This is a genomic window from Deltaproteobacteria bacterium (assembly GCA_003696105.1).
In the GTDB taxonomy this organism is placed as follows: Bacteria; Myxococcota_A; Polyangia; order Haliangiales; family J016; genus J016.
Map to the genome: position 1 here is coordinate 1 of RFGE01000070.1, position 44,700 is coordinate 44,700.

At 74.1% G+C, this 44,700-nt stretch carries 40 protein-coding genes; 21 read left to right on the forward strand and 19 right to left on the reverse strand.

The features are described from left to right. Together D6689_04510 and D6689_04515 are read left to right on the forward strand one after the other, a co-directional pair. Positions 1-1,854 (forward strand): hypothetical protein (locus D6689_04510; protein RMH43614.1); only part of this gene is annotated, 1,854 nt, incomplete at its 5' end. Between the two features lie 7 nt (positions 1,855-1,861). Beyond that, complete coding sequence (locus D6689_04515) at positions 1,862-3,007, forward strand: DUF523 domain-containing protein (protein RMH43615.1); 1,146 nt, start codon at positions 1,862-1,864, stop codon at positions 3,005-3,007. Between the two features lie 53 nt (positions 3,008-3,060). Here D6689_04515 and D6689_04520 read toward each other — a convergent pair whose 3' ends face one another. After that, a complete protein-coding gene (locus D6689_04520) occupies positions 3,061-4,536 on the reverse strand; it encodes a hypothetical protein (protein RMH43616.1) in 1,476 nt (491 codons plus the stop codon). An 88-nt stretch (positions 4,537-4,624) separates the two neighbouring features. Here D6689_04520 and D6689_04525 point away from each other — a divergent pair, with 88 nt between their 5' ends. Beyond that, on the forward strand, positions 4,625-5,260 hold the full coding sequence (locus D6689_04525) for an adenylate/guanylate cyclase domain-containing protein (GenBank protein RMH43617.1): 636 nt from the start codon (positions 4,625-4,627) through the stop codon (positions 5,258-5,260). Between the two features lie 40 nt (positions 5,261-5,300). Here D6689_04525 and D6689_04530 read toward each other — a convergent pair whose 3' ends face one another. Next, positions 5,301-6,098 carry a LysR family transcriptional regulator gene (locus tag D6689_04530; GenBank protein ID RMH43652.1) on the reverse strand — a complete coding sequence of 266 codons (798 nt, stop codon included), beginning with the start codon at positions 6,096-6,098 and terminating at the stop codon, positions 5,301-5,303. A gap of 233 nt (positions 6,099-6,331) precedes the next feature. On the opposite strand from D6689_04530, the gene D6689_04535 reads away from it, so the two are divergent. Both D6689_04535 and D6689_04540 read left to right on the forward strand, forming a co-directional pair. Further along, positions 6,332-7,009, forward strand: coding sequence for a hypothetical protein (locus D6689_04535; protein ID RMH43653.1), 678 nt, complete (start codon positions 6,332-6,334; stop codon positions 7,007-7,009). 37 nt (positions 7,010-7,046) lie between these two features. Beyond that, positions 7,047-7,922: a hypothetical protein gene (locus tag D6689_04540; protein ID RMH43618.1), complete on the forward strand. Its 876-nt coding sequence runs from the start codon at positions 7,047-7,049 to the stop codon at positions 7,920-7,922. A 31-nt stretch (positions 7,923-7,953) separates the two neighbouring features. On the opposite strand, the gene typA is transcribed toward D6689_04540, so the two are convergent. The 4 genes from typA to D6689_04560 form a co-directional block, all read right to left on the reverse strand. Next, a complete protein-coding gene (gene typA / locus D6689_04545) occupies positions 7,954-9,774 on the reverse strand; it encodes a translational GTPase TypA (protein ID RMH43619.1) in 1,821 nt (606 codons plus the stop codon). Positions 9,775-9,833: 59 nt separating this feature from the next. Further along, entirely contained in the window at positions 9,834-10,244 is a 411-nt protein-coding gene (locus D6689_04550) for a PilZ domain-containing protein (protein ID RMH43620.1), read from the reverse strand. An 86-nt stretch (positions 10,245-10,330) separates the two neighbouring features. Then, on the reverse strand, positions 10,331-11,284 hold the full coding sequence (locus D6689_04555) for a hypothetical protein (GenBank protein ID RMH43621.1): 954 nt from the start codon (positions 11,282-11,284) through the stop codon (positions 10,331-10,333). Then, complete coding sequence (locus tag D6689_04560; GenBank protein RMH43622.1) at positions 11,281-12,570, reverse strand: aspartate aminotransferase family protein; 1,290 nt, start codon at positions 12,568-12,570, stop codon at positions 11,281-11,283. The genes D6689_04555 and D6689_04560 overlap by 4 nt, the downstream gene beginning before the upstream one ends. Here D6689_04560 and D6689_04565 point away from each other — a divergent pair. The 4 genes from D6689_04565 to D6689_04580 all read left to right on the forward strand — a co-directional run bounded on the left by D6689_04565 (position 12,564) and on the right by D6689_04580 (position 16,304). Next, positions 12,564-13,844: an FAD-dependent oxidoreductase gene (locus tag D6689_04565; GenBank protein ID RMH43623.1), complete on the forward strand. Its 1,281-nt coding sequence runs from the start codon at positions 12,564-12,566 to the stop codon at positions 13,842-13,844. The two genes, D6689_04560 and D6689_04565, sit on opposite strands and share 7 nt — an antisense overlap. After that, a complete protein-coding gene (locus tag D6689_04570; GenBank protein ID RMH43624.1) occupies positions 13,825-14,592 on the forward strand; it encodes a DUF1365 domain-containing protein in 768 nt (255 codons plus the stop codon). The genes D6689_04565 and D6689_04570 overlap by 20 nt, the downstream gene beginning before the upstream one ends. A gap of 101 nt (positions 14,593-14,693) precedes the next feature. Next, on the forward strand, positions 14,694-15,857 hold the full coding sequence (locus D6689_04575) for a class I SAM-dependent methyltransferase (GenBank protein ID RMH43625.1): 1,164 nt from the start codon (positions 14,694-14,696) through the stop codon (positions 15,855-15,857). Positions 15,858-15,929: 72 nt separating this feature from the next. Beyond that, the gene (locus D6689_04580) at positions 15,930-16,304 is read left to right on the forward strand and encodes a hypothetical protein (protein ID RMH43626.1); all 375 of its coding nucleotides are present in this window, start codon (positions 15,930-15,932) and stop codon (positions 16,302-16,304) included. 23 nt (positions 16,305-16,327) lie between these two features. Here the strand turns inward: D6689_04580 and D6689_04585 are convergent, their stop codons facing one another. Continuing rightward, a complete protein-coding gene (locus tag D6689_04585; GenBank protein RMH43627.1) occupies positions 16,328-17,530 on the reverse strand; it encodes a sodium:proton antiporter in 1,203 nt (400 codons plus the stop codon). A gap of 27 nt (positions 17,531-17,557) precedes the next feature. Next, positions 17,558-19,177, reverse strand: coding sequence for an FMN-binding glutamate synthase family protein (locus tag D6689_04590; GenBank protein RMH43628.1), 1,620 nt, complete (start codon positions 19,175-19,177; stop codon positions 17,558-17,560). Positions 19,178-19,396: 219 nt separating this feature from the next. On the opposite strand from D6689_04590, the gene D6689_04595 reads away from it, so the two are divergent. The 3 genes from D6689_04595 to D6689_04605 all read left to right on the forward strand — a co-directional run bounded on the left by D6689_04595 (position 19,397) and on the right by D6689_04605 (position 22,080). Then, the gene (locus D6689_04595) at positions 19,397-19,975 is read left to right on the forward strand and encodes a DUF924 domain-containing protein (protein ID RMH43629.1); all 579 of its coding nucleotides are present in this window, start codon (positions 19,397-19,399) and stop codon (positions 19,973-19,975) included. 57 nt (positions 19,976-20,032) lie between these two features. Further along, complete coding sequence (locus D6689_04600) at positions 20,033-20,815, forward strand: hypothetical protein (GenBank protein RMH43630.1); 783 nt, start codon at positions 20,033-20,035, stop codon at positions 20,813-20,815. 266 nt (positions 20,816-21,081) lie between these two features. Then, the gene (locus D6689_04605) at positions 21,082-22,080 is read left to right on the forward strand and encodes a hypothetical protein (protein RMH43631.1); all 999 of its coding nucleotides are present in this window, start codon (positions 21,082-21,084) and stop codon (positions 22,078-22,080) included. Between the two features lie 126 nt (positions 22,081-22,206). Here D6689_04605 and D6689_04610 read toward each other — a convergent pair whose 3' ends face one another. Both D6689_04610 and D6689_04615 read right to left on the reverse strand, forming a co-directional pair. Beyond that, the gene (locus tag D6689_04610; protein RMH43632.1) at positions 22,207-22,647 is read right to left on the reverse strand and encodes a hypothetical protein; all 441 of its coding nucleotides are present in this window, start codon (positions 22,645-22,647) and stop codon (positions 22,207-22,209) included. Positions 22,648-22,726: 79 nt separating this feature from the next. Next, complete coding sequence (locus D6689_04615; protein RMH43633.1) at positions 22,727-23,122, reverse strand: hypothetical protein; 396 nt, start codon at positions 23,120-23,122, stop codon at positions 22,727-22,729. 433 nt (positions 23,123-23,555) lie between these two features. On the opposite strand from D6689_04615, the gene D6689_04620 reads away from it, so the two are divergent. Both D6689_04620 and D6689_04625 read left to right on the forward strand, forming a co-directional pair. Next, positions 23,556-25,328 (forward strand): thiamine pyrophosphate-binding protein, encoded by a 1,773-nt coding sequence (locus tag D6689_04620; protein ID RMH43634.1) that lies wholly within the window; start codon positions 23,556-23,558, stop codon positions 25,326-25,328. Beyond that, on the forward strand, positions 25,325-26,452 hold the full coding sequence (locus D6689_04625; GenBank protein ID RMH43635.1) for a hypothetical protein: 1,128 nt from the start codon (positions 25,325-25,327) through the stop codon (positions 26,450-26,452). Before D6689_04620 ends, D6689_04625 begins: the two co-directional genes overlap by 4 nt. Here D6689_04625 and D6689_04630 read toward each other — a convergent pair. Next, on the reverse strand, positions 26,416-27,099 hold the full coding sequence (locus tag D6689_04630) for a hypothetical protein (GenBank protein ID RMH43636.1): 684 nt from the start codon (positions 27,097-27,099) through the stop codon (positions 26,416-26,418). The two genes, D6689_04625 and D6689_04630, sit on opposite strands and share 37 nt — an antisense overlap. A 2-nt stretch (positions 27,100-27,101) precedes the next feature. Here D6689_04630 and D6689_04635 point away from each other — a divergent pair, with 2 nt between their 5' ends. Continuing rightward, positions 27,102-27,521 (forward strand): hypothetical protein, encoded by a 420-nt coding sequence (locus D6689_04635; GenBank protein RMH43637.1) that lies wholly within the window; start codon positions 27,102-27,104, stop codon positions 27,519-27,521. Positions 27,522-27,551: 30 nt separating this feature from the next. Here the strand turns inward: D6689_04635 and D6689_04640 are convergent, their stop codons facing one another. The 3 genes from D6689_04640 to D6689_04650 are packed head-to-tail and all read right to left on the reverse strand — an operon-like array spanning position 27,552 to position 29,313. After that, entirely contained in the window at positions 27,552-28,337 is a 786-nt protein-coding gene (locus D6689_04640) for a symmetrical bis(5'-nucleosyl)-tetraphosphatase (GenBank protein ID RMH43638.1), read from the reverse strand. Further along, on the reverse strand, positions 28,334-28,945 hold the full coding sequence (locus D6689_04645; protein RMH43639.1) for a hypothetical protein: 612 nt from the start codon (positions 28,943-28,945) through the stop codon (positions 28,334-28,336). Before D6689_04645 ends, D6689_04640 begins: the two co-directional genes overlap by 4 nt. Continuing rightward, on the reverse strand, positions 28,930-29,313 hold the full coding sequence (locus tag D6689_04650; protein ID RMH43640.1) for a hypothetical protein: 384 nt from the start codon (positions 29,311-29,313) through the stop codon (positions 28,930-28,932). The genes D6689_04645 and D6689_04650 overlap by 16 nt, the downstream gene beginning before the upstream one ends. Positions 29,314-29,520: 207 nt before the next feature. Here D6689_04650 and D6689_04655 point away from each other — a divergent pair, with 207 nt between their 5' ends. Genes D6689_04655 through D6689_04670 form a run of 4 tightly spaced genes read left to right on the forward strand, consistent with a single transcriptional unit; the run spans position 29,521 to position 37,895 of the window. Then, positions 29,521-30,399 (forward strand): hypothetical protein, encoded by an 879-nt coding sequence (locus D6689_04655; protein ID RMH43641.1) that lies wholly within the window; start codon positions 29,521-29,523, stop codon positions 30,397-30,399. A gap of 54 nt (positions 30,400-30,453) precedes the next feature. Next, positions 30,454-35,061: a glutamate synthase large subunit gene (locus tag D6689_04660; protein ID RMH43642.1), complete on the forward strand. Its 4,608-nt coding sequence runs from the start codon at positions 30,454-30,456 to the stop codon at positions 35,059-35,061. Further along, positions 35,061-36,533, forward strand: coding sequence for a glutamate synthase subunit beta (locus tag D6689_04665; protein RMH43643.1), 1,473 nt, complete (start codon positions 35,061-35,063; stop codon positions 36,531-36,533). The genes D6689_04660 and D6689_04665 overlap by 1 nt, the downstream gene beginning before the upstream one ends. 30 nt (positions 36,534-36,563) lie before the next feature. Next, positions 36,564-37,895 (forward strand): hypothetical protein, encoded by a 1,332-nt coding sequence (locus D6689_04670; protein RMH43644.1) that lies wholly within the window; start codon positions 36,564-36,566, stop codon positions 37,893-37,895. 10 nt (positions 37,896-37,905) lie between these two features. On the opposite strand, the gene D6689_04675 is transcribed toward D6689_04670, so the two are convergent. The 5 genes from D6689_04675 to D6689_04695 all read right to left on the reverse strand — a co-directional run bounded on the left by D6689_04675 (position 37,906) and on the right by D6689_04695 (position 42,238). Next, the gene (locus tag D6689_04675; GenBank protein ID RMH43645.1) at positions 37,906-38,511 is read right to left on the reverse strand and encodes a hypothetical protein; all 606 of its coding nucleotides are present in this window, start codon (positions 38,509-38,511) and stop codon (positions 37,906-37,908) included. 35 nt (positions 38,512-38,546) lie between these two features. Then, positions 38,547-39,449: a hypothetical protein gene (locus D6689_04680; GenBank protein ID RMH43646.1), complete on the reverse strand. Its 903-nt coding sequence runs from the start codon at positions 39,447-39,449 to the stop codon at positions 38,547-38,549. Then, positions 39,443-40,420, reverse strand: coding sequence for a hypothetical protein (locus tag D6689_04685; protein ID RMH43647.1), 978 nt, complete (start codon positions 40,418-40,420; stop codon positions 39,443-39,445). Before D6689_04685 ends, D6689_04680 begins: the two co-directional genes overlap by 7 nt. A gap of 149 nt (positions 40,421-40,569) precedes the next feature. Next, positions 40,570-41,604, reverse strand: coding sequence for a hypothetical protein (locus D6689_04690; GenBank protein ID RMH43648.1), 1,035 nt, complete (start codon positions 41,602-41,604; stop codon positions 40,570-40,572). Next, entirely contained in the window at positions 41,597-42,238 is a 642-nt protein-coding gene (locus D6689_04695) for a sigma-70 family RNA polymerase sigma factor (protein ID RMH43649.1), read from the reverse strand. The genes D6689_04690 and D6689_04695 overlap by 8 nt, the downstream gene beginning before the upstream one ends. 112 nt (positions 42,239-42,350) lie before the next feature. Here D6689_04695 and D6689_04700 point away from each other — a divergent pair, with 112 nt between their 5' ends. Beyond that, positions 42,351-43,055 carry a hypothetical protein gene (locus tag D6689_04700; protein RMH43650.1) on the forward strand — a complete coding sequence of 235 codons (705 nt, stop codon included), beginning with the start codon at positions 42,351-42,353 and terminating at the stop codon, positions 43,053-43,055. A 37-nt stretch (positions 43,056-43,092) separates the two neighbouring features. After that, complete coding sequence (locus D6689_04705; GenBank protein RMH43651.1) at positions 43,093-44,658, forward strand: hypothetical protein; 1,566 nt, start codon at positions 43,093-43,095, stop codon at positions 44,656-44,658. Positions 44,659-44,700: the final 42 nt, after the last annotated feature.

Below are 44,700 nucleotides of genomic sequence, written 5' to 3' on the forward strand. Positions count from 1 at the left end.
GCCGCCGACCTCGCGGCCGCCCGTGACGACGCCGCTGCGCGCGCCGCCGAGTCCGCCGCCCTGACGGCGCGGGCCGCCGCGGCCCCGGCCATCGAGCTGGTCGTCGACTCGGGCGGGACGATCCTCGCCGCCAACGTCGCCGCGGAGCGCGCGCTCGGCTACCCGCGCGGCGGCCTCGTCGGCCAGCCGTTCGAGCCGCTGTTTGCCGACCCGGCCGCGGTCGCGCCGGCGATCGGCGACGGCGCCGACCCGGCCGCCCGCTTCGCCGCCCTGCGCGACGCGCTGGCCGACGGGGCGGCGCGGTCGGTCGTGCTGCTGTCGCGCCGCGGCGCGGACGTGCCCGTGCTGCTCGCGGCCGCCCGCGGCGACGGCGCCGCCGCGGGCGAGCTGGTCGTCACCGCGCTGGACCGCACCGCCGGCGCGCAGGCCGAGCGCGACCGCGACCGGCTCGCGCGCGCGCTCGACGAGGTGACCGTCGGCGTCGGCCTGCTCGCCCTCAACGGCGTGTTGTCCTGGGCCAACCGCGCCCTGTTTGCCGACCTCGGCCACGAAACGGACTGCCGCCGCGGCTGCACTCGGCTGTCCGACCTGCTGCGCGTGCACGACGGCGCGGCGGCCGACTGGCTCGACGTCACCCTCGAGTCGCTGTCGGACGGCATGCTCGACATCGACCTCGCGATCGACCAGCTCCCGCAGCGGATCGACGTCGGCGACGCGACGTTCGCGCTGCGCTACGCGCCCATCTACGATCCGGACGAGCCGGACTCCGTCGACAAGTTGCTGGTGACGACGACCAACGTCACCGAACAGATCGCGGCGGAGCGAGGGCGCGCCCGCCAGGAAGAGCTGCTGGCCGCGTTCCAGGTGCTGCTCAAAGACCGCGACGGGTTCGAGGAGTTCCTCGACGAGTGCGATCGGCTCGTCGACCTGCTGGCGTCCGGCGCGTCGTTCGGCCTCGAGAAGCGGGCGCTTCACACGCTCAAGGGCAACTGCGCGATCAACGGACTGCGGCGGTTCGCGGCGCTGTGCCACGAGCTGGAGACGGCGATCGTGGACCGCCGCGAGCCGATGGCCGACGGCGAGCGACGGCGGCTCGTCGCGGCGTGGGCCGACGCGACGCTCGAGCTGCGCCACCTGCTCGAGCGCCGCGGCGACGACGTGGTCGCCGTCCCGGTCGCCGAACACGCGGCGCTCGTCGCGCGCGTCGAGGCCGGCGCACCGGCCGCCGAGATCGCGGGCGTCCTGCGCGACTGGACCCGCGCGCGGCTCGCGCAGGCGTTCGAGCGGCTCGAGCGCCAGGCCATCGCGATCGGCCAGCGCCTCGGCAAGCCGGTCGACGTGGTGCGCGACGACGGCGGCCTGCGCTACGACGGCAAACGGCTCGCGCCGCTGTGGGCGAGCGCGGTCCACCTGCTGCGCAACGCGATCGACCACGGCATCGAGCCGCCGGACGCGCGCCGCGCCGCGGGCAAACCCGAACGCGGCCGCATCGACCTGACGGCGCGGTGCGACGGCGACGCGCTGGTCGTCACGATCGCCGACGACGGCCGCGGGATCGACTGGCAGCGCGTGGCGGACAAGGCGCGCGCCGCCGGGCTGCCGTGTTCGACCCGCGCGGAGCTCGAGCGCGCCCTGTTCGCGACGGGGCTCACGACGCGCGACACGGTGTCCGACGTGTCCGGGCGCGGCGTCGGGCTGAGCGCGGTGCGCGACGAGGTCGCCAAGCTCGGGGGCTCGATCGCCGTCGACAGCCGCCCCGGACGCGGCACGCGGTTCGAGCTGCGCGTGCCGCGGGCGGCGGCCGGCGCGTCCGGTCCGCTGCGACTCGTGGCCGCGGCCGCGCAGCGGTCGTGACCGGCGCGTGGCCGCGCGGCGGCCGCGGTGCGCGCCGGTCGCGGTGAACGACCGCGCCCCCGCGCGGCGGCCGCCTCCGGCGCGCCGCGACGGTGCGCCCGCGCGACCGCGGGCGATCGCGCTGTCCTATACTGCCGGCGTGATCGGCGCGGCACGACCGGACGACGACGCCGGCGGGGACGACGCGATCCGCATCGGCGTGTCGGCGTGCCTCACCGGCGCCCCCGTGCGCTACGACGGCGGCCACAAGCTCCACCCGTTCGTGCGCGACGCGCTCGGCGCGGTCGCGACCCTCGTACCGGTGTGCCCGGAGGTCGAAGTCGGCCTCGGCGTCCCGCGGCCGACCCTCCGGCTCGTGCAGCCGGCGTGCGAGGGCGGTCCGCTGCGCCTGATCGCGCCGGCCACCGGCGCCGACCACACCGAGGCCATGACCGCGTGGACCCGCGATCGCGTGCGCGCGCTCGCGGCGCTCGGGCTGTGCGGCCACGTGTTCCGGCGCAACTCGCCCAGCTGCGGGCTGTGGGGCGTGCCCGTCTATCCGCGGGCCGACGGCGGGCGCGCGGTTCGCACGGGGCGCGGCGCGTTCGCCGCCGCGTTCACCGCCGCGCTGCCCGACCTGCCCGTCGAGGAGGACGGCCGGCTGGACGACCCGGCGCGGCGCGAGTCGTTCGTCGCGCGGGTGTTCGCCTATCGCCGCGCGCGCGCGGCGCTCGGTCCGGGCGCGACGGCCGAGCGGCTCGCGACGCTGCGCGCGCGCGACGACCTGCTGGTCGAGGCGCACGCGCCCGGCGCCGGCGCGCGCCTCGACGCGATCGTCACGGCGATCGCCGCGCAGCGCGTCGACCCCGCGGCGGCGGCCGGCGCGTACGTCGCCGAGCTGATGCGCGCGCTCGCGCGGCCGTCCACCGACGCCAAGCGCGCGCGGGCGCTGGCGCGAGCCGTCGCGCGCGCCGGGCGCGGCGCGCCGGCGGCGGCGGCCGCGCGCGACGCGATCCGCGCGTACCGGCACGGCCTCGTGTCGTTTTCGCACGCCCTCGGCGAAGTCCGGCGCCTGGCCCGCGCCCGCGGCGACGCGTGGCTCGCGAGCCAGACCTGGCTGTTTCCCGAGCCGGGCGAGCGCCGCCTGCGCGCGCTCGCCGGCGCGCGCCCGTGACGCCGGCCCGCGCGCCGCGGGGCGGGCCTGCCGCCTGGCCCGGTGCGCCGCGCTCACGGCGGCGCCGGCGCGCCGGACGGTCGAACCACCAGCGCGCCGCGGCCAATTGGCAGCGCGCGGGCGCCCGGCCACGCCGCCGCCAGCGCGCGCCGCGCCGCCGGCGTGACGGTCCACGCGGCGCGGACGCCGCGCTCGCGCAACGCCGCCGCCAGATCGCCGGTCGCCACGGTCCGCCGGCCGCGCACCACGTCCGTCGGCTCGACCAGCTCCCAGCCGCGCGGCTCCGGCGTGGCCCACACGATCCGATCCCAGCGGCCCCACAGCACGCCGACGGACGCCCAACCAAACGGCGGGCGCCGCCGCGGCCGCTCCACCAGGAGCGCCCCGCCGGCGAGCAGCGGCTCCAGCTCGCCCGCGGCGAGCCGCCGGCCCACTTGCACCGAGTCCGGATCCCACATCGCCGCCGGCCGGGCGGGACCGAGCGCCACCGCCGCGATCGTCGCCGCGGCCGCGGCCGCGAACGCGACCCGACTGCGCGCGAGCACGCCGGCGAGTCCGACCGCCGCCAGCGGGATGAGCGCGACCTCGATCGGGTGCGACAGCCGGTCGGGAAACACGAGATGGCGCTGGCCGAGCACGACCGCCGGCCACACCCCCGCGCTGAGCAGCGCGACAACGATTGCGTGCGCACGCAACGTTCGGCCGGCGCCGCGCAGGCGCCACGCGCCGTAGGCGGCGAGCACCGCGACGGCCGGGGCCCACGCGACGAGCGCCCGCGCGCGCGCGCCGAGCACGTCGACCGGAGACGCCGACTGCGCCAACGCGGCGGCCCGGTGCCAGAACAGCAGCGGATCGCCGTACGCAGTCCACTGCAGCGCCATCCACGCGAGCGGCGCCGCCGCGGGCGCGAACGCGAGCCACGCGCCGCGGCGGCGGCGGCCGAGCCACAGCGCGACGGCCGGAAACAGCACGACCGCCCCCCACGCCTCGTAGCGCATCCACGCGGCGGCCGCCAGCGCCGCGCTGCCGGCGGCGAGCGCCGCCGCGCGCCCGGTGCGCAGCCAGCGAAACAGCCCCCAGACCGCCGCCACCGACAGCGCGGCCGCGGGAACCTCGGCCAGGTGCGAGTGCCCGAGCACGAGCGTCAGCGGCGACGCCAGCACGAGCGCCGCCGCGAGCCACGGACTGCTGTCGTCGTCCGGCCGCGCTCCGCCGCCGAGCGGACGCCGCGACAGCTCCCGCGCGAGCCCGCCGGTCGCGACCGCCAGCCCGACCGTGGCGATCGCGGAGACGACGGGCCCCGCGGCGCGCGCCGAGATTCCCAGCGCCTGCGCAACCGCCAGCAGCCCCGGATGCCCGGGCAGCCACATCTCGCCGACGAACCGCGAGCCGTCGCGCGACAGCAAGTACGCGACGTACGCGCGATAGGGGTCGTCTTCCGACGCGAACCACCGGCCCTGCGCGACGAGCCAGATCCGCGCGGCCAGGTGCGCGAGCGCCGCCAGCGCCAGCGCGAGCTTGGCGGTCACCGCGAAGGCCTCACGCGCGCATCGTAGCCGGCGCCCGTGGCGCGCCGCAACGCGCGCCGCGGCGGGCAGTGCTGCTACGCTCGCGCCGATGACGCACCCGCGCGACCCGGGCCTGTGGGACCCAGACAACAGCGACCAGCGGTTGTGGCGGCTGATCGAGCGCCGCATGGAGCCGGGCGCCGACACCGCCCGCATCGACGAGACGATCTGGCGGCTGTTCGGCGAGACTTGGGCGATCGCGTTCACCGACCTCGCGGGGTTTTCGCGGCGCACCGAGCGATTCGGCATCATCCACTTCCTGCAGACGATCTGCGCCATGCGGCGGCTGCTGTACCCGCTCGTCGAAGCGCACCGCGGGTTCTTGCTCAAGCAGGACGCCGACAGCCTGCTGCTGTTGTTCCGCGACCCCGGCGACGCGCTGCGCGGCGCGATCGCGATGCAGCGCGCGTGCGCGCAGGCCAACGAGCGGCTCGTCGCCGAGGAGCAGATCCTGCTGTGCGTCGGCATCGGCTATGGCCGCATCCTTCGCGTCGGCAGCCACGAGGCCTGGGGCGCGCAGGTCAATGCCGCCAGCAAGCTGGGCGAGGACACCGCGAAGGCCGGCGACATCCTCGTGACCGGCGCCGTCCGCGACGCCGTCGGCGACGGCGCGGAGGTCGGCTTCGACGACCTCGCGCTCGCCGTTCCCGGTTCCGATCGCAACTACCGCGTCCGCTACGCGTAGCCGGCGGCGCGCGCTCACCCCGCCTCGGCCGGCGGCGCGCTCACCCCGCCTCGGCGCACAGCGCCGGCAGCGACTCCCACACCCACCGGGCCGCCGGCCCCAGCGCGCGGTCGCTGCGGGCGAACACGAACAGGTCCACCGGCCGCGGCTTCGGCCCCCACTCCTCGATGTGCAGCGCCACCAGCCGGCCCGCCGCGAGGTCGTCCGCGACCAGCTCGTACGGCAGCGTCCCCCACCCGAGGCCGGCGCGGATGAGCGCGAGCTTCGTCGCGGCGTCCGCGACCCGCCAGGTCGTCGCCGACAGCACCGAGTGGTCGCGCCCCGCGCCCGCGCGCTGCGCGATGACGATCTGCACGGCATCGCCGACTTCTGCCCGCGCAAGCGGCGCCCGCGCGCGCGACAGCGGGTGGTCGGGCGCCGCCACGGCGACGATCGCCGCGGTGCCGACCGGCCTGCGGCGCAGCGGGTCGTCCCCGGTGTCGAACGGGCCGCCGATGCCGACGTGCACGGCGCGGTCGCGCACGAGCGCCGGCACCGCCTCGACGACCTCGGTGCGGATGCGCAACGTCACCTCGGGAAACCGCTGCTGGAACGCGCGCCCGAGCGCGACCAGCCACGACGCCGGCACGATCGCGTCCACCGCGACGCCGACCTCGGGCTCCGCGCGCCGCCCCGCCAGCGCCTCGGCGCGCGCGCCGAGGGCCGACACCGCCGCGAGCACCGCGCGGGTGTCCGCCAGCAGCGCCTTGCCGGCGGCGGTGAGCGCGGGCCGGCGCCCGGCGCGATCGAACAGGGCGACGCCGAGCGCGTCTTCGAGGTGCGCCACCGCGTAGCTCACGACGGACTGAGCCCGGCCGAGCGCCCGCGCCGCCGCCGAAAAGCTCCCCGCCTCGGCGATCGCGGCGAACACCCGCAGCTGCTCCAAGGTCACGCGATGGATATCCATAACCTGGATATTTAATATCGATTTATTATCGCTTTTCCAGATAAGAATTCGTGCGCATGATGCCCCCACCGGGTGCGTTCCCCCGGCCATCCGTTCGAAGCCACGACACAGGAGAGGACACCATGATGCACACCCGCGCCATCGCTTGGGCCGCCGCGTTCGCCGTCGTCGCGGCGGTCGCCTGTAGCAAGGACGAATCGCACGACACCCGCAAGGCGCCCGCGCCCGCCAAGACCGAGGCGGCCAAGCCGGCGACGTCCGCGGCCGCGCCGGCCGCCGCATCGCCGCTGGCCGAGGTGGCCGGCACCTATGAGATCGACCCGACCCACACCCAGGTCATCTTCCGCGTCAAGCACCTCGGCGTGTCGTATCAGTACGGTCGCTTCAACAAGACGAGCGGCAAGCTGTCGCTCGACGCCGACCCGGCCAAGAGCTCCGTCGAGCTCACGATCGACGCGGGCAGCGTGTACACCGCCGACCAGAAGCGCGACACGCATCTCAAGAGCCCCGACTTCTTCGACGTCAAGCAGTTCCCCCAGATCACGTTCAAGAGCACCCGCGTCAAGGCGCTCGGCGGCAACAAGTTCGAGGTCGCCGGCGACCTCACCCTGCACGGCACGACCAAGCCGGTGACGCTGCAGGCCGAACTCACCGGATCGGGCAAGGACCCGTGGGGCGGCTTCCGCGTCGGCTTCGAGGCGCGCACGAAGGTCAAGCGCAGCGACTTCGGCATGACGTTCATGCTCGACGGCCTCGGCGACGAGGTCGACATCATGGCCACGCTCGAGGCAGTCAAGAAGTGAGCCGCGCCCCCGCCGGCTGCCGCGAACGATGACCACCGTGCTGCTCGGCGTGGCGCTCGTCCCGGCCGCCGTCGCCGCTGCCGTCGTCGCCCTCGCGGGGCGCGGCGCGGTGCCGCGGCCGTGGACCGGCGCCGCCGTCGCCGCCGCCGCGGTCGCGAGCGCGGCGCTGGTGTCGGGCCGCCTCGAGCTGGTGCCCGGCGACGCCGCCGGCTGGATTCCGCACGTCGCGGTGGTCGCCGCGGCGGCCGGGTGGCTGGCCGGTCGGTTCGACCGCCCGCCGGCGGCGCGGCCCGCGCTGGCGTGGCTCGTCGTGGCGGCCGCCGCCGCGCTCGCGGCGGCCGCGCTGTCGCGCGCCGCGATCCGCTACCGGTGGACGCCCGCCGAGGCCGGCGGCTGGATCGCGGCGGCGGCCGCCGCCGGCGCGATCGTGTGGCGCGCGCTCGCGCGCGCGGCCGCCGCGGTGGACGCGCGCGCGGCGCTCGCCGCGTACGCGGCGCTGGCGGGCGCGACCGGGGCCGTGCTCGGGCTGGCCGGTTCGGCCCGACTCGGCATGCTCGCCGGCGCGATCGCGTCGGCGTCGGCGGGCGCGTGGGCGGTCGCGGTCGCTCGCCGCGGCCGGGTCGACGCGGCGAGCGCGGCCGCGCCGGTGGCGCTTGCGTGCGTCGCGCTCGCACTCACCGGCGGTCTGTACGCGGAGCTGCGCGCCCTGCCGGCGGCGCTGCTCGCGGCCGGGCCGCTCGCGGTGGCCGCGGTCGAGCCGATCGCGGCGCGGTGGCCGCGCCGCCGCGCGCTGGCCGCGCGCGCCGCGCTGCTGGCGGTCGCGCTGGCCGCCGCGGTCGGCGTCGCCGCGCGCGATCGGTTCGCCGAGCCGGCGGCGGCCGACTCGGGCGACGTGCCGTACGGCTACGAGTGACCGGCGGGCGCCGCGCCGGCCCGGCGGCGCGTCAGCTCGCGACCTTCTCGACCCGCTTGCGCTCGTTGTGATCGAGGATCGCCTTGCGCAAGCGCAGCGCCTTCGGGGTCACCTCGACGAGTTCGTCCGCGTTGATGAACTCGAGCGCCGCTTCGAGGCTGAGCTGGCGCGGCGGCGCCAGGATCAACTTCTCGTCGTGGGCGTGCGTGCGGATGTTCGTGAGCTTCTTGGTCCTGCACGGGTTGACGATCAGGTCGTTCGACCGCGAGTGCTCGCCGACGATCATGCCGCCGTAGACCTCGACCTGCGGGCCGATGAACAGCGTGCCGCGATCTTGCAGGCTGAACAGCGCGTAGGCGTTCGACACGCCCTGGTCCTGCGCGATCAGCACGCCGCTGGGGCGCGACCGGATCGGGCCGGCGTGCGGCGCGTAGTCGGCGAACGTCGAGTACAGCGTGCCGGTGCCGCGCGTGTCGGTGAGAAACTGCGACCGGTATCCGATGAGCCCGCGCGCCGGGATGCGAAACTGCAGCCGCACGCGCCCCGTCCCCGCCGGCGCCATCTCGACCATCTGGCCGAGGCGCCGGCCGAGTTCCTCGATCACCGCGCCGGCGTAGGGCTCGTCGACGTCGACCACCACGTCCTCGTACGGCTCGAGCAGCGCCCCGTCCGCGCCCGTCCGCGTGATCACGCGCGGCTGCGACACGCACAGCTCAAACCCCTCGCGGCGCATCGTCTCGATCAAGATCGACAGGTGCAGCTCGCCGCGGCCGCTGACCTGGAACACGCCCGCCTGGTCGGTCTCGTCGACGCGCAGGGCGATGTTCGACTTCACCTCGCGAAACAGCCGCTCGCGCAGCTTGCGCGACGTGACGAACTTGCCGTCGCGCCCGGCGAACGGGCCGTCGTTGGCGCGAAAGTCCATGCTCATCGTGGGCGCGTCGACCGCCAGCCGCGGCAGCACCCGCGGCGCGTCGACCGACGAGATCGTGTCGCCCACCTCGAGCTCCGTCATGCCGGTGATCGCGACGATGTCGCCGGCGCGCGCCTCCGCCAGCTCGAACCGGCGCAGGCCCTGGAAGCCGAGCAGCTTCTGGATGCGAAACGGAACCGGCTGTGCCCCCTCGCGCCCGAGCTGCACCCGATCGCCGACCTGGCAGCGCCCGGCCGCGACCCGGCCGATCGCCATGTAGCCGAGGTAGTCGTCGTAGTCGAGCGTCGCCGCCTGCATGCAAAACGGCGCGTCGACGTCGCCTTCCGCCGGCGGCACCTCGGCGACGATGAGGTCGAGCAGCGGCGCGAGGTCGCGGCGTTCGTCGGCCAGGTCGGCGACCGCGTAGCCGTCGCGGCCCGACGCGTACATCACCGGGAAGTCGAGCTGGCGATCGTCCGCGCCGAGCGCCGCGAACAGGTCGAACACGCGGTCGACGACGGCGTCCGGGTCGACGCCCGGCCGGTCGATCTTGTTGATGACCACGATGGCGCGGTGGCCGAGTTCAAACGCCTTCTGGGTGACGAACCGCGTCTGCGGCATCGGCCCCTCCACCGCGTCGACCAGCAGCAGCACCGCGTCGACCATGCCGAGCACGCGTTCGACCTCGCCGCCGAAGTCGGCGTGGCCGGGGGTGTCGACCAGGTTGATGCGCACGTCGTTCCACGTCACCGACGTACACTTCGACAGGATCGTGATCCCGCGCTCGCGCTCGAGGTCGATCGAGTCGAGCGCGCGCTCGGCCACGACCTCGCCGGGCCGGAACGTGCCCGCCTGGCGCAACAGGCCGTCCACGAGCGTGGTCTTACCGTGGTCGACGTGCGCGATGATCGCGACGTTGCGGACATCGGTGCGCTGCATGGGCCCCGGTGCCTACCACACGGACGGGCCGCGCGCACCCTGCCCGCGCCGCGCGCGGCTCAGCCGCGCAGGTAGCAGGCCGCACGCGCGGTCCAGTCGGACGCCAACGCGTGCGCGTCCATGACCACGTCGCGCAACAGCCGCCGGTGGCGCTCCGCCAGCGCGATCAGCTCGACGCCGGTCGTGCGGATCACGTCGCCGAGCCGGCCGTCGGGCCGGCGCGGCAGCCGCCCGAGTCGGTCGAACGCGACGCGCCCGCGCGCCCACACGATCTCGTCGACGCCCGGCACCTCGAACTCGAGCGCCAGGGTGCGCGGCGTCCGCCCGCCGACCGGACGCCGCAGCCGGACGCCGGTCGGCGACAGGTCGACGACGAGCGCGTGGCGCGGGCGGTCGCCGTCGAGTTCGGTGCACAGGACCTCGACCGGAATGCGCGGTGCGGCGCGAGCCAACAGGACGTCCCCCAACATGTCCCACATTGTAGGATAGCAGAATACACCGGCCAAGTTTTTCGCCGGCCGAGGCGCGCGCTGCACGACGCCGGCGCGCGCGGCCGTCACCGCTCGATCGGCCCCGGCAGCAAAAACGGGTAGCGCCTGCGGCGCACGCGGCGCTGCCACGCGCGGTCGAGCCGGCGCAGGCGCAACAGCCACGCCCACAGGCGCGCGTCGGCGCGGTAGTAGCGGGCGACCTCGGCCTCGTCGACGGGCGGCGAGACTCGCGCGTTGACGACCTCGATGAGCGAGGGAAGCCGGCCGGCGAGCCGTTCCTTGTGCAAGTTCGCCAGCAGGTCCACCGCGACCTGCCGCGGGTCGTAGTAGCGGTCGAGGATGCCGCCCAACAACCACCGGCGCACCGGCGCGCGCAGAAGCCACGGCAGCGACGCGACGAATAGATCGGTGTCCAGCTCGTCGCGACCGTCCGCGCCGCGCACGAGCGGCGTGGTGACGTCGAGGTAGTGCCAGCGCCCGTCGATCCACGCCCAGTTCGACAGCTGCGCGTCGAGCCCGAGCGCGCCGATCGGGCTGGCCTCGGCCGCGCGGCCCGGGGCGTCGCCGCCGCGACGTCGCGCGGCCGGGCCGTCCGGCTCGCCCGCGGGCGCAGGTCCGACGACCGCGCACACCGCGTCGACGATGGCCGCGAATCGGTCCGCCGCGACCGCGGCATCCCAGCGCGCCAGCGCCCGCGGCCCGATCGCGTCGGCCGGCAGCACAGGTTGGTGCACATACACTGAAATCGACCCGTCCGCGCGCGCCAGCGCGTCGACGTGCGTGTCGACGACGGCAACGCCGCGGGCGGCGAGCGCGCGCACGTAGCGGTCCACCAGCGCACCGTAACGGCCGGCGCGATCGGCGTCGGGAAACGGCGGCAGCCGCTTGTAGGCGCGGCCGCGCCAGCGCACAACCGAGGAGATCTCGCCGTAGCCGAGCACGTCGAGCTGCGACTCGTCGCCCGTGTCGAGCGCGCGATCGATCGCGCGGTCGAGTTCGTCGAGCGCCGCGGCGGTCACGGCAGCGCGCGCGACACGGTCGCCGCCAGCTCGGCCGCCTGGTCGTCCGTGAGGACCAGCGGCGGCAGCAGTTGCAGCACCGAGTCGTCGTTGTTGGCCCACACCGCGAACACGCCCGCGTCGTACAGAAGCTTCGCCGCGAACATGCCGCCGCGCGGCACGCCGAACTTCAGCCCCATCATCAGGCCGCGCTGGCGCAGCGCGAACGGCCGCGAGCCGCCGGCGAGGGCGTCGGCGAAGATCCCGGCGGCGCGGCGCACGCCGTCGAGGAACCCGGGCGCCTCGACCGCGTCGAGCACCGCGAGCGCCGCCACGCAGCCCAGCTCGGCGCCGCCGAAGGTGGACACGTGCGCGAACGGCCGATCGTCGAACACCGCGTGCAGCTCGCGCGTCAGCAACGTCGCCGCGATCGGGTACACCCCGCCGCTGAGCCCCTTGCCGGTGACGATCGCGTCCGGCTCGACGCCGTCGTGTTCGTGCGCCCACATCGCGCCGGTGCGCCCGAGTCCAGTCTGCACCTCGTCGACGATGAGCTTCGCGCCGCGGTCGCGACAGATCCGCTGCACCGCCGCCAGGTAGCCGTCCGACGGCAGCGGCATGCCCAGCGTCGCCGGGATCGGCTCGAGCAACACGGCGGCCGTGTCGTCGCCGACGGCCGCGTCCATCGCCGCGACGTCGTCGAACGGCACCTGCACGAACCCGGGCAGGTCGGCGCCGAACGGCTCGCGGTACTGGGGATCGCCGGCGGCGAGCGCGTAGCCGGTGTGGCCGTGATAGCCGCCGCGCGCCGACACGATCCCCGCGCGGCCGGTGGCGCCGCGGCAGACCTTGATCGCCAGGTCCACCGCCTCGCCGCCGCCGGCCGCGAACACGACGCCGGACAGCCGGCCGCCCGTGGTCGCCGCCAGGCGCGCGGCCAGCGCCGCGCGATAGCCGGACACGAGATGGTGGTTGCCGATGTCGAGGTGATCGAGGGCGCGGCGCACCGCGCCGACCACGGCGGGATGGCGGTGGCCGAGGTTGAACACGCCGCCGTTGCAGTGGCAGTTCCAGTACCGGCGACCGTCGAACGCGTCGTAGAAGAACGGCCCCTCGCGGCGGCCCATGCACACGTCGAACCCGGCGTCGCGAAACAGCGCGACCTTGCCCGGCGACACGTGTGCGGCGAACGCGGTGAACGTGGCGTCGCGGGTCGGCAGCGGATAGCTCGGCTCGCCCATGGCGGCGATGATACACGCGCGCCGTTGTAGCCAGCGGGCGCACCTGCTACGACCGCGCCGTGACATCGGCCGAGCCGAGACCGGGGGACCGCGTCGCCGTCGTCGGCGGCGGCGTATCCGGGCTCGTCGCGGCGCTCGCGCTGGCGCGCCGCTACGACGTCGCACTGTTCGAGGGCCGCGATCGGCTCGGCGGACACGCGCACACGGTGGACGTCGCGCTCGCCGGCGCAACGTACGCGGTCGACACCGGCTTCGTCGTGTTCAACGACCGCACCTACCCGCAGCTGTGCCGCCTGCTTTCCGCCCTGGGCGTTCGGTCGCGCCCGGCGCCGATGACGTTCGGCGTGCGCTCGGATCGCACCGGCGTCGAGTTCGCCGTGACGACCGCCGGCAGCCTGTTCGCTCAGCGCCGCAACCTGCTCCGACCGGGCTACTATCGGTTCCTCGCGGGCATCGCGCGGTTCAACCGCCTCGCCCGGCGCGCGCGCGGCCCCGCCGCCGACGCGACGCCCCTGGGCGACTGGCTCGCGCGCCACCGCCTGCCGGACCGCACGGTCACCGACTACGTCGAGCCGCTGTGCGCCGCCATCTGGTCGTGTCCGCCGCGGCGCGTCCGCGCGTTCCCGATCGGCTTTCTCGCCGCGTTTCTCGCCAACCACGGCATGCTCTCCTGGTCCGGGCAGCCGCAGTGGCGCACGATCGCCGGCGGCTCGCGCGCCTACGTCGATGCGATCGCGCGGCGCCTCGGGCCGCGGGTACGCCTGTCGACGCCGGTCGTCGGCCTGCGCCGGCAGCCGGACCGCGTCCTGGTGGCCACGCCCGCTGGGGTCGAGGCGTTCGACCACGCGATCGTCGCGTGCCACGCCGACGACGCGCTGCGGCTGCTCGCCGACGCCGACGATCGCGAGGCAGCCGCGCTCGGCGCGTTCGCCTACACCGCCAACCACGTCGTCCTGCACACCGATCCGCGCGTGCTGCCGCGCGCGCGCCGCGCGTGGGCCGCGTGGAACTACCACGTGCCGCGTCGCCGCGACGCGCCGGTGTCGCTCACGTATGCGATGAATCGCCTGCACGGCTACGCAGCGCCGCGCGAGCTGCTCGTGACCGTCAACGGCGGCGGCGTCGCCGCGCCGGTGCGACTCGGCCGGTGGACGGTTCGCCATCCGGCGTTCTCGGTGCAGTCGGCCGCCGTACAGCGCCGCCATCGCGAGTTCATCGCGCGGCGGCGGACGTCGTTTTGCGGCGCGTACTGGGGCTACGGGTTTCACGAAGACGGCGTGTCGAGCGCGCTGCGCGTGTGCGAAGCTTTCGGGGTGAGCGATGGGCTCGTGGATCTATGAGGGCTGGGTGCGCCACCGGCGGCACGCGCCGGTGCGCCACGCGTTCCGCTATCGGGTCGCGCTGCTGTACCTCGACCTGGACCACCTCGACACGGCGTTCGCCGGATCTCGGCTGTTCGCGGTCGACCGACTGGCGCCCGCGCGCCTGTGCCGGCGCGACTATCTGGGTCCGCTGGACCAGCCGCTCGCAGACGCAGCGCGCGGCGTCGTGGCCGAACGGCTCGGCCGGCGTCCCGACGGGCCGGTGTTCCTGCTCACCCACCCGCGCTATTTCGGCTACGGGTTCAACCCGGTGAGCTTCTACTACTGTTACGGGGCCGGCGGCCGGCTCGACGCCATCGTCGCCGACGTCACCAACACGCCGTGGGGACAGCGCCACGCCTACGTCCTCGACGCGGCAGCCGAGCCGACCCTGCGGTTTTCGCTGCGCAAGGTGCTGCACGTGTCGCCGTTTTCGCCGATGGACGACGCCTATCGCTGGCGGTTCACGCCGCCCGGCGAACGCCTCGCGGTGCACATGCAAAACGTTCGCGGCGGGCGCACCCTGTTCGACGCGACGCTCGTCGGCACCCGCCGGCCGATGACTCCGGCGTCGCTGCGCCGCGTGCTGTTGCGCTACCCGGCGATGACCGTGCGCGTGATCGCCGCGATCTACTGGCAGGCTTTGCGACTGCGGCTCAAGGGCGCGCCCTACCACCGGCCTCCCGGCGAACCGCCGCCGGCGCCGGCCGGCCGGAGGGCGCCGTGATCGGCCGCGCCGCCGCGGGGCGGCGTCCGGTTCGGCGCACGAACCGCCGTCGTCGCGCGGCCGCGGGGAGTCAGCCGATCGACGTGAGGCTGTGGCGCAATATGTTGCACAGACAACTTACATCGTTGCGTGCGGGCGAATTGACACTGCGCGATGCGCACTTCGGCGACGCGCGGTTCGGCGCCGCGAGCGACCTGTCGGCGACGGTCGACGTACGCGATGGGCGATTTTACCGCGCGGTCGCGCTCGGTGGGTCGGTCGGCGCCGCCCGCGCGTTCATGCGCGGCGACTGGGACAGCGACGACTTGGTCGCGGTGTTTCGTCTGTTCGCCCGCGACCGGGCCGCGAGCGACCGGCTCGAAACCGGGCCGGCCGCCGCACTGGGCGCCGTGCGGCGCGCCGCGCACCGGCTGCGGTCGAACACGCCGCGCCGCGCGCGACGCAACGTCTCGGCCCACTACGACCTCGGCAACGACTTCTTTGCGCTGTTTCTCGACCCGAGCCTCACCTACTCGGCCGCGTTCTACGACCGTCCGCACGCGACGCTCGCCGACGCGCAGCGCGCCAAAATCGACCGCCTGTGCCGCAAGCTCGATCTGTCGCGCGGCGACCATCTGCTCGAGATCGGCACCGGTTGGGGCAGCCTGGCCATTCGCGCCGCTCAGACGACCGGCTGCCGGGTGACGACGGCGACGCTGTCGGCCGAGCAGGCCGCGCTCGCGCGCCGGCGCGTCGCCGAGGCCGGGTTGACCGGCCGCGTCCACGTCGTCGTCGCCGACTACCGCGAACTGGACGGCCGCTACGACAAGCTCGTGTCGGTCGAGATGGTCGAGGCGGTCGGCCACGATCACCTCGACGCGTTCTTTCGCGTGTGCGGCCAACGGTTGCGACCGGGCGGAACGATGGCGCTGCAGGCGATCACGGTGCCCGACCAGCGCTACGCGATCGCGCGCCGCCAGGTGGACGTGATCCAGCAGCTCGTGTTCCCGGGCGCGGACATCCCGTCAGTCGGCGCGCTGCTGGCCGCGGCCGCGCGTGCGAGCGACCTGCGCGTCGTCCATCTGGAGGACAACACCCCGCACTACGCGCGCACCCTGCGCGACTGGCGCGCGCGGTTTCGCGCCCGGCGCGACGACGCCCGCGCGCTCGGCTACGCGGAGGCGTTCCTGCGGCTATGGGACTTGTACCTGGCCTACTGCGAGGCCGGATTCGCAGAGCACTACACCGCCAGCGTCCAACTCGTGCTGCGCCGGCCGCGCGCGTAGCGGTGCGAGCGCCCCACCGCGCGCGCGGCCGCGGGTTGCGCGCGCGCGGCGCGCGGCCCATGATGCGGGCCGATGTCGACCGAAACCGTCGCCGTCATCGTCTCCGCGCCCGGCCGCCGACTCGCCGACGGGCGCGTCCAGCGGCGCCAGCTCGACCGGAGCGCGCGCACGCGCCGCGCCGCCGCCGCGCTCGGCGCGTGCTGGGGGCTCGCGGTCGTCGCGGTGTTCATCCCGGTCGCGCACTTCGTCCTGGTTCCGAGCCTCACGATCGCCGGGCCGATCGTCGCGTGGCTTCGCGCGCGCCAGCGCGCGGTGGTGCTCGGCGGCGACGGGACCTGCCCCGCGTGCGGCGCGTCGATCGAGATCGAGCCGGGCCCCGCGCACTGGCCGCTGCACGCCCAGTGCGCGGCGTGCCGCGAGGCGCTCGAGGTCACCGCCCGCGCGTAGGGCGCCGCTCCCCCGCCGGCGCGTCAGCCGGCATCGACGACCGGCACCGGAACGCTGCCGCGGGCGTGCGCGGAGGTTGCGGCCGCGCTCGCCGCCGGCGCGCCGGCTACCGCGCGGCGGCGCAGCCAGCCGATCGCGACCGCGACGGGGGCGACGCCGATCGACAGCAGCGCGCCCATCTTCGCGGCCGCCGTGATCGCGGGATCGGTGTACGCGACGCCCGCCACGAACAGCGCCACCGTGAGCCCGAGCGCGCCAACCAGGCCGACGAGCCCGATCGTCGCGGCCGACAGCCCCTCCGGCCGCCGGAACCCGACCGCGTGCGCCGCGGTCGAAGCCAGCCAGATGCCGCCGGTCTTGCCGACCGCCAGGCCGGCGAGCACGGCCCAGGTCGCGTTGCCGACGGCGGCGAACACGACGCCGGCGTTGGCGAGCCCGAACGCGAACAGCCCCAGGTCGACCGGCAGCCGGAACGCGTGCTGGAAGCGGTTGAGCGTGTCGTGCATCTGCTCCTCGCTGTCGGCGAACACGCCCTCGTCGTGCCCGGCGGTCGGCATGAACGGCACGACGAACACGAGCGCGAGCGCCGGGTGGACGCCCGCGAACTTGAGCCCGAGCCAGCTCACGACGCCCGGACCGGCGAGGTACGCCCAGAAGCTGCGGAATCCGGCGCGCCGCAGCCCGTAGGCGCCGACCATCGCGGCCGCCACGAGCGCGAGGTACACCGGCTGCACCGGGTGGGCCGGGTCCGGGTAGAACACCGCGATGATGACGAGGCCGATCGCGTCGTCGGCGATCGCGAGCAGCAGCAAGAAGCTCACCGCCGGGTGGCCCTTGCCGAACACCGCGCGCGCCACCAGCCACGCGAGCGCGATGTCCGTCGCGGTCGGGATGCCCCAGCCGCCGCGAATCGCCGCGTCCCCGGTGACGTACGACCACGCGAGAAACACGGCCGCTGGACCGACCACGCCGCCGACGGTCGCCACCAGCGGGTTGATCGCCTTCGACGGCGGGTTGAGCGCGCCGCCGGGCAGACACGACTCGACGATTTCGCCCGCCGCGATCGCGAAGAAGAACACCATGAACACGTCGTTGACCGCGAAGTGGATGTGGTGGGCGACCGCCTCGTACGACGCGTGATCGAGATTGGCCCATGCGACGGCCGTCACGACGCCCGCCAGCAGCGGCAGCGAGTACTCCTGCAATACGGCGACGAATTTGTTCATGTCTACACTCCGAGCGAGGGATGGACGTCAGGCGGCGACGAGCGCACCGCGCCGCGGGGCGGCCGCGAACCGGTCCGGCCGCGCGCGATCCCACGCCGCGCGCCACGCACCGGGCGCCGCGCCGTCGCGCAGGCAACCGGGCTCGAGTTGTTCGTACAGCTCGGCGAAGCTGCGCACCTCGTGGTGCGCCACCCGCCGCATCACGTGTTCCGGGCCGATCTCGTCGGGTGACTCGAGCCCGGCGGCGCCGACGAGTTCGAGCAACGCTTCGATCGTGTCCGCGTGAAAGCGCGCAACGCGTTCCGCCTTCTTGTCGACGTCGATCGCTTTCGACAGCCGCGGATCGCTCGTCGCGATCCCGACCGGGCACGTGTTGTCGTTGCACCGGCGCGCCTGGATGCAGCCGAGCGCCATCATCATGCCGCGCGCCGAGTTGCACACATCGGCGCCGAGGGCGATCGCGCGGGCGATGTGGAACCCGGTAACGATCTTGCCGCTGGCGACGAGGCGGATGTCGTCGCGCAGCCCCGCGCCCACGAGCGCGTTGTGCACGAACGACAGCCCGTCGACCAGCGGCATGCCGACGGAGTTGGCAAACTCCATCGGCGCCGCCCCCGTACCGCCCTCGGCGCCGTCCACCGTGATGAAATCCGGCGTGATGCCGGTGGCGAGCATCGCCTTGCAGATGGCGAGAAACTGTACCCGGTCGCCGACGCACAGCTTGAAGCCGACCGGCTTGCCGCCCGACAGCTGGCGCAGCCGCTCGACGAACTCGAGCAGCCCCGCGGGCGTCGAAAACGCCGAGTGATACGGCGGCGACAGCACGTCCTGGCCGACCGGCACGCCGCGAATCGCCGCGATCTCCGGGCTGACCTTCGCGGCCGGCAAGATGCCGCCGTGGGCCGGCTTGGCCCCCTGCGACAGCTTGATCTCGATCATCCGCACCGACTCGATGTGCGATCGTTCGGCGAACACGTTCGCGTCGAACCGGCCGTCCGGCGTCCGGCAGCCGAAGTAGCCGGTGCCGATCTGCCACACCAGATCGCCGCCGTGCTCGAGGTGATACGGGCTCAACCCGCCCTCGCCCGTGTTGTGCCAGAACCCGCCGGTGCGCGCGCCGAGGTTGAGCGCGAGGATCGCCTGCTTGCTCAGCGACCCGTAGCTCATCGCCGACACGTTCAGGCGCGACGCGAGGTACGGCACGCGGCACCGCGGCCCGCCGATGCGCACGCGCGGCTCCGCCTCGCGCGGCGGACGCGGCGCGAGCGAGTGGACGAGCCACTCGTGCCCCACCGCGTACACGTCCCGCTTGGTCCCGAACGGGACGGTCTGCAACGCCCCCTTGGCGCGCTGATACACGATCGCGCGGTGCTCGCGGTCGAACGGCGCGCCGTCGGTGTCGGACTCGACGAAATACTGCTGGATCTCCGGGCGGATGGCCTCGAACAGGTACCGCCCGTGCCCGATGACCGGGTAGTTGCGCAGCAGCGACCGCTTGGTCTGCAGCACGTCGTGCAGGCCCACCGCGACGATCGGCCCGACGCCGGCGAGCGCCCACAGCGCCGCCGCCGGCCGGCCGACCGCGGCCAGCGCGCCGATACCGGCCAAGCTCGCGACGACGAACGAAAAGAACCCGCGCCGAACCATGATGACCTGTGACTCGGCCGCGGCCGATTTCCCTTTAGTCGCCCCGCGGGCGCGCGGAATCGGCGGGCGTCGTCCCGCGCGCGACGATCGCGATGCACGGCGCGGGGCCAGCCAGGGGAGCCGACGGACGAAGGGGGGCCCTTCCGTGCGGGGCGGTCCGACGCCGCCGGCGCCGCGAGGCCGGTAGCAGATCGGCGCGCTTGTCTGTAGGGTGGCGACATGGACATCGGCCCCGACGACGTGTTGGCGTGGTGGTTCGACGCGGGCGACGACCCGCAAAAACGCTGGTTCGTCCGCTCGGACGCGGTGGACGCGGAGATCCGCGACCGCTTCGGCGACGTGTGGGAGAAAGCGGCCGGCGGCGAGCTGGACTCGTGGGCCGACACGCCGCGCGGCCGGCTCGCGCTGATCGTGGTGCTCGACCAGTTGTCCCGCAACCTGCACCGCGACTCGCCCGTCGCGTACCGCCAGGACGCGCGCGCGCGCGCGCTGGCCGAGGACGCCATCGCGCGCGGATGGGACGCACAGCTGGCCCCGTTCGAGCGCGCGTTCTTGTACATGCCACTGATGCACGCCGAAGACCTCGCGGCGCAAGAGTTGTCGGTCGCGAAGTTCGAGGCGCTGGCCGCCGAGCAGCCGGCCGATCGGCGCGCACCGTTCGAGTCGTTCGCCGACTACGCGCGCAAGCACCGCGACGTGATCGCGCGCTTCGGCCGGTTCCCGCACCGCAACGCCGAACTCGGCCGCGACACGACCGACGCCGAGCGCGCATTCCTCGCCACCGGGCGCGGGTTCTGACCGGCCGCCGGCGAACCCGCGGCGGCCGGTGAACCTCCCGCGTGGTACAACCGCGCGATGGTGTCCGACTTCGGCCGCGGCGTCGCCGACGTCCAGCGCGGCGCGCGGTTCGTGCTCGCGCGACCGCGCCTGTGGGTGTGGCTGGCCGCACCGGCCGCCGTCGCGCTCGTCGTCCTCGCCGGCGTCGTGTGGCTAGCCGTGGCGTGGGCCAGCCCCGCGATCGACGCGGCCGCCGCCGTGTTGCCGGACGCCGTCGAGCGAGTCGCCGCCGGCGCGCTCACGGTCGTGCTGATCGCGCTGCTCGCGGTGGCCGGCTACTTCGCGTTCTTCGCGATCGCCGCGCTGTTGTCCGCGCCGTTCAACGAAATGTTGTCCGAGGCGATCGAAGTCGAGATCACCGGCGCGCCGCCGCCGCCGTCGTCGCTCGGGCGACTGGTGCGGGACGTCGCCGTCGGCATCGGCCACGCGCTGCGCCGCGTCATCAAGTACGCCGCGACCGTCGCGCTGCTGGTCGCCGTCGGCGCGGTCGTCCCGGTGGTCGGCGCGATCGCGTCGGCGATCGGCGGCGTGTGGGTCACGGCGCAGTTCGCCGCCTACGACGCCTACGATGCCGTGTGGGCGCGCAAGGGCTGGCGCTACGCCGACAAGCTCGCATACGTGCGCCGCCATCGCGGGCGCGCACTCGGACTCGGCGCCGCGATCGCCGCGCTCATGGCCGTGCCGGGCTTCAACCTGCTCGCGCTGTCGTTCGGCGCCGCCGGAGCCACGCTCGCCTTCGTGTCGACCGGCGACGACAACGCGGCCGCCGTCGCTGCGTCCTCCGCGCGCGCCACCGGCTAGGGGCTGTCCCTGAATACAGCACACCACATCCTATGTCCCTGAAAGCTGATGCTGCGTTGCTCCTCAGTTACTTGGGCCCACCAAGCGCCTTCGTCGCGCCTTGCCTCAGATTCCATGGACTTCGCCTGAGGCGCACTGCATTCAGGGACAGCCCCTAGTCGACTTGCCTGTACGACAGGCAACGTGGCTAGCCGCGTAGCCAGTTGACGCGTCGATCCGAACCGTAGTAGCAGGCCTCCCACACTCACCTACGGAGGTCCCCCCTGATGACGCTCACCACCCGGTTTTCCCTTCCCCTGTCCTTGTCCCTCCTCCTGTTCGCGTGCGCGCCGGCGTCCGAAGAGGACGTCGGCGCGGCGCGCGGCCTTGCTCCCTCGGGCAAGGCCGACGGCGCCGGCTCGTGCGACCTCGGCACGTGCGGCGGCCAGGCAGCCGGCGGTTGCTGGTGCGACGACCTGTGCGCCGGTTACGGCGACTGCTGCGCCAACGCCGGCGACGTGTGCGGCGTCGACGAGTGCGACGCGAACGCGAACACCGGCTGCGCCGACGGCGAAACGTGCGTCGCCGGAGAACCCAACCTGTGCCACGCGCCGGCGTCGTGCGGCCCGCAGGCCGCGACCGGCGTCGGTCTGTGCGAGCGGTTCTTCGGCTACGCGTGGAACGGCGTCGACTGCGTCGGCGTAAGCGGTTGCTCGTGCAACGGTGACGACTGCGACGCGCTGTACACGTCACCCGATGCGTGCCGGACCGCGCACGCGGCCTGCTATCCGGGCGAGGGCTGCCCCGACTGGACGTCGCCCGAGGTCAAGTACGTGTCGTTCGACCCGGCGACCTGCGCCACCGTCCGCTTCCAGTGTGCGGAGGGCAAGCGCCCGTTCTCGAACGAGTGCGGCTGCGGCTGCGAGCCGGAAGCGCCGGCGATGTGCGGCGGCATCGCCAACATCCAGTGCACCGGCGCCAACGACTACTGCGACGTGTCCGGCCACTGCGGCGCGACCGACCAGAGCGGCGTGTGCCGCGAGCGGCCGCAGTTCTGCCCGGAGGTCTACCAGCCGGTGTGCGGCTGCGACGGCACCACGTACGGCAACGCATGCAAGGCGGCGGCCGCCGGCGCGAGCGTCGCGTCCGAGGGGCCGTGCAAGCCGGCGCCCAACAGCTGCGCCGACCACTGCGGCGGCTCGTCCGAGGACGGGTCGTGCTGGTGCGACGCGGCCTGCTCGTACTACGGCGACTGCTGCGCCGACAAGGCGAGCACCTGCGGCTGACGCCGAGCCGATGGATCCGGCGGGGGCGCTTCGGCGCCCCCGTTTTTTTTTTGCGACGCCGGCGGACGGCGCGGCGCGATCGCGACGCGCGCGCCGGCGGTCCCGGGCCGGCGCGACGGCGCGCCGTCAGAACGGCCGCACCGCCGCGAGCACGACGATCGCCGCGACCAGCAGCTCGATCGCCGCGAGCAGCCATCCCGGCGGCGCGGCGACCTGTCCGCGGGAGAACCGGCCGACCTTGACCCGCACGAGCCCGTGCAGCGCCACGAGCCCGACGACCGCCGCGAGCTTGGCGTGCATCCAGCCGCCGGTCTTCAGCGGCGACGGCTCGAGACCGAACAACATCCACAGCCCGGCCGCGATCGCGACCGTCGCGCCGATGTCCATCGCCATCGCGAGCCGTTTTTCCAGCGCCTCGAACGCGCCGCGCGCGGCGTCGCCGGCGGCCGCGTGCGCGCGCAGGGCGAACGCGCAGCCGACCAGCGCGCCCACCCACGCGACGAACCCGTAGATGTGGACGGCGCGCACCCATTTGAACGTGTCGAGATCCATGGTCGCTGCCGTCATACCACCGGGCGGCCGGCGGGGCCATCGGTCGCGGCCGCCGCCCGACGCCGGCGGCGCCCCCCCGGCGACACCGCGGCGCTCACGCCGCCGACAGCGCCCGCGCCGTGCGCCGCGCCCACCGCGCGACGCGCGGGTCCACGGGGCGCCGGTAGTAGCGCCGGCACTCGTCCTCGCGCCCGCGCACGACCCGCTTGCCGCGCAGCTCGCCGCGCCACTCGGTGACCACGGTCGCCTGGCCTTCCGGCGCGCCCGGCCGCCGAGAATAGATCACGACCCAGTCGCCGACGTGGCCGGTCCGGTGCGCGCGCTCGGTGTTCGAAAACAGCACCGTGAACCGCCAATCGCCGCGCCGAGGATGCCAGATCGGCAGCCACGCGCGCGCCTCGGGGTTGCGTTTGCGGGGTGCGATGCGCGGCAGCCGCCCCGCGCGCGCCAGCCGGCGGTACTCGTCGTCCAGTTCCAACAAAACGCCCACCGGGGGGCGCGCCGCTGCCGCGCCTGCCGACGACACCGGCGGAACCAGGTCCGCAGCCGCTGCGCCGTCGGCGCGCCGAGCCCCGGTGGGCGATACGGGCACAGCCGTGCTCCGTTTCGCTCCCACCGGCGCGCGCGGCGACTCTGCGCCTGTCGCGTGCATCGGTGCCCGGTCCGTGGCCGTTGCGCGGTGCGGCCGCGCGCGGCCGGTGGGAGGTGCCGGCGAGGAGGTCGTGGCCTCCGCGGGCGTCCAGCGCGCGCCTCCGAACTGGTCTGCTTGCGGAGTTCGGCCCGCGTCCGTTGCGCGGTGCGAGCGCTCTCGGCCGGAGGGTTCCACGCCTGGCCTCGCTTTCCACCGGTGAACGTAATCACTCCCGCCGCGCGCGCAAGACGCGGGCTTCTCTCACCGGCAGCGTTGTGCCATCGTCGCGGCGATGCAGAACCCACGCTCGACCGGCACCCACGGCGGCGCGCTCATCGCCGACGTGCTCGCGGCGCGCGGCGTCGCGCACCTGTTCACCCTGTGCGGCGGCCACATCTCGCCGATCCTCGTCGGCGCCAAGGCGCGCGGCATTCGCGTCGTCGACGTGCGCGACGAGGTGTCCGCCGTGTTCGCCGCGGACGCGGTCGCACGCATGACCGGCATCCCGGGCGTCGCCGCCGTCACCGCGGGTCCCGGCGTCACCAACACCGTCACCGCGGTCAAGAACGCCCAGATGGCGCAGTCGCCGGTGGTCGTGTTCGGCGGCGCCACCGGCACCCTGCTCAAGGGGCGCGGCTCGCTGCAGGACATCGATCAGCTGTCGATCATGAAGCCGATCACGAAGTGGGCGACGACCGTGCGCACGCTGCCGAGCCTGGCGCCCACCGTCGAAAAAGCGCTGGACGTCGCCGCGTCCGGCGTCCCCGGCCCGGTGTTCGTCGAGGTGCCGGTCGACCTGCTGTACCCGGAGGACATGGTGCGCGAGATGTACCTGTCCGAAAGCGGCGTCCGCAACGCGGACCACCTCGGCGCCAAGGCGCTCGAGCTGTTCATCAAGGGGCACCTGTACCGCCAGTTTCACCAGCCGCACCTGCCGATCGACGTGTCGCTGCGCGACGTGAAGCTGCCGCAGGTGCGCAGCCCGCGCGACAAGATCGGCGACGCGGCGGCCGCGCTGCGCCGCGCGCAGCGGCCGGCGCTCGTCGTCGGCAGCCAGGCGCTCGTCAACTGCCGCGACGCGCAGGCGATCGCCGCCGCGGTCGAATCGATCGGCGCGCCGGTGTGGCTCGGCGGGCTCGCGCGCGGACTGCTCGGCCGCCACAGCGACATTCAGTTCCGCCACAAGCGCAGCCAGGCGCTGCGCGAGGCGGACGTCGTGGTCGTCGCGGGCTTCCCGTTCGACTTCCGCCTCAAGTACGGCCGCGCGATCGGCTCGAAGGCCACGCTGATCGCCGCCAACCTCAGCGCGCACGAGATGCGCAAAAACCGCCGCGCCGACATCGCCGTGCAGATGAACGCGGGCCAGTTCCTCATCGACCTGGCGGCGGAACTCGGCGGCGCCGCCGGTCCGTGGGACGAGTGGTTGTCGACGCTGCGCGATCGGGAGCGCGCCCGGGATGCCGAGATCGCCGAGGGCGCGAAACGCCCGGGCGACGGCGGGCTCGTCAACCCGCTCGATTTCTTCCTGCAGCTCGAAGACAAGCTCGCGGACGACGCCGTGCTCGTGGTCGACGGCGGCGACTTCGTCGCGACGGCCGCCTACATCCTGCGGCCGCGCGGGCCGCTGCGCTGGCTGGACCCCGGCGTGTTCGGCACCCTCGGCGTCGGCGGCGGGTTCGCGATCGGCGCGTCGCTGGTCTACCCGCAGTCCGAGGTGTGGCTGATCTACGGCGACGGGTCGTGTGCCTACAGCCTCGCCGAGTTCGACACCTACGCGCGCCACGGGCTTGCGCCCATCGCGGTAATCGGCACCGACGGCTCGTGGGCCCAGATCGCGCGGGAACAGGTGCCGATGCTCGGCGACGACGTCGGCACGGTGCTGGCGCGCACCGCGTACCACGAGGTCGCGCGCGGCTACGGCGGCGAGGGGCTGTTGCTCACCGACCCGGCGCGCATCGGCGACACGCTCGACGAGGCCAAGGCGATCGCGCGCTCGGGCCGGCCCGTGTGCGTCAACGTGCACATCGCGCGCAGCGACTTCCGCGAAGGCTCGATTTCGATGTGATCGAAGACCGCGCCGGCGGTCGCGCCGGCGCGCCCCGATGCGCTACCGTCTCGCCGATGCCCGCCGCCGAGATCGAACACACGGCCCGAACGCTCGGCATCTCCACCGAGGCGGCCGAGTTGGCGCTGTCGTCCGACTTCATCGACCTGCACATCGACACGTTCATCCCCTACCGGCTCGTCCGCTACGACGTGCTCGATCGGCACGACAGCGGCTGGTTCGGCGGGCGGTTCTTCGGTCACGCGGATCTGCCGCGCATGACCGCTGGCGGACTCACCGGCGGCATGTGGTCGATCACGACCAACCCGTTTCGTCCCGCCCGCAACCGATGGCACGTGTTCCAGCGCAACCTCGCGCGCCTGCGCACCATCGTCGCCCGGTCGCGCGGCCGGATGCAGTTCGTGCGGACCGCCGCCGAATACCGGCGCGCGCGTGCCGCCGGCGCGCACGCGGTGATGCTGTCCATCCAGGGCGGCAACGCGCTCGAGGCCGCCCCCGGCGAGGTCGCCGCCGTGCCGGACCGGCTGCTCACGCGGGTCACGCTGGTCCACCTGACCAACTCGGTCTACGGCGCGAGTTCGACGCCGCTGGCCGCGCGCGTGCGCCGCGACCACGGACTCACCGCGCGCGGCAAACGCCTCGTCGAACAGCTCGACGCCTCGCGCGTGTTCGTCGACCTGGCGCACATCCACCCCCAGAGCTTTTGGGACGCGGTCGCCGCGCACGACCCGAGCTTGCCGCTCATCGACACGCACACCGGCGTCAAGGCGGTGTGCGACTGCTGGCGCAACCTCGACGACGACCAGATCAAGGCGATTGCCGACACCGGCGGCGTCATCGGCATCATGTTTCACCGCGCATTCCTCGAGCCGGGCGGCGGGCCGTGCACCGGCGCGCGGGTCGTGGACCACATGCAGCACATCATCGATTTGGTCGGCGACGATTTCGTTGCCGTCGGAACCGACTACGACGGCGCCGTCGTACCGCCGACCGACCTCGTGAGCGCCGACGCGCTGCCGCGCCTGGTGCAACACATGCTCGACCGCGGCTGGTCGGACGAGCGCATCCGAAAAGTGCTCGGCACGAACTATTTGCGGGCGCTGGCCGCACTGCGGCCCGAGTGAGCGCGGCGCGCGCGGACGAGCGACAGGGCGCTCACCACGGTCCACGTCCCCTCGAGCGCGATGAAGCCGACGCGGCGGTCCCACGCGGCGACCGCGGTGAGCGCCGCCGCGCCCGCGAAGTTGCACCACAGGTAGCCGGCGTCCGCCGGCGTGCAGCGGCCGCGCTGCAGCCGCACGAACGCCGCGAGGATCAGCGCCGCGCCGGCGGCCGACAAGCCCTGCATCGCGAGGTCCATCGGGCGATGTTCGCACGTGCCGCCGACCGCGGCGAGCGGGGTCCGGGCCGACCGCGGCGAGCGGGGTCCGGGCCGGCCGCGGCGAGCGGGGTCCGGGCCGGCCGCCGGCCGCGGCGAGCGGGGCGCGGGCCGGAGGGGCCAGCCCCCGAAGCGGGACCGCAGGCGCCAGGCGCGGTCGCGGCGGCCGCGGACGCGCCGGTCGGCGACCCGCCGTCGCGGTGGACGCTCGCGGCCGCCGGCGGCCGTGGCGACCGGCGGCCCGCGCGCTCGCGGCCCGTCGCGCCACGGGTTTTCGCGCCTGCGCCCCGGCGTGCGCACCATCGCGCGCGCGCACCGAGTCGCTCGCGCGCGTCCGGAGTTTTTCGGAATGTCGCTTGCATGTTCGGTCCGCCATGTCCGCAGGGAGCGCACGGTTGGCGATCGTCACGGTGGACGACGGATGGACGGCAGACGAGGCGGGCTGCGCGGCCGCGGGGACGCCGGCGCACCCGGGCGACCGCGCCGGAGCCTCCGCGCGTCCTGTCCAGGTCGACGACGGGTGGGATCTCGACGGCGGTCCGGACGGCGGTTTCGGCGGGGAGGGCGGCGGCGCCGCCGCGGCGATCGCCGTCGCCGTCGAACTCGTCGCGGAAGCGCCGGACGACCTGGACTACGCGGCGTACGAACTCGTTCCCGACGACGTGGACGACGGGTTCGACCTCGGGCTCACCGGCGCCGAGGCGGCGTTCTTCGCGCGCGGCGACGCGCCGCAGGTCCAGCCGATCGATACGTTCGACGACCTCGCCGAACCGCTCGCGCCGCTGTGGCGGCGCCTGCTGCGGCGACCGCGCTGACCGGCGCACCGGAGGCCGCGCCGCGCGCGATCAATCCCGACTCGGCTCGGAGAACACCGCGCGGTCGTCGAGGCGCACGGCGGTGAGCGCGCCGCCCCACACGCACCCCGTGTCCACCGCGATCAGGTTCGGCTCGATCAACAGGCCGAGCGCCGCCCAGTGGCCGAACACGATCGTGTGGTCCACCGCGCGCCGGCCGGGCACGCGAAACCAGGGGATCTGCCCGGGCGGCGCGTCCGCCGGCTCGCCGGCGAAGTCGTAGACCGGCTCGCCGTCGACGCCGCACAGGCGCATGCGGGTGAGCGCCGACGCGTCGTCGTACGCGAGCGTGCCGCGCCGGTAGATCGCCGCGATCGCCTCCGGCCAGTCGTCGCCTCGCAGCGACCGCTCGAGCGCGCGCGCCCGGCGCTCCGCTTCGTCGACGGTCCACGCCGGCTTGATCCCGGCGTGGACGAGCACCCGGTCGCCCTCGCGCACGATCAATGGTTGGTGTCGCACCCAATCGAGCAGCGCGTCGCGGTCCGGCGCGGCGAGCACGTCGGTGAACGTGTCCGACGGCTTCGGCGTGCGCACGCCGGCGGCACACGCGAGCAGGTGCAGGTCGTGGTTGCCGAGCACCGCGGTGGCGCAGGCGGCGTGATCGCGCACCCAACGCAGCACGTCGACCGACCGCGGCCCACGGTTGACGAGGTCGCCGGCGAGCCACAGGCGATCGCGCGCCGGGTCGAACGCGATGCGCGACAGCAGCGCCTCGAACGTGGCGAAGCAGCCCTGCAGATCGCCGACCGCGTAGGTCGCGCCGCCCCGACCGGTCACAACACGAAATCCACGCCCAGCACCACCGCCAGCGCGAGGTGCGGCTCGCCGGACATCCCGCGCCCCATGCGGGCGATGCCGGCGTGCAGGTCGGCCTGCGCGCCGACCGCGACCCGCGGCGCGACCTGCGCGCGGACGCCGCCGCCGACGACGACCGGCACGGCGATCCCCGTGAGGTCGTCGGCGCCGAATCGGACGAGTTCCACCCCGACGGTGCCGCGCAAAAACGGCTCGAACCCCTGCTTGCCCGGCAGCGTCCACCGCAGGCCGGTGTGGCCGCCGACACCGAATCCGTCGAGTTGGCCGTGGTCGCACCGCACGGCGTCGCCGCGGTCGCGGAAACACGCGGCACCGCCGCCGCCGACTGCCATGTCGAAGACCGACTCCGACCAGACGTCGTCCGCCAGCCGGTACAGGTACACGACGGCCACGCCCAGCCCGCCGGGCGTCGTGCCCCCGCCCATCCGCAGGCCGATCCGCGCGCCGAGTTCGTGCTCGTCGTCGACGCCCGCGCGCGCCCCCACCGCGCCGGCCGAGTCGGCGCGTGCGGCCGGCGCGGCCAGCGCGGCGCACGCCACCGCCGCCGCCGCGATCAGGCGCCTCGACACACCTTCACCTTGCCGGCCGTCTCCGGGCGAGCGTCCCGCTCGGCGCACCGCCAGGTCGGACCGAGGAACTCGCAGTCGGCGTCGACCGCGCAGGTAAACAGGCAGATGCCGCCGTCGTCGTCGACGCACGCGGCGCCATCGGGACAGTCGCGCGCACTCAGGCAGCTCACCGTGCAAAACCCGCCGGGATAGTCCTCGGCGTCCACGACGCACCGCTCGTCGCACTCGTCCATCCGGTCGCAGCGGGCGCCGATCGTGCGCGACACGTCGGAGTCGGCGCCGCAGCCGGCGGCGAGGGCCGCCGCGAGGCCAGCGGCGGCCGCGATCGGCGCGGCGCGAGCGAGGCTCCGGGCAGTCGTGCGCAGCATGCCCTCCTTGTATGCGATCCGCCGGGCGCGCGCAAAAAACGCGGCGGCGCGGCGGCTTGCGCGGCGGCTTGGGCGGCGCGGCGCGGCTTGGGCGGCGCGGCGGCTTGCGCGGCGCGGCGCGGCTTGCGCGGCGCGGCGGCTCGCGCGGCCGGCCCCGGCGCGCCGCGGCGAGCGCGCGGTCGTCCGTTGCGGTATGGTCCCGCCGCCATGAATCCTCGCAACGCTCTGTACCTGTCCCTCGTAGCCGTCGCCGCCTGCGCCGGCCGCAACGCGCCGGTCAAGGCGCCGGTGCCGGCGTCGTACGACCCCGCCAAAAACGATCCGAAGGCGCTCGCACTCATCCAGAAAATGACCGACGCGCTCGGCGGCGCCGCGGCCTGGGACGCGGTGCGCCAGCTGTCGTGGACCACGGAGGTCGAACTCAACGGCCAGCTCCGCGCCCACTACCACCACGACTGGGATCGATGGAGCGCGCGCCACCGGCTCGAGCACTTCAACCTGGCCTCGTACCAGCAGGCGCGCGCCACCGGCGACGACAAGCTCATCCAGCAGAGCGTCGCCATGTATCCGCTGTACGAGCGCAATCGAGGCGCGGCCTACTACGGCAAGCGCCACCAGATGCAAGACGGCATCTACTCGCAGCCGCTGCCGTCGGACGCGGCCGCCGACGCCATCGACAAGGCATACGCGCGCTGGCGGCAGGACGCATTCATGCTCGCGTTTCCGTTCCGCCTCACCGAGGGCGGCACCTACGTCAAGCACGACGGCGACCGCAACGACGAGTACTGCCCCAACGGCTGCGAGGTCGTCGCCGTCACCTTCGAGCCGCCGCTGCCGCAGGACAAGTTCTGGATCAACGTCGACAAGAAGACGCTGCGCCCGGTGCTCGTCGAGTGGCAGCAAGCGGACAAGCCCGGGCGCCTCGCCTACAAGGTGACCGGGTGGCAAAAGGTGGGCGGCCTCGAGTTTCCCACCGCGCTCGACAACGTCGGCGCCCGGAACATGGGCGATAGCGAGGTCTGGAAGTTCACCGACATCCAGATCGGCGACCCGGACGACATGCTCTATATCCCGCAAGTCCGGTAGACAACTCGGAAATACGCGCTTGCCGCGGTGCGTCGAAACTCGTAGAATGGCGCCGTGGCGGGACCCGTCCGACGCGTAGCCCCCGGCCGCTACGGCCTGTACGACCCCTCGACCGAGCGCGACGCCTGCGGGATCGGCTTCGTCGCCCACATCAAGGGCGAAAAGTCCCGATCGATCGTCGATCAGGCGCTCGAGCTGTTGCGGCGCCTGAGCCACCGGGCGGCGTGCGGCTGGGATCCGAACACGGGCGACGGCGCGGGGATCCTGCTGCAGCTGCCGCACCGGTTCTTCAAGGCCAAAGGGCTCGAACTCGGTTTCGACATGCCGCGCCGGCGCCGGTACGGCGTCGGGATGCTGTTTTTGCCGGCCGACGCCGGCGCCCGCGCGCGCTGCGAACAGATCGTCGAGGAGGTCGTCGCCGAGGAAGGCCAGCGCGTCATCGGCTGGCGCGACGTGCCGGTGGACCCGGCCCACGTCGGCGCGATCGCGCGCGACGTGATGCCCGTCGTGCGGCAGGTGTACATCGCGCGCCGGCGGCTGCCGCCCAGCGCATTCGAGCGCAAGCTGTTCATCATCCGCAAGCTGGTCGAAAACCGCGTGCGCGAGCGCGGCGTCGACCCGGACGGGCGGTTCCACGTCGCGTCGATGTCGGCCGAGACGATCGTCTACAAGGGCATGCTGCTGCCGTCTCAGTTGCCGCGGTTCTACCCGGACCTGCAGCACGCGGACATGGTGAGCGCCATCGCCGTGGTCCACTCGCGGTTTTCGACCAACACGTTCCCGACGTGGGATCTCGCGCAGCCGTTCCGCTACATCTGCCACAACGGCGAGATCAACACGCTGCGGGGCAACCGCAACTGGATGATGGCGCGCCGCAGCCAGCTGCAGTCCGCCAAGTTCGGCGGGCGGCTCGACCGGCTTCAGCCGATCATCGTCCCCGGCAAGAGCGACTCCGCGCAGTTCGACAACATGCTCGAGCTGTTGTACCTCGGCGGGCGCAGTCTGCCCCACGCCATGATGATGATGATCCCCGAGGCGTGGGAGAACGACCCGCTGCTCGACGAGGAGCGCAAGCACTTCTACCAGTACGCCGAATCGCTGGTCGAGCCGTGGGACGGCCCGGCGGCGATCGCGTTCACCGACGGCGAGATCGTCGGCGCGACCCTCGACCGCAACGGGCTGCGCCCTGCCCGCTACCTGATCACCGAGGACGATCGGGTCGTACTCGCGTCGGAGACCGGCGTCATCGATGTGCCGCCGGAGCAGATCCGCTACAAGGGGCGGCTGCAGCCGGGCAAGATGCTCGTGATCGACACGGCCGAGGGCCGCATCATCGACGACGACGAGGTCAAGCGCGAGATCACACAGCGGTGGCCGTACGGCAAGTGGCTCGCGAAGAACGTCTACGACATCGACCGCGACCCGTCGCAATACACCGGCTACAACCTGCCGCCGTTTCCCGACGTACCCGCCGCGCCGCGCATGTCGGGCGACGAGCTGCTCCGACAGCAGCGCGCCTTCGGGTTCACCGACGAGGACGAGCGGCTGATCGTGCTGCCGATGGCGCGCGACGGCAAGGAGCCGACCGGATCGATGGGCAACGACACGCCGCTGGCGGTGCTGTCGGACCGCGCGCCGACGCTGCCCAACTACTTTCACCAACTGTTCGCCCAGGTCACGAACCCGCCGATCGATCCGATCCGCGAGCGGCTGGTGATGACGCTCGCCACGGCGATCGGACCTGACGGCAACACGTTCGACGAGACGCCGGAGCAGTGCCACCGGATCGTCATGGACGGGCCGATCCTCACCAACGAGAAGCTGGCCAAGATCGCGTCGATCCGCGAGGGCGTGTTCGAGCCGATCAAATTGTCGATGCTCTACCCGGTCGCCGACGGCCCCGATGGCCTGGCGCGAGCGGTCGACCGACTGTGCGACGAGGCCCGCGAGGCGATCGACGACGGCTACAACGTGCTGATCCTCAGCGACCGCGGCGTCGACGCCAAGCACGCGCCAATCCCGGCGCTGCTCGCGGTGAGCGCGGTGCATCACCACCTCGTCCGCGAGGGCACGCGGATGCAGACCGGCCTGATCCTCGAAACCGGCGAGGCCCGCGAGGTGCACGACTTCGCGGTGCTGCTCGGCTTCGGCGTCGCCGCGATCAACCCGTACGTGGCGCTCGATACCGTCAAGGAGTTGGTCGCGACCGGGCGCTTGCCGTTCGACGTGGCGGAAGCCAAGCGCCGCTACATCAAGGCGGTGTGCGACGGGCTGTTGAAGGTGATGTCCAAGATGGGCATCTCGACGCTCCAGTCGTACCGCGGCGCGCAGATCTTCGAGTGCGTCGGCCTCAACCGCGACCTGATCGACCGCCACTTCCCGGGCACGCCGTCGCGCATCGAGGGCATCGGCCTGCGCGAACTCGGCCGCGAGGTACTCGAGCGCCACGACCGCGCGTTCGGCGCCCAGGCGATCGCGATCGGCGACACCCTGCCGGTCGGCGGCCAGTACCAGTGGCGGCGGCGGGGCGAGGTGCACAAGTGGAACCCGGCGACGATCGCCAAGCTGCAAGCGGCCGCCCGCGCCAACGACCCCGCGCTGTTCGCCGAGTACGCGGCGCTCGTCGACGACGAGGACCGAGCGCTGTGCACCATTCGCGGCATGCTCGACTTCGCGACCGACGGGGTCGACCCGATCCCGATCGACGAGGTCGAGCCGGCCGCCGACATCGTCAAACGGTTCTGCACCGGCGCGATGTCGTTCGGCTCGATCAGCCCGGAGGCGCACGAGACGCTCGCGATCGCGATGAACCGCATCGGCGGCCGGTCCAACAGCGGCGAGGGCGGCGAGGAGTCGCACCGCTACGAGCGCGACGACAACGGCGACTGGCGGTCGAGCCGGATCAAGCAGGTCGCATCCGCGCGGTTCGGCGTCACGGCGCACTACCTCGTCAACGCGGACGATCTACAGATCAAGATCGCGCAGGGCGCCAAGCCGGGCGAGGGCGGCCAGCTGCCGGGCCACAAGGTCGACGAGCGCATCGCCAAGGTGCGCCACTCGACGCCGGGCGTGACGCTGATCTCGCCGCCGCCGCACCACGATATCTACTCCATCGAAGATCTGGCGCAGCTCATCTTCGACCTCCAGGCGATCAACCCGAGCGCGCGGGTGAGCGTCAAGCTGGTGAGCGAGGTCGGCGTCGGCACGATCGCGGCCGGCGTCGCCAAGGCGCACGCGGGCGCGATCGTCATCGCCGGCGCGTCCGGCGGCACCGGCGCGTCGCCGATCTCGAGCATCAAGCACGCCGGCCTGCCGTGGGAACTCGGCCTCGCCGAGACCCAGCAGGTGCTGGTGCAAAACAACCTGCGCGGCCGCGTGCGCCTGCAGGCCGACGGCGGCATGCGCACCGGCCGGGATCTCGCGATCGCCGCACTGCTGGGCGCCGAGGAGTGGGGCGTCGCCACCGCGGCGCTCATCGTCGAGGGCTGCATCATGCTGCGCAAGTGTCACCTCAACACCTGCTCGGTCGGCGTCGCGACCCAGGACGAGCGGCTGCGCGCGCGGTTCCGCGGCCGCGTCGACGACGTGGTGCACTTCTTCTTCCTGATGGCCGAGCACCTGCGGTCGATCATGGCGCGCCTCGGCTTCCGCACCGTCGACGACATGGTCGGCCGGGTCGACCGCCTGCGCGCGCGCGACGACCTCGACCACTGGAAGGCGCGCACCGTCGACCTGTCGGCCGTCCTCGCCCAGCCGGACGCACCGGCCGAATGGCCGCGCCGGTTCGTCGAGGCCGTGCCGTGGGATCTGTCCGGCCACCGCGACCGCGCGATTGTGGCGCGCGCGCAGGACGCGATCGACGGGCGCGGCCGCATCGTGGTGGACCTGCCGGTGGCGAACACCGATCGCGCCGTCGGCACGCTGCTGTCGGGCGACATCGCGCGCCGCCACGGCGAAAAGGGCCTCGTGGACGACTCGATCCGCGTGCGCCTGTCGGGCTCGGCCGGCCAGAGCTTCGGCGCGTTCCTCGCCAACGGCGTCACCCTCGAGCTGGCCGGCGACGCCAACGACTACGTCGGCAAAGGCCTGTCGGGCGGCCGCATCATCGTCAAACCCCCGCCGGGCAGCCGGTTCGACCCGGCCGACAACATCATCATCGGCAACGTCGCGCTGTACGGCGCGACGTCCGGCGAGCTGTTCGTGAACGGTTTGGCCGGCGAGCGGTTCGCGGTGCGCAACAGCGGCGCGCGCGCCGTCGTCGAAGGCGTCGGCGACCACGGCTGCGAATACATGACCGGCGGCGTGGTCGTCGTGCTCGGCCCGACCGGCCGTAACTTCGCCGCCGGCATGAGCGGCGGCATGGCGTTCGTGTTCGACCGGGACCGGTCGTTCCGCGACAAGTGCAACCTCGGCATGGTCGAACTCGAGTCGCTCGTCGACGAAAGCGACCTGTGGCTGGTCTACCACCTGATCGAAGACCACGTGCGCCACACCGGCAGCCCGCTCGGGCAGCGCGTGATCGACAACTGGGAACACCTGGTGTCGCAGTTCGTCAAGGTCATGCCGACCGAATACAAGCGGGTGCTGCAGGCGCGCCGGGCCGCGCTGCGGCCGAAGCGGCCCGCGCCGCAACTCGCCATCGTCGACGGAGGGCGCTCCTGATGGGCAAGCCGACCGGTTTCCTCGAGTGGGCGCGGCGCATGCCCGACCGCCGCGATCCGAAGGTCCGTCTCGGCGACTGGAACGAGGTCTACGAGCCGCAACCGGCCGAGCGCGCCGTCGAGCAGGCCGCCCGGTGCATGGACTGCGGCGTCCCGTTCTGCCATCAGGGCTGTCCGCTCGGCAATCTGATCCCCGACTTCAACGATCTGGTGTACGAGCAACGGTGGCGCGACGCGCACCGGCGGCTCGCGTCCACCAACAACTTCCCCGAGTTCACCGGCCGTGTATGCCCGGCGCCGTGCGAACCAGCGTGCACGCTGTCGATCAACGACGACCCGGTCACCATCGAGCAGACCGAAAAGGAGATCATCGAGCGCGCGTTCCGCGAGGGCTGGGTGCAGCCCGCCGCACCGCGCCAGCGCACCGGCAAGCGCGTCGCGGTGGTCGGCAGCGGACCGGCCGGCCTCGCGGCCGCCGCTCAGCTCAACTCCGTCGGCCACCGCGTCCGGGTGTTCGAGGCGGCGGACCGCATCGGCGGATTGCTGCGCTACGGCATCCCGGACTTCAAGCTCGAAAAGTGGGTGGTCGACCGGCGGATCGACATCCTGCGCGCCGAGGGCGTCGACTTCGTCACCAACGCGGCGGTCGGCACCGACCCGACCTGGTCGGAACTGCACCAGACCTACGACGCGGTCGTCGTCGCGATCGGCGCGCGCCGCCCGCGCGATTTGCGCGTGCCGGGTCGCGACCTGCGCGGCGTGGTATTCGCGATGGACTACCTCACGCGCCAGAACAAGCTCAACGCCGGCGACCCGGACCCCGACCCGGCGCTCGACGCGCGCGGCAAGCGAGTCGTGATCCTCGGCGGCGGCGACACCGGCTCCGACTGCCTCGGCACCGCCCTGCGCCAGGGCGCGGCGCAGGTCCACCAGATCGAGCTGATGCCGCGGCCGCCCGACGAGCGGCCGCCGGCGAACCCATGGCCGCAGTGGCCGATGGTGTACCGGGTGTCGTCGAGCCAGGAGGAGGGCGGCGCTCGCGACTTCGCGGTGCTGACCAAGCGCCTCAGCGGCGACGGCGGCGCGCTGTCGCGCCTGCACGCCGTGCGCGTGGACGTCAAACCGAGAGCCGGCGGCGGCCTGCTGTTCGACGAACTGCCGGGCACCGAGTTCGACATCGAGGTCGACCTGCTCATTCTGGCGATGGGGTTCGTCGGGCCCGACACGCAGCAGCTCCAGGACCAGCTCGGGATCGAACTCGACGCCCGCGGCAACGTACGCACCGACGACCGGTTCGCCACCAACGTCGATGGCGTGTTCTGCGCCGGCGACGCCCACCGCGGCCAGAGCCTCGTCGTATGGGCGATCTGCGAGGGGCGCGAGGCCGCGCGGCACGTCGACATGTACCTGCGCGGGTCGACGGCGGCCTGGCTGCCGACGCGCGGCGCCGATCTGCCGTTCGGCGGCCGCTGACCGCGCCCGGCGCTGCGCTATCCTGACGCGGTGGCGCGCGCGCACATCGCATGGCTGGCCGCGGCCGCGTGCGCGGCCGGCTGCGGTTCGCCTCCGACCGATGGCCGGGAACCGCTGGCGTGGTCGGTCGCGCTGTCCGAACTGCCGGCAGCGCTGCGCGGCGTGTGCGCCGGCGGCGGCGCGATCGTCGCGGTCGGCGGCCGCGACGGCGCGCTCGCGCTCGAATGGACCGACGGGCGATGGCGGGCCGCGCCGCTGCCGCGGGACGCCGGGCGGCTGTGGTGGTGCTGGCTCGACCGCGACGGCCGCGGCTTTGCCGTCGGCGAACGCGGCACCGTGCTCGCGCGCACCGGGCCGCTGGCGTGGCAGCGCGACCCGACCGGTGACGCGATCCCGACCGACGCGACGCTGTACGGCGTGTGGGGGACCTCGGTCGACGACGTGCACGTGGTCGGCGGCAGCTTCAACCCCGGCCAGACGCGCACGGTGGCCGCACGCCGCACGCCGGACGGCTGGACCGCGGCGCCGGTCGGGTCCGTCCCCGACGCGGTGCTGTTCAAAGCGTGGGGCGCGGCCGCCGACGACGTGTGGATCGTCGGCGCCGACGGAGCGCTGGCGCACTTCGACGGCACGGGGTGGCGCCCGTTCGCGTCCCCGACCGCACAGCGGCTGATCGCCGTGTGGGGCACGGCGGGCGACGACGTGTACGCCGTCGGCGGCGACGCGGCCGGCGTGGTCCTGCACTACGACGGCGCGGCGTGGGCGCCGTGGGCGTCGACGCCCGAACGGCTGTCGGGGGTATGGACGGCGGCCGACGCGCCCCTGTACGTCGTCGGCGACCGCGGCTACACCGCGCGGATCGATCGGGCCACCGGCCAGCGCGACGAGGCGATCGCGCTGCGCGACGTCGACCTGCACGCGGCCGTCGGCCTCGCCGGCGGCGGCGTCGCCGCGTGCGGCGCGGACCTGCTCGCCGGCGGCAACCCGAGCTGGCGCGGCGCGCTGGTGACGACCGGCGCCGACCTGGCTGGCCCCATCGACCTGCCCGACGCCGGCGCGCCCGACGCGGCGACCGCCGATGCCGGTCGGCCACCCGACGCGGGGCCGGCGGTCGACGCCGGCGCGAGCGCGGACGCCGCCGCGCTGCCCGGCGAGGGCGAACCGTGCGGCCCGCCGCCCGACCTGTGCCGCGCCGACCTCACCTGTTGGGGCCTGCTCACCAGTGAGGTGTTCTTGTGCACGCAGGAGTGCGCCCTCGCATCCGAATGCTTCGCCTACGGCCCGGGCGCGTGCTGCGCCGTGCCCGGGTTCCAGACGGCGCAGCGCGTGTGCATCCCCGCCGGCTACGCCGAATGCCGGTGACGCGCCGGCCTCACCGCCCGACGTACGGCTCGAGCACCGCGCCGCGCGACATCGCGGCCAGCAGCGCCTCGGCAGCCCGCGGCGACCGCCGCGCCTCTCGTTCGAGCGGGCCGAGCACTTGCTGAAACGTGCCGCCGCCGCGCATCGGCCCGAGTCGTTGCCACGTCAACTCCGCGGCGACATACGCCGCACACTCGCCGATCGCGATGGCAAACTGCGGCGTCGCGATACGCGCGAGCCGCGCCAGCTCCGCGATCGTCCTGCCGCTGAGCCCACCGCCGGTGCGAACCCACGCCTCGACGGTGTCGCAGTCGTCGGCGTCGACGATGATCGACGACCGCGGCACGCCCGGCAGCCGCGCCGCTCGCGGCGCGATCGCGCCCCTCTCGGGCGGCGTGATCAGGTCCACGCGGCCGGCGGCAGAGCGAATGCTCACGTGCCGCACGAACCGCGCATCGCACGCCGCGTCCCGCGCGATCGCGCGCGCGCCCGCGAGCGGCATTTCGGTCCACTGTCCATCCGCCGCCGATACGTACAGGCTGTGGGCGTCGATCTCGACGCGCGCCCGCCGCGGCCGGCTAGGGATCTCGACGGTGGTCGCGACCCGCGGGACCATCTTTCCTCATGCTAGCACGCGCGCGCCGGCGCGCCTCAGTTGCAGGTACCGTACAGCTCCTGAATCTGCACGACGCCGGGGCCCACGCCCTTGGCCGTGCCGAACGTGCACCCCGCGCGCTGGCCGCCGTACTCCTGAAGCGGCTGCGTCCCGATCAGCAGGCCGCTGCCGTTTGCGCCCGTAGCTCCCGCCGCCGGCGACAGCACCGAGCGCGACAACGGCCCGCCGTCGGCAAAGTAATAGTCGTCGCCCGGCTGCGGCGTGCCGCCCTCGGTGATCGTCACGCCGGCCGCGGGTCGCCCCGACAAAAACGGAAACAGCGGCGGCTGCGAGGCATCGAGGAAGATGAGCGCAAGCGCGCCCATGTCGGAGAACGTCGCGCCGCCGAGCCCCGCCGCGGCGCTCCACGCGCGGTCGGTGTCGGCGCGCAGCGTGTAGGCGTTGACGCGAACCGCGCTGCCGGTGCTCGCCGGCACGATGGTGAGCACGGGCTCGTAAACATCGCCGGCGCCCGCGTCGTCGGTCGTGAGCACGAGCAATCCCGGGATCAACCCGGTGACGCCTTGCGCGACGAACCAGCCGCACGCATCGGGCGTGGCCTCCGCCAGCGACGGGCCGCCCGGGAAGTCCACCGCATTGAAGAACCGCACCGTCACCGTGCCTCCTCCGGGCACGATCGACGTATCCTCGACGTCCAAAACGCGCCCGCACACGGTGATGCCGACGCCGCCCGGCGCGGGGCACGGCCCGTCCACCATCGCCGCGCAGCCGCCGGCGTCCGCGCCGCCGCCGTCCGGCGTCGCCGCGGCGTCGACCGCGGCGCGCGCATCGGCGCGCCCGTCCCCCGCATCGCCGAGCGCGGTGAGCACGTCCCCGGCCGTCGCATCGCACGCGACGGACCACACGGCCAGCGCGCAGGCGACCCCCCGCGCTACCACGACCATCCCACCCCCAGATAGGCCGCCACCCATCCGCCCTCCACGTTCACTCCGTCCGAACCGTCGACGCGACCGCGCACCGGATACACATGATAGCCGGTCTCGGCCGACAGCTCGATCGCGATCCGGCCGGCGCCGAGGATGCCGACCGTCGCGCGGGCGATCGGCGCCGCGAGCTTGCCCGACACGGTGCCGCCGGCGACGCCTGGCCCCGCCGGGCGCCCGGACAGGGTGACCGAGCCGACCCGGCCGCCGACGCCGGCGCGCGCGCGGAACGATCGCCATGATCGATGTACATACACCCACGCGCCCCCCCACAGCGCGGTCACGTCGACGGCGCCGAGCGGTTCGCGCCGCGTCCCCGATTCGACGAGCACGTCGGCCCCCCAGCCGATGCTCGCCGGCCCGTCGAACGCAACCCGCACCCCGCCGCCGAGCCGCCAGCCGTCGCGCCCCGCCACCGCGCCGCCGACCGCGGCCGCGGTCGCCCGCCATCGCGGCGGCGCGGCGGGCAGGCGCCGGGTCGCGATGGCGCGGGCCGATCGCCGCGTCGCCTCCGGCGCGCGCGCGTCGGCCGGCGCCACCTTCGGCGGCGCTTGCAGCTCAATCCAGCTCGCCACCAACAGCTCCATCATCGCGAGCGCGAGCAGCCGCTCGCGTCCCTTGGCGCCGAGCCGTATTCGGCGGGCGAGCGACTTGCCGGTGACCGGGTCGCGCACGCCCACTTGCACGAGCGGCCCGTCGCAGTGCGCGGTCACCGCGATGGCGTCCGGGTCGTCGCGCTCGACGGCCGACGGCACCGATGCGCCCAGCTCGAGCGCGAACAGCCGCCGCACCTCCGCGGCGTCGACGTCGACGCACGCGTCGATGCGCAGCGACACCGCCACGCCCTCCGGAGGCGTCTGCGCGCGGACGCCCGCCGGCACCATCGCCGCGACCGCCGCGAGCGCTACCGGTGCGCGGCCGACCATCGCAGCCATTGTACCGCCGCGGCGGCGGGCGGCCGCGGCGCGCGGCGCAGCCCACCGGGTCACTCGCCGGCGGCCGCGGCGCGCGGCGCAGCCCACCGGGTCACTCGCCCGGCGGCCGCGGCGCGCGGCGCAGCCCACCGGCCACCGGGTCACTCGCCGGCGATGCGCCGCATCTCGCGCACGCGATGCCCGTTCGGGTAGCGCCGCAGGTAGTCGCGCGCGCGATCGCGTGCGCGTGCCGCCTCACCCGCTCGCGCCCACGCCTCGGCCTCCCGCGCGAGCGCGTCTTCGGCCAGCGGGCCGTCGGGCGCGAGCGCGCGCGCCCGCGCGAATGCGTGCGCCGCCTCGCGCGGATCGCCCAGTTCGTCGAGCCACACCCGCCCGAGGGTGAACGCCGCCAGCGGCGCCCGCGGATCGCGCGGGTAGTCGCGCACGACCGCGGCCAGCGGGTCGACGGCGGCGCGCGACCGGCGGCCGGCGCGCGCGCGATCGGCCTCGCGCAACAGATCCGCCACCCGCTCGCGCGGCGACCGCTCCCGCGGCGGCGCGGCGGCGCGCGCCGGTGGCGCGTCGACCGCGTCGGGCGGTGGGAACCGCGCGGTGTCCCCCGCGCGCACCTGCGTCCGCTGTCCCCGCCACTCGACCTCGAGCACGCCGTCGCCGGCCCACACCTCGGTCGCGCCGTCGTAGCGCGCGACCGAAAATTCCGCCGCGTACACCGCGATGCGCACGTCGCCGCTCACCACCTGCAGCGGCCGCTGCGGCCGGCGCGGCGCGTGAAACACCGCCTTGCCCGCGACGACGCGCACCTCGGCGCGGTCGCCCGCGTCGCGCACCACCTCGACCGCCGCGCCATCCGACCCCGCCTGCACCACCGTCCCGTCGCCCAGGGTTGCCAGCGACTCCACCGTCGGGGACGGCTCCGGGGCGAGCGGCGTGACCACCGGCGGGGGCGCCGGTTCCGCCCGCCGCGCCACCGGCTCGGGCGCTCGTCGCGACGGCGCGAGCCGGTACGCCGCCATCGCGACCGCCGCCGCGCACGCCGCCGCCCCGATCGTTCGCGCGACCGCGCGCCGCCGCCGGCGCACGCGCAGGCCGCGCCACGTGCGGTCGGCCCGCTCCGGCGTCCAGTCGACGTCGACGTGGCCGAGCGCTTCGCCAAGCTTGTCGGGCAGATCATTCATTGCCGACCTCCTGGACCGACCTCGCGGCTCGCCGGCCCAATTTCCCCTTGTCGTCGTTTACCGCGGCGGTAATCGCATCTTGCGCCGCCTTGATCCGGCGTTTCGCCGTGGCGAGGGAGCAGCCGCACAGCTCGGCCACCCGCTCGAGCCGCTCCCCTTCGACGTAGCGGAGCGTCCACGCGAGCCGCTGGTCGACCGGCAGCCGGTCGAGCACGCGGTACACGCCGGCGATCATCGCGCGGTGTTCCGGCGACGCGCCGCGGTCGGCGACCTCGTAGTAGTCGTCGGCCGCGTCGAGATGCAACAGCGCACGCAGCCTGCGCGCGCGCAGCCGGCGGCGACACTGCCGCACCGCGACGGTCGCGAGCCACCCCTTGACCGCATCCGGGTCGCGGATCTGCCGAATCCCGCGGTGGGCCGCGAGAAACACGTCCTGGATGAGGTCGTCCACCTCGTCGTCGCGCCCGAGCAGCCGATGGCCGATCCGCGCCACGTACGGGGCGTACCGGCGAAAGAACTGCTCCAAGTCGAGGGCCGCTTCGTCCATGGAAAGCGCGGCGAGGCGAAGTTCGAGCGCCCCCGGCGGATGCTCGCGCGCGATCATCTCGATCCGGCAGTGGTCCGCGGGGGGCAAAACGGCTCAGGCCATACGGAATCTTACGGGGTTGCGGACTCGCACAGAAGCCCCGGGCGCCATTCGTGCCGATTTGAAACCGGGGGCCGGCCCGTGACACGATGGATCGCGCATGGGTGCGAGGGGGATCGCCGCGGCGCTGGCGGCCGTCGCCGGCGCCGTGACGGCGCGGGCGCAGACCTGCCCGGCGCCCGCCGGCGCCGCTCCCTCGCTCCGCGCGGCCACCGCATCCGCGCGCCACGCCTTTCTGGCCGGCGCGCTCGCCCGCGAACGCCATCGCGGCCGCTGGTGGAACCTCGGCTGGGGCTGGGGATTCGTCGCGGCGACCGCGGGACAGGCGGCGGTCGGCGCCGCGATCGACGAGGACAGCGCCCTGTGCCGCGCGTGCCAGTTCGTCGGCGCCGGCAAGTCGGCGATCGGCGTCGTGGCGACCTGGGTGCTGTATCCCGTGCGCGTGCGCGCGGTCGCGCCGCGCGCGGCGCCGACCTGCGCCGACGTCGCGGCCGCCGAGCGCGCGCTGGCCGACGCCGCCGCGAGCGAGCGCGTCCCGTGGTTGCGCCACGCCGAGGGCATCGCGCTCAACGCGGCCGGCGTCGTCTACCTCGGCCTGGCGCACGACGAGTGGCGCAACGGCTTGATCGGCGCGGCAGTCGGCGTCGCCGTCGGCGAACTGCGGCTGTGGTCGCGTCCGCGCGGGGCGATCGCGGCGTTGCGCGCGTACCGCGCCGGGCGGCTTGCGCCCGCGCGCGCCACAAACTGGCACGTGAGCCCCACCTTCGGCGGAGCCGCCGGATTCGTTGTCACCGGAACATTCTGATCGGCGCGCTGGCCGCCGGAATTCGCAGCCACATGTCATGACTTGCACCGCAACCACGTCACTCGCCATCGCGACGGCCGCCCTCGTCGCCGCGCGCATCGCGGCGGCCGGCGGCCTGGTCGTCCCCGGCATGGGCCCGCAGGCGCAGGCGCGCGCCGGCGCGTTCGTCGCCAAGGCCGACGACCCGACCGCGCTGGCCCACAATCCGGCCGGCTTCGCCAAGCTCGACGGCACCGTCGCGTTCATCGGAGCGAACTTCGTGCGCATGGCGCTCGCGTTCGCGCGGACCGGCGCCTACGAGGACCTGCCCGAGGCCGACGAACCGTACGAGGGCCTGCCCTACCCGGAGGTCGAAAGCCATCCGTCGCCGTCACCGGGCATCGGCGGCTTCCAGGCGGTCCCGTACGTCGCCGTGACCACCGACTTCGGCCACCCGCAGTGGCCGGTGCGCGCCGCGATCGGGCTGTACTCGCCGCAGGGCTACGCCGCCCGCGCGTTCCCCGAGACCGTCACCGTCGCCGGCGTCGATGCGCCGGCGCCGCAGCGCTACGACGTGTTCGAGCAATACGGCCAGGTCGCGCATCCGTCCGTGGCGCTCGCGTACGCCGCGACTCCGACGCTGTCGTTCGGCGCGCGCGCCTCGTGGGGGTTCGCCCGGATCCGCACCCGCAAGGTCGTCTGGGCGATCCGCAACTACGAGGAGTGGATCGAAAAGGACAGCGTGACGACCATCCGCACGACCGACCCGTTCATCCCGTCGTTCGGGCTCGGCGCGCTGTGGTCGCCGTCGCCGGCGTGGGAGTTCGGAGTCGGCTACGCGAGCGCCGTGCACGTCCGCTCGAAGGGCACCGTCCGCTCGCAACCCGGGTCCGCCGTTCCGGCCGGCAACGCGAACCTGATTCCGATCGACGACGAGTTCGCCCGCTGCGCGCCCGGCGGCGTCGAAGGCGCGCTCAAGATCTGCCTCGACTTCGACCTGCCGCAGACCGTCCACGCCGGCGGCCGCTGGATCGCGCGCGACGCGGGCGGCCGCGAGCGCGCGGACGTCGAACTCGACGTCAAATGGGAGCAGTGGTCGAAGGCCGGCGTCACGACGACCACGACCGACGCGATCGCCGCCAACGGGCCGCTGGACGTCGCCCGCATCCGCCACGGCTTCATCGACGTCGTCTCGATCCGGCTCGGCGGCGCGTACGCGCTGCCGGTCGCGCAGCGCGCCGTCCAGTTGCGCGCCGGCGTCGCGTGGGACACGAAGACGGCCCCGCTGAGTTGGACGCGCGTCGACCAAGACGGCAAGCCGCGCGCGACGCTCGCGACCGGCGTCGCCTACACGGCGGATCGCTGGCGCATCGAACTCGGCGGCGGGTACGTGTGGGAACCCGACCGCACGGTTCCGGACGACTGCAAGCCGCCGTCGGGTCCGACGCGCGACGACCCCGGGTGCCAGCCGGGGGGAGTCGAGACCCCGGTCGCGGACCGAAGTCGCCCCGATCCGGCGCAGCCGCTCACCGGCGCGAACAACCAGATCGAGAGCCCGTTCAATGCGGGCACGGTGCGGTCGCACTACGTGTTGCTCCACGCCGGCGTGACCGCCTGGTTCTGACGGCGATCGCCGCACGCGCCGGGTTTCGAACGGAGGTTTCGC

Bases quoted from the DNA above. Each gene is read 5' to 3' on its own strand.
- D6689_04525 (RMH43617.1), top strand. From the start codon at position 4,625: ATGACGCACCCGCGCGACCCGGGCCTGTGGGACCCAGACAACAGCGAC.
- D6689_04535 (RMH43653.1), top strand. From the start codon at position 6,332: ATGCACACCCGCGCCATCGCTTGGGCCGCCGCGTTCGCCGTCGTCGCG.
- typA (RMH43619.1), bottom strand. From the start codon at position 9,774: ATGCAGCGCACCGATGTCCGCAACGTCGCGATCATCGCGCACGTCGAC.
- D6689_04550 (RMH43620.1), bottom strand. From the start codon at position 10,244: ATGTTGGGGGACGTCCTGTTGGCTCGCGCCGCACCGCGCATTCCGGTC.
- D6689_04560 (RMH43622.1), bottom strand. From the start codon at position 12,570: ATGTCACGGCGCGGTCGTAGCAGGTGCGCCCGCTGGCTACAACGGCGC.
- D6689_04570 (RMH43624.1), top strand. From the start codon at position 13,825: ATGGGCTCGTGGATCTATGAGGGCTGGGTGCGCCACCGGCGGCACGCG.
- D6689_04575 (RMH43625.1), top strand. From the start codon at position 14,694: ATGTTGCACAGACAACTTACATCGTTGCGTGCGGGCGAATTGACACTG.
- D6689_04580 (RMH43626.1), top strand. From the start codon at position 15,930: ATGTCGACCGAAACCGTCGCCGTCATCGTCTCCGCGCCCGGCCGCCGA.
- D6689_04585 (RMH43627.1), bottom strand. From the start codon at position 17,530: ATGAACAAATTCGTCGCCGTATTGCAGGAGTACTCGCTGCCGCTGCTG.
- D6689_04590 (RMH43628.1), bottom strand. From the start codon at position 19,177: ATGGTTCGGCGCGGGTTCTTTTCGTTCGTCGTCGCGAGCTTGGCCGGT.
- D6689_04595 (RMH43629.1), top strand. From the start codon at position 19,397: ATGGACATCGGCCCCGACGACGTGTTGGCGTGGTGGTTCGACGCGGGC.
- D6689_04600 (RMH43630.1), top strand. From the start codon at position 20,033: ATGGTGTCCGACTTCGGCCGCGGCGTCGCCGACGTCCAGCGCGGCGCG.
- D6689_04605 (RMH43631.1), top strand. From the start codon at position 21,082: ATGACGCTCACCACCCGGTTTTCCCTTCCCCTGTCCTTGTCCCTCCTC.
- D6689_04610 (RMH43632.1), bottom strand. From the start codon at position 22,647: ATGACGGCAGCGACCATGGATCTCGACACGTTCAAATGGGTGCGCGCC.
- D6689_04620 (RMH43634.1), top strand. From the start codon at position 23,556: ATGCAGAACCCACGCTCGACCGGCACCCACGGCGGCGCGCTCATCGCC.
- D6689_04650 (RMH43640.1), bottom strand. From the start codon at position 29,313: ATGCTGCGCACGACTGCCCGGAGCCTCGCTCGCGCCGCGCCGATCGCG.
- D6689_04655 (RMH43641.1), top strand. From the start codon at position 29,521: ATGAATCCTCGCAACGCTCTGTACCTGTCCCTCGTAGCCGTCGCCGCC.
- D6689_04665 (RMH43643.1), top strand. From the start codon at position 35,061: ATGGGCAAGCCGACCGGTTTCCTCGAGTGGGCGCGGCGCATGCCCGAC.
- D6689_04675 (RMH43645.1), bottom strand. From the start codon at position 38,511: ATGGTCCCGCGGGTCGCGACCACCGTCGAGATCCCTAGCCGGCCGCGG.
- D6689_04685 (RMH43647.1), bottom strand. From the start codon at position 40,420: ATGGTCGGCCGCGCACCGGTAGCGCTCGCGGCGGTCGCGGCGATGGTG.
- D6689_04690 (RMH43648.1), bottom strand. From the start codon at position 41,604: ATGAATGATCTGCCCGACAAGCTTGGCGAAGCGCTCGGCCACGTCGAC.
- D6689_04700 (RMH43650.1), top strand. From the start codon at position 42,351: ATGGGTGCGAGGGGGATCGCCGCGGCGCTGGCGGCCGTCGCCGGCGCC.
- D6689_04705 (RMH43651.1), top strand. From the start codon at position 43,093: ATGACTTGCACCGCAACCACGTCACTCGCCATCGCGACGGCCGCCCTC.